This window comes from Stenotrophomonas sp. 115C5 (assembly GCF_056861055.1).
In genome coordinates this window covers 1-54,157 of the sequence record NZ_JBSPUQ010000014.1, presented here as the reverse complement: position 1 = coordinate 54,157, position 54,157 = coordinate 1, and the positions used below count along the sequence as shown (strand labels likewise).

The 54,157-nt window shown below is 67.3% G+C and carries 56 protein-coding genes and 1 pseudogene (1 of these 57 cut by a window edge); 22 read left to right on the top strand and 35 right to left on the bottom strand.

Annotation, left to right across the window (positions count from 1 at the left end; all coding sequences use genetic code 11):
- Positions 1-1,905, top strand: the 3' portion of a protein-coding gene (locus AC13FN_RS15705) for a TonB-dependent receptor (protein WP_482984366.1). 285 nt of this gene lie to the left of the window's left edge; only the last 1,905 of its 2,190 coding nucleotides appear in the window; the start codon falls outside the window, past its left edge; it ends in the stop codon at positions 1,903-1,905.
- Positions 1,906-1,913: 8 nt separating this feature from the next.
- Positions 1,914-2,483, top strand: a complete 570-nt coding sequence (gene pnuC / locus AC13FN_RS15700; RefSeq protein ID WP_217014800.1) for a nicotinamide riboside transporter PnuC — start codon at positions 1,914-1,916, stop codon at positions 2,481-2,483.
- A 106-nt stretch (positions 2,484-2,589) separates the two neighbouring features.
- On the opposite strand, the gene AC13FN_RS15695 is transcribed toward pnuC, so the two are convergent.
- On the bottom strand, positions 2,590-3,006 hold the full coding sequence (locus tag AC13FN_RS15695) for a hypothetical protein (protein ID WP_049480475.1): 417 nt from the start codon (positions 3,004-3,006) through the stop codon (positions 2,590-2,592).
- A gap of 85 nt (positions 3,007-3,091) precedes the next feature.
- Positions 3,092-4,066: a Dyp-type peroxidase gene (locus AC13FN_RS15690; protein ID WP_049435434.1), complete on the bottom strand. Its 975-nt coding sequence runs from the start codon at positions 4,064-4,066 to the stop codon at positions 3,092-3,094.
- 203 nt (positions 4,067-4,269) lie between these two features.
- On the opposite strand from AC13FN_RS15690, the gene AC13FN_RS15685 reads away from it, so the two are divergent.
- Positions 4,270-5,202, top strand: coding sequence for a DUF6624 domain-containing protein (locus tag AC13FN_RS15685; protein WP_482984367.1), 933 nt, complete (start codon positions 4,270-4,272; stop codon positions 5,200-5,202).
- Positions 5,203-5,223: 21 nt separating this feature from the next.
- On the opposite strand, the gene AC13FN_RS15680 is transcribed toward AC13FN_RS15685, so the two are convergent.
- The 4 genes from AC13FN_RS15680 to AC13FN_RS15665 all read right to left on the bottom strand — a co-directional run bounded on the left by AC13FN_RS15680 (position 5,224) and on the right by AC13FN_RS15665 (position 7,515).
- Positions 5,224-5,550 carry a hypothetical protein gene (locus AC13FN_RS15680; protein WP_049435432.1) on the bottom strand — a complete coding sequence of 109 codons (327 nt, stop codon included), beginning with the start codon at positions 5,548-5,550 and terminating at the stop codon, positions 5,224-5,226.
- 59 nt (positions 5,551-5,609) lie between these two features.
- The gene (locus AC13FN_RS15675; protein WP_049435431.1) at positions 5,610-5,978 is read right to left on the bottom strand and encodes a VOC family protein; all 369 of its coding nucleotides are present in this window, start codon (positions 5,976-5,978) and stop codon (positions 5,610-5,612) included.
- A gap of 68 nt (positions 5,979-6,046) precedes the next feature.
- The gene (locus AC13FN_RS15670) at positions 6,047-6,814 is read right to left on the bottom strand and encodes a helix-turn-helix transcriptional regulator (RefSeq protein ID WP_482984368.1); all 768 of its coding nucleotides are present in this window, start codon (positions 6,812-6,814) and stop codon (positions 6,047-6,049) included.
- Between the two features lie 125 nt (positions 6,815-6,939).
- A complete protein-coding gene (locus AC13FN_RS15665) occupies positions 6,940-7,515 on the bottom strand; it encodes an OmpO family porin (RefSeq protein WP_004134798.1) in 576 nt (191 codons plus the stop codon).
- Between the two features lie 200 nt (positions 7,516-7,715).
- On the opposite strand from AC13FN_RS15665, the gene AC13FN_RS15660 reads away from it, so the two are divergent.
- From AC13FN_RS15660 to AC13FN_RS15650, 3 genes are all read left to right on the top strand, one after another.
- Complete coding sequence (locus AC13FN_RS15660) at positions 7,716-8,786, top strand: serine hydrolase domain-containing protein (protein ID WP_230080522.1); 1,071 nt, start codon at positions 7,716-7,718, stop codon at positions 8,784-8,786.
- Between the two features lie 289 nt (positions 8,787-9,075).
- The gene (locus AC13FN_RS15655; protein ID WP_010487149.1) at positions 9,076-9,348 is read left to right on the top strand and encodes a hypothetical protein; all 273 of its coding nucleotides are present in this window, start codon (positions 9,076-9,078) and stop codon (positions 9,346-9,348) included.
- Between the two features lie 157 nt (positions 9,349-9,505).
- Positions 9,506-10,192, top strand: a complete 687-nt coding sequence (locus AC13FN_RS15650; protein ID WP_049435429.1) for a L,D-transpeptidase — start codon at positions 9,506-9,508, stop codon at positions 10,190-10,192.
- 23 nt (positions 10,193-10,215) lie between these two features.
- Here the strand turns inward: AC13FN_RS15650 and arsH are convergent, their stop codons facing one another.
- Positions 10,216-10,944, bottom strand: a complete 729-nt coding sequence (gene arsH / locus AC13FN_RS15645) for an arsenical resistance protein ArsH (protein WP_049435428.1) — start codon at positions 10,942-10,944, stop codon at positions 10,216-10,218.
- Positions 10,945-10,961: 17 nt separating this feature from the next.
- On the opposite strand from arsH, the gene AC13FN_RS15640 reads away from it, so the two are divergent.
- From AC13FN_RS15640 to AC13FN_RS15625, 4 genes are all read left to right on the top strand, one after another.
- On the top strand, positions 10,962-11,291 hold the full coding sequence (locus AC13FN_RS15640) for an ArsR/SmtB family transcription factor (RefSeq protein ID WP_049435427.1): 330 nt from the start codon (positions 10,962-10,964) through the stop codon (positions 11,289-11,291).
- A gap of 37 nt (positions 11,292-11,328) precedes the next feature.
- The gene (locus AC13FN_RS15635) at positions 11,329-11,832 is read left to right on the top strand and encodes an arsenate reductase ArsC (RefSeq protein ID WP_049435425.1); all 504 of its coding nucleotides are present in this window, start codon (positions 11,329-11,331) and stop codon (positions 11,830-11,832) included.
- 13 nt (positions 11,833-11,845) lie between these two features.
- Positions 11,846-12,877: an ACR3 family arsenite efflux transporter gene (gene arsB / locus AC13FN_RS15630; protein WP_049435424.1), complete on the top strand. Its 1,032-nt coding sequence runs from the start codon at positions 11,846-11,848 to the stop codon at positions 12,875-12,877.
- 504 nt (positions 12,878-13,381) lie between these two features.
- Positions 13,382-13,756: a hypothetical protein gene (locus AC13FN_RS15625; RefSeq protein WP_100049975.1), complete on the top strand. Its 375-nt coding sequence runs from the start codon at positions 13,382-13,384 to the stop codon at positions 13,754-13,756.
- Between the two features lie 60 nt (positions 13,757-13,816).
- Here the strand turns inward: AC13FN_RS15625 and AC13FN_RS15620 are convergent, their stop codons facing one another.
- Entirely contained in the window at positions 13,817-14,491 is a 675-nt protein-coding gene (locus tag AC13FN_RS15620) for a hypothetical protein (RefSeq protein WP_197578553.1), read from the bottom strand.
- 135 nt (positions 14,492-14,626) lie between these two features.
- On the opposite strand from AC13FN_RS15620, the gene AC13FN_RS15615 reads away from it, so the two are divergent.
- The gene (locus AC13FN_RS15615; RefSeq protein ID WP_482984426.1) at positions 14,627-15,079 is read left to right on the top strand and encodes a YybH family protein; all 453 of its coding nucleotides are present in this window, start codon (positions 14,627-14,629) and stop codon (positions 15,077-15,079) included.
- A 142-nt stretch (positions 15,080-15,221) separates the two neighbouring features.
- Here the strand turns inward: AC13FN_RS15615 and AC13FN_RS15610 are convergent, their stop codons facing one another.
- From AC13FN_RS15610 to AC13FN_RS15590, 5 genes are all read right to left on the bottom strand, one after another.
- Positions 15,222-16,247: an NAD(P)H-dependent glycerol-3-phosphate dehydrogenase gene (locus AC13FN_RS15610; RefSeq protein WP_010487166.1), complete on the bottom strand. Its 1,026-nt coding sequence runs from the start codon at positions 16,245-16,247 to the stop codon at positions 15,222-15,224.
- A gap of 20 nt (positions 16,248-16,267) precedes the next feature.
- Positions 16,268-16,786, bottom strand: a complete 519-nt coding sequence (gene secB, locus AC13FN_RS15605) for a protein-export chaperone SecB (protein WP_004153553.1) — start codon at positions 16,784-16,786, stop codon at positions 16,268-16,270.
- Positions 16,787-16,885: 99 nt separating this feature from the next.
- On the bottom strand, positions 16,886-17,323 hold the full coding sequence (locus AC13FN_RS15600; RefSeq protein ID WP_004153552.1) for a rhodanese-like domain-containing protein: 438 nt from the start codon (positions 17,321-17,323) through the stop codon (positions 16,886-16,888).
- Positions 17,324-17,380: 57 nt separating this feature from the next.
- A complete protein-coding gene (locus tag AC13FN_RS15595; RefSeq protein WP_159359645.1) occupies positions 17,381-17,806 on the bottom strand; it encodes a hypothetical protein in 426 nt (141 codons plus the stop codon).
- Positions 17,807-17,838: 32 nt separating this feature from the next.
- Entirely contained in the window at positions 17,839-18,306 is a 468-nt protein-coding gene (locus AC13FN_RS15590; protein WP_005407593.1) for a YiiD C-terminal domain-containing protein, read from the bottom strand.
- A gap of 35 nt (positions 18,307-18,341) precedes the next feature.
- On the opposite strand from AC13FN_RS15590, the gene AC13FN_RS15585 reads away from it, so the two are divergent.
- The 3 genes from AC13FN_RS15585 to AC13FN_RS15575 all read left to right on the top strand — a co-directional run bounded on the left by AC13FN_RS15585 (position 18,342) and on the right by AC13FN_RS15575 (position 21,535).
- On the top strand, positions 18,342-19,151 hold the full coding sequence (locus AC13FN_RS15585; protein WP_329764668.1) for a uroporphyrinogen-III synthase: 810 nt from the start codon (positions 18,342-18,344) through the stop codon (positions 19,149-19,151).
- A gap of 104 nt (positions 19,152-19,255) precedes the next feature.
- Positions 19,256-20,233: a uroporphyrinogen-III C-methyltransferase gene (locus tag AC13FN_RS15580; RefSeq protein WP_049435414.1), complete on the top strand. Its 978-nt coding sequence runs from the start codon at positions 19,256-19,258 to the stop codon at positions 20,231-20,233.
- Positions 20,234-20,239: 6 nt separating this feature from the next.
- Positions 20,240-21,535 carry a heme biosynthesis HemY N-terminal domain-containing protein gene (locus AC13FN_RS15575; RefSeq protein WP_401742594.1) on the top strand — a complete coding sequence of 432 codons (1,296 nt, stop codon included), beginning with the start codon at positions 20,240-20,242 and terminating at the stop codon, positions 21,533-21,535.
- Positions 21,536-21,676: 141 nt separating this feature from the next.
- Here the strand turns inward: AC13FN_RS15575 and AC13FN_RS15570 are convergent, their stop codons facing one another.
- Positions 21,677-22,972, bottom strand: a complete 1,296-nt coding sequence (locus AC13FN_RS15570) for an acetyl-CoA C-acetyltransferase (RefSeq protein ID WP_099551602.1) — start codon at positions 22,970-22,972, stop codon at positions 21,677-21,679.
- A gap of 93 nt (positions 22,973-23,065) precedes the next feature.
- On the opposite strand from AC13FN_RS15570, the gene AC13FN_RS15565 reads away from it, so the two are divergent.
- Positions 23,066-23,953 carry a hypothetical protein gene (locus AC13FN_RS15565; RefSeq protein WP_005407588.1) on the top strand — a complete coding sequence of 296 codons (888 nt, stop codon included), beginning with the start codon at positions 23,066-23,068 and terminating at the stop codon, positions 23,951-23,953.
- A 212-nt stretch (positions 23,954-24,165) separates the two neighbouring features.
- Here the strand turns inward: AC13FN_RS15565 and AC13FN_RS15560 are convergent, their stop codons facing one another.
- The 4 genes from AC13FN_RS15560 to AC13FN_RS15545 form a co-directional block, all read right to left on the bottom strand.
- Positions 24,166-24,792: a superoxide dismutase family protein gene (locus AC13FN_RS15560; protein WP_049435408.1), complete on the bottom strand. Its 627-nt coding sequence runs from the start codon at positions 24,790-24,792 to the stop codon at positions 24,166-24,168.
- 31 nt (positions 24,793-24,823) lie between these two features.
- Positions 24,824-25,393: a superoxide dismutase family protein gene (locus AC13FN_RS15555; protein ID WP_010487189.1), complete on the bottom strand. Its 570-nt coding sequence runs from the start codon at positions 25,391-25,393 to the stop codon at positions 24,824-24,826.
- Between the two features lie 93 nt (positions 25,394-25,486).
- Entirely contained in the window at positions 25,487-26,935 is a 1,449-nt protein-coding gene (ntrC, locus tag AC13FN_RS15550; RefSeq protein WP_482984369.1) for a nitrogen regulation protein NR(I), read from the bottom strand.
- The gene (locus AC13FN_RS15545; protein WP_049435405.1) at positions 26,928-27,989 is read right to left on the bottom strand and encodes a two-component system sensor histidine kinase NtrB; all 1,062 of its coding nucleotides are present in this window, start codon (positions 27,987-27,989) and stop codon (positions 26,928-26,930) included. Before AC13FN_RS15545 ends, ntrC begins: the two co-directional genes overlap by 8 nt.
- Positions 27,990-28,128: 139 nt before the next feature.
- Here AC13FN_RS15545 and AC13FN_RS15540 point away from each other — a divergent pair.
- Positions 28,129-28,409: pseudogene (locus tag AC13FN_RS15540) on the top strand (type II toxin-antitoxin system RelE/ParE family toxin).
- Positions 28,410-28,422: 13 nt separating this feature from the next.
- Positions 28,423-28,719, top strand: coding sequence for a HigA family addiction module antitoxin (locus AC13FN_RS15535; RefSeq protein ID WP_049435404.1), 297 nt, complete (start codon positions 28,423-28,425; stop codon positions 28,717-28,719).
- Positions 28,720-28,782: 63 nt separating this feature from the next.
- On the opposite strand, the gene AC13FN_RS15530 is transcribed toward AC13FN_RS15535, so the two are convergent.
- The 6 genes from AC13FN_RS15530 to glnA all read right to left on the bottom strand — a co-directional run bounded on the left by AC13FN_RS15530 (position 28,783) and on the right by glnA (position 34,936).
- On the bottom strand, positions 28,783-29,097 hold the full coding sequence (locus tag AC13FN_RS15530; RefSeq protein WP_049435403.1) for a hypothetical protein: 315 nt from the start codon (positions 29,095-29,097) through the stop codon (positions 28,783-28,785).
- A gap of 84 nt (positions 29,098-29,181) precedes the next feature.
- The gene (gene mltA, locus AC13FN_RS15525; protein ID WP_482984370.1) at positions 29,182-30,357 is read right to left on the bottom strand and encodes a murein transglycosylase A; all 1,176 of its coding nucleotides are present in this window, start codon (positions 30,355-30,357) and stop codon (positions 29,182-29,184) included.
- Between the two features lie 67 nt (positions 30,358-30,424).
- Positions 30,425-31,171 (bottom strand): N-acetylmuramoyl-L-alanine amidase, encoded by a 747-nt coding sequence (locus tag AC13FN_RS15520; protein ID WP_482984371.1) that lies wholly within the window; start codon positions 31,169-31,171, stop codon positions 30,425-30,427.
- Between the two features lie 214 nt (positions 31,172-31,385).
- The gene (locus AC13FN_RS15515; protein WP_312704915.1) at positions 31,386-32,816 is read right to left on the bottom strand and encodes an ammonium transporter; all 1,431 of its coding nucleotides are present in this window, start codon (positions 32,814-32,816) and stop codon (positions 31,386-31,388) included.
- Positions 32,817-32,838: 22 nt separating this feature from the next.
- On the bottom strand, positions 32,839-33,177 hold the full coding sequence (locus tag AC13FN_RS15510) for a P-II family nitrogen regulator (protein ID WP_004134334.1): 339 nt from the start codon (positions 33,175-33,177) through the stop codon (positions 32,839-32,841).
- A 349-nt stretch (positions 33,178-33,526) separates the two neighbouring features.
- Entirely contained in the window at positions 33,527-34,936 is a 1,410-nt protein-coding gene (glnA, locus tag AC13FN_RS15505; protein WP_205406109.1) for a type I glutamate--ammonia ligase, read from the bottom strand.
- A 219-nt stretch (positions 34,937-35,155) separates the two neighbouring features.
- Here glnA and AC13FN_RS15500 point away from each other — a divergent pair, with 219 nt between their 5' ends.
- From AC13FN_RS15500 to AC13FN_RS15490, 3 genes are all read left to right on the top strand, one after another.
- Entirely contained in the window at positions 35,156-35,950 is a 795-nt protein-coding gene (locus AC13FN_RS15500; protein WP_265952877.1) for an undecaprenyl-diphosphate phosphatase, read from the top strand.
- 73 nt (positions 35,951-36,023) lie between these two features.
- Positions 36,024-36,851 carry a DUF4377 domain-containing protein gene (locus tag AC13FN_RS15495; RefSeq protein ID WP_482984372.1) on the top strand — a complete coding sequence of 276 codons (828 nt, stop codon included), beginning with the start codon at positions 36,024-36,026 and terminating at the stop codon, positions 36,849-36,851.
- Positions 36,852-36,980: 129 nt separating this feature from the next.
- On the top strand, positions 36,981-37,430 hold the full coding sequence (locus AC13FN_RS15490; protein WP_054170672.1) for an META domain-containing protein: 450 nt from the start codon (positions 36,981-36,983) through the stop codon (positions 37,428-37,430).
- A gap of 132 nt (positions 37,431-37,562) precedes the next feature.
- Here the strand turns inward: AC13FN_RS15490 and AC13FN_RS15485 are convergent, their stop codons facing one another.
- From AC13FN_RS15485 to AC13FN_RS15445, 9 genes are all read right to left on the bottom strand, one after another.
- Positions 37,563-38,174, bottom strand: coding sequence for a YbhB/YbcL family Raf kinase inhibitor-like protein (locus AC13FN_RS15485; protein ID WP_019337126.1), 612 nt, complete (start codon positions 38,172-38,174; stop codon positions 37,563-37,565).
- Positions 38,175-38,184: 10 nt separating this feature from the next.
- Positions 38,185-40,254 carry a tetratricopeptide repeat protein gene (locus AC13FN_RS15480; protein WP_482984373.1) on the bottom strand — a complete coding sequence of 690 codons (2,070 nt, stop codon included), beginning with the start codon at positions 40,252-40,254 and terminating at the stop codon, positions 38,185-38,187.
- Positions 40,255-40,310: 56 nt separating this feature from the next.
- Complete coding sequence (locus AC13FN_RS15475; protein WP_029380138.1) at positions 40,311-41,300, bottom strand: YheT family hydrolase; 990 nt, start codon at positions 41,298-41,300, stop codon at positions 40,311-40,313.
- 52 nt (positions 41,301-41,352) lie between these two features.
- On the bottom strand, positions 41,353-42,144 hold the full coding sequence (locus AC13FN_RS15470) for a lysophospholipid acyltransferase family protein (protein ID WP_482984374.1): 792 nt from the start codon (positions 42,142-42,144) through the stop codon (positions 41,353-41,355).
- Positions 42,145-42,264: 120 nt separating this feature from the next.
- Entirely contained in the window at positions 42,265-42,699 is a 435-nt protein-coding gene (locus tag AC13FN_RS15465) for a hotdog fold thioesterase (RefSeq protein ID WP_010487227.1), read from the bottom strand.
- 10 nt (positions 42,700-42,709) lie between these two features.
- A complete protein-coding gene (locus tag AC13FN_RS15460) occupies positions 42,710-44,761 on the bottom strand; it encodes a phospholipase D family protein (protein ID WP_482984375.1) in 2,052 nt (683 codons plus the stop codon).
- Positions 44,758-45,375 (bottom strand): YceI family protein, encoded by a 618-nt coding sequence (locus AC13FN_RS15455; RefSeq protein WP_482984376.1) that lies wholly within the window; start codon positions 45,373-45,375, stop codon positions 44,758-44,760. The genes AC13FN_RS15460 and AC13FN_RS15455 overlap by 4 nt, the downstream gene beginning before the upstream one ends.
- Before the next feature lie 4 nt (positions 45,376-45,379).
- Entirely contained in the window at positions 45,380-45,856 is a 477-nt protein-coding gene (locus AC13FN_RS15450; protein WP_049435386.1) for a SixA phosphatase family protein, read from the bottom strand.
- Between the two features lie 49 nt (positions 45,857-45,905).
- Positions 45,906-46,535 carry a ParA family protein gene (locus AC13FN_RS15445; RefSeq protein ID WP_010487235.1) on the bottom strand — a complete coding sequence of 210 codons (630 nt, stop codon included), beginning with the start codon at positions 46,533-46,535 and terminating at the stop codon, positions 45,906-45,908.
- 123 nt (positions 46,536-46,658) lie between these two features.
- On the opposite strand from AC13FN_RS15445, the gene AC13FN_RS15440 reads away from it, so the two are divergent.
- Entirely contained in the window at positions 46,659-48,143 is a 1,485-nt protein-coding gene (locus tag AC13FN_RS15440; protein ID WP_010487236.1) for an AAA family ATPase, read from the top strand.
- A gap of 575 nt (positions 48,144-48,718) precedes the next feature.
- On the opposite strand, the gene AC13FN_RS15435 is transcribed toward AC13FN_RS15440, so the two are convergent.
- On the bottom strand, positions 48,719-49,354 hold the full coding sequence (locus AC13FN_RS15435; protein ID WP_217014775.1) for a tetratricopeptide repeat protein: 636 nt from the start codon (positions 49,352-49,354) through the stop codon (positions 48,719-48,721).
- A gap of 169 nt (positions 49,355-49,523) precedes the next feature.
- Between AC13FN_RS15435 and AC13FN_RS15430 the strand changes: the two genes are divergently transcribed.
- Positions 49,524-53,210 (top strand): indolepyruvate ferredoxin oxidoreductase family protein, encoded by a 3,687-nt coding sequence (locus AC13FN_RS15430; protein ID WP_478410486.1) that lies wholly within the window; start codon positions 49,524-49,526, stop codon positions 53,208-53,210.
- An 84-nt stretch (positions 53,211-53,294) separates the two neighbouring features.
- On the opposite strand, the gene AC13FN_RS15425 is transcribed toward AC13FN_RS15430, so the two are convergent.
- Entirely contained in the window at positions 53,295-53,909 is a 615-nt protein-coding gene (locus AC13FN_RS15425) for a DUF938 domain-containing protein (protein ID WP_478410485.1), read from the bottom strand.
- Between the last annotated feature and the right edge of the window lie 248 nt (positions 53,910-54,157).

Genomic DNA, 54,157 nt, shown 5'->3' with positions numbered 1-54,157 from the left:
AGCAACGATGCCTCGCTGGGTGATGCGTATGCGCCGGTGGGCTACTACCAGAACATCGCCATCCGTGGCTTCGCCCTGGACGCCGCCACCGGCTATCGCTTCAACGGCCTGTCCATCGCCGGCGAACAGCGCCTGGCGCTGGAGAACGTGCAGTCGGTTGAGATCCTCAAGGGTGAAGCCGGTCTGGCCGCAGGCGTGATGGCGCCCGGCGGCATCATCAACTACATCGGCAAGCGCCCGGCCGAAGTGCGCACCGCCACGCTCGGTACCGACTCGGAAGGCTCGCGCTACGTCGCCGTCGATGTCGGCCACTGGATCACCCCGCGTTTCGGCCTGCGCCTGAATGCCGCATGGGATTCCAGCAATTCCTATGTCGAGCACGCCGATGGCCGCCGCAACTTCTACTCGCTGGCCGCCGACTGGCTGATCGGCGAACGCGGCAAGCTGGAAGTGGATGCCAACTACCAGACCAGCTCGCAGCGTTCGGTGTCCGGCTACCAGCTGCTGGGCGCACGCGACCTGCCGCGCGGCGTCGACCGCGAGCATCTGCTCGGCTACCAGCCGTGGCAGCGTCCGGTGGATATCGCCAGCACCAACATCACCGCCCTGCACACCTACGATTTCAACGACGCCTGGCAGTCGCGCGTCTCGGTCGGCCACAGCCGCTCGGTGATCGACGACAACGTCGCCTTCGCCTACGGCTGCTACTACGCCGTGCAATGCGCCGATGGCAGTGTGCCAGGCAACTACTTCGCACCCAACGGCGACTACGACATCTACGACTACCGCAGCCCGGACGACACCCGCCGCAACCAGCAGGCCCGTGCCGAGCTGCGCGGCCGTTTCGAGACCGGCAGCGTCGGCCATGAGCTGACCATCGGTGCCGACTACTTCCGCCGCACCGTGGACAAGCGCCCGAGCGTCAACGAATACGTTGGCACCACCAACATCCACGATGCGCAGGTGCCGGTGTTCGCACCGTCGCCGAAGATGCCGGGCCCGTCCGCACGTCGCCTGGACAGCCGCCAGACCGCGTTCTTCGCGCTGGACCGGATCAGCTTCGGCGATGACTGGCAATGGCTGGCCGGTGGTCGCTTCGTGCGCCTGGACGAGCGTGCCTACGACAAGCGTGGCGTCCCGCAGCGGCACAGCCGCCTGTCGCGCTTCCTGCCGCAGACCGCAGTGGTGTGGAAGGCCACCGACCAGCTCAACGCCTACGCCAGCTACGTGCGCGGCATATCGCTGGGCCAGGAAGCGCCGTTCTGGACCAGCAACGCCGACACCTTCCTGCCGTCGGTGCAGTCGCGGCAGCTGGAAGTGGGCGTGAAGTACGTGCCGGTCGAGGCGCTGACCCTCGGTGCGGCCGTGTTCCGCATTTCGCAGCCGTACCAGTACGCCAAGCCGGACAACAGCGACGTGGGCTACACCTTCGTCGAGGAAGGCACCCAGACCCACACCGGCCTGGAGCTGACCGCCAACGGCCGGCTGACCGATACATTGCAGATCGTGGCCAGTGCCAGCGTGCTGCAGGCGCGCGCGCGCGACACCGGTACCCCGGCCTATGAAGGTCATCAGCTGGTGAACGTGCCGAAGGTACGCGCCAGCGTGCACGTGGCCTACGCGCTGCCGTTCGTGCCGGGCCTGGATGTGACCGGCGGCTGGCGCTATGCCGGTGCCAACGTGGCGCGCGCCGACGGCGGCGTGCGCGCACCGGACTACTCGGTGTTCGACGCCGGCCTGCGCTTCCAGCATCGCCTGCACGAGCGTGCGGTGACCTGGAACTTGTCGGTGGACAACGTGTTCAACCGCTTCTACTGGCGTGATACCGGCAGCAGCGGCGGTGACTACTACCTGTTCCCCGGCGCGCCGCGACAGGCCCGCCTGTCGGTGACGTTCGCGCTGTGAGCGGCGTCATGCTGGAATGGACCGCCGCGCTGTGCAGCATCCTCGGCGTCTGGCTGATGGCCCGGCGCCGGCTGGCGGCGTGGCCGGTGGGCCTGCTGTCGGTGACGCTGTACGGGCTGGTGTTCGCCGAGGCCAAGCTGTACTCGGACACCCTGCTGCAGGTCGCCTTCGGCGGTTTCCTGATCTATGGCTGGCTCAACTGGCGCCAGCACGCCGCCGATGAGGGCAGCATCCGCATCGTGCCGCTGGCGCGCGGCAAGCTGTTGCGCGACCTGGCCATCGGCCTGTGCGGTGGCGTGGCGCTGGGGGCAGCCATGCACACCTTCACCGATGCCGCGTTGCCGTGGCTGGACGCGATGCTGACCGCACTGAGCCTGGTCGGCCAGTGGTGGCAGGCGCGCCGCCACGTGGCCTGCTGGTGGGTGTGGATCGCGGTGGACGTGGTCTATGTGGGCGCGTACCTGTTCAAGTCGCTGCACGTGACCGCCGCGCTGTATGTGTTCTTCCTGGGCCTGGCCGTGTTCGGCCTGCGCGCATGGAGCGCGGCCGCGCGTGAACCGCAGGTGGCAACGCAGTAGAGCCACGCCATGCGTGGCTGGGGGCCACCGGTAGTCGCCAATCTTGGTTGGCGTGCCTGCCGACCAAGGTCGGCATCTACCAGGCATATCCACGCATGGTGTGGATCTACTGGGTAAGCACCAGGCCCAGCCGCAGCGGCTGGCGCATGTCGGCCGGTGGCGCCGCCTGCAACGGCGCTGCCTGCAGGGTCGCGCGCAGGTCTGCGTCAACCTGGGCATCGCCCAGGCTGTCGAATTCCAGCTTCGAGATGCGGCCATCCGCCGCGATCCACACGCTCACCGGTAGCGGCGTCGGTGCATCCGGATGTGCCTGCAGCCATTCCAGCACGCGCTGCGCCTGCGGGTCCTGCTCCTGCTGCAGGCGCTGCTGCAGCTGGCCCCCCACGGCGGCGGCGTAGGCCATCCAGTGCGCAGGAGCTTCCTGCGCGGACACCGCGGCGCTCCCCAGTGCCAGCGCACCGAACAACGCGGCCAGCGGCCGCCACCAGCGGCGTGCGCCGGTTGTGTTCCTTGCCATCGCCATCGCCTGCCTCCTGCACTCGCATCCAACAGCAGATGGTCGGGGCGGTAGATGACAGGCAGATGGCGGTCGCCGCTGCCCGGCGCGATCAATCGCCCAGATCAGCCAGCACTTTGCGCGAGGGCGCGAAGAAGGTCACGCCGGTGGTTGCGGTGGAGAAATCGAGGATGCGGTCGTGCAGCGGCGCGGGATTGCCGATGAACATGCGCTCCAGCATCTTCTCGATCACCCACAGGCGGCGGGTGTAACCAATGAAGTAGGTGCCGTATTCGCCGCGGCCCGGGTTGGCGAACGGCATGTTGTCACGCAGGATCTCGTGCTCGCCGTCGGCGTCTTCGATGGTGCACAGCGTCTTGTGCGACTTCTGCGCATCCGCCGGTGCGTCATCCAGCTCGATGTTGTCGTGCTTGGTGCGGCCGATGATCGCTTCCTGCGCTTCGGTCTTCTGTGCGCGCCAGGCATCAAGATTGTGCAGGTACTTCTGCACCACCACGTAACTGCCACCGGCGTGCTCCGGGTCTTCCTCGCCCACGATGGTGGCTTCCGGCAGCGACAGCCCTTCCGGGTTGGCGGTACCGTCGACGAAATCGAGCAGGTCGCGGCCATCGAAATAGCGGAAGCCGGCCACGTCATCGACCGTCTCCACCGCATCGCCAAAGGCCATCAGCAGGTTGCGCTCGAACGCCACGATCAGATCCATGGTGCGTGCGCGGATGTGATACAGCAGGTCGCCGGGCGTGGATACGGCGGTGTGGGTCGCGCCCTTGATCTCGCGGAACGGCTGCAGCTCACGCGGCGGCGTGGTGCCGACCAGCGGCTGCCACACGCGGTGGCCGATGGCCACGTTGCAGGTAAAGGTTCGCTCGATCTCGCGGATGGCGGTGTTCTTGATCAGGTCATCGGTGCTGGCCAGTACCTCGCGCGCCTTTGCGATCGACGCCTCATCATCCTTCACCTTCAGCACCAGGAATGCCGCCGAATGGGTCAGTGGCGCGGTGATCTGCTGCGGCTCGTTGTCGAGCGTGTGGTTGAGGGCGGTGATCGGTGCGGGCTGGGAGTTCACGGCGGTTCCTGCTGGCTTGAGGCGGGCGCATCGCGTGTGGCGATGTGCGGGCGATCATAGCCGAAGCCCCTGATCGGCGACGGAGCGGTTCTCAGGTCGCGGCGGATGCCGCGTGCGTTTGAGACAGCGCCATGACACTGCTAGCCTGCGCCATGAGGCCGGCAACACGTGGCCATCCCTGCACTTCACGGAGGAAGACGCTGATGTCCCATACATCGATGCAGTGGCTGCGCGCATCCGCCACAACCGTGGCCCTCGCTCTGGCGTTGGGCACACCGCTTGGCGCGCACGCCGCTGCCGAGGATCCCTTCTTCACCGCCCTAGATCGCTACGGCGCCGATGACTTCAGCGGATGCGCGCGACTGCTCGGCGAGCTGTTGCAGCGTGGTGGCCGCTTCGCCGACGGCGGCGAGCTGCTGCTGGTTGAATGCACGGCCGCTGCCGGCGACCGCAGCCAGGCAATGGACTACGTGAACCAACTGCTGCCCCGCGGGCGCCTGTCATTCGATGATCTGCTGCACAAGGATCGGCCGGGGCTGAACGCCCTGCGCGCCGATCCGGCGTGGCCGGACATGCAGCGGCGCGTGGAAGCCGCCGAGCAGCAACGCCTCGCGCAGCTGGACGCACCGTTGCGCAAAGAGCTGCTGGAACGCGCCGGACGTGACCAGGCCGCCCAGCATGTGGCCATCGACGCGGGGGGTGGCGATGCGTTCAAGGGCGTAGCACCGGTGGCCCAGGCCAATGCCGATTGGTTGAAGACCGTGATTGCCGACAAGGGCTGGCCGACCTATTCGCGGGTCGGCCATGACGGAGCCAAGGCGGCTTGGCTGATCGTCCAGCACGCCGATCACGATCCCGCGTTCCAGGCACAGGTACTGCCGCTGATCGAACATGCGGCGAAGGCCGGCGAGGCCGATCTTCCCGATCTGGCGTTGCTGACCGATCGCGTACTGCTCGCGCAGGGCAAGCCGCAGCGTTACGGCAGCCAGCTCACCACCGCCGGCGACGGCACGATGGAGCTGCGGCCCACCGAAGACATGGACGGACTGGAAGCACGGCGCCAGGCCATGGGGCTGCAACCGCTGGCGCAGTACAAGGCCACGCTGTCGGAGGCGTATCGCAAGCCGGTCCGCTAGGGCCGTATCAGCCTGGACGCATCACGGCTCGATGCAGACAGCGTACTGCTGTGGGTCGTTCCAGGCGATGCGCAGATACGGACCTTCGAGCAGACCGCGGTCGCGAAGCCAGGCAAAGACCTCGGCCGGGCTCCATTCGCGACCGGCCAAGAACGCTACGCCCCGGTCACGCAGGGCAGCGAACAAGCGGGCTTTGCCGATGTCGTCGTCCATTTCGGCGCACAATGTCGCCGCCTGCCCCGCCACGCCGAGTGCCTGCAACGCCGCACGCGCGTCTGCGTCCAGCACCACCACCTGCACGGTATTGCCGTCGGCCTGCTGCACATACGCGGAAATGGGGATCAGCATGCGCTGGACTCTGCCTGGCTCGGCCCAGTATGCATGCTCCGCGGCGGGCATCAGCAGGTTCAGGTCGCATCACTCCAGACCGCCAGCTCATAGCCGTCCAGATCGCGGAAGTGGAAGCGGCGACCACCGGGGAACGCGAACACCGCCTGCACCACCTCGCCACCGGCGGCAACTACGCGTTGCTGCGTCTCGGCCAGGTCCGCGCAGTACAGGATCACCAGCGGCCCCCCGTGTGCACGCACCGGTGCGTCAGACACGAAGCCGCCTTTCAGACGGCCGTCGTAGAACTCGGTGTAGGCCGGCCCGTAGTCGGTGAAGTGCCAACCGAACACCTCGCCGTAGAAGCGTTTGCTGCGGGCAATGTCGGCGACGTTGAATTCGATGTTGTCGATGCGGCATTCGGCATCGTGGGGTGCGACGTGGCTCATGGCGTGGCTCCGTGGTGGGAGCCCCAGCTTCAATCAGCGCGGCATCGAGGTCTTGAACGAAACGGCCATCATTGGCCCCATTCGAGGCGCAGTTCGCGTGCGGTCATGCCACCCAGCTCACGCGCCTCGCGACTGAGATGGGCCTGGTCGGCATAGCCGGCCTCGGCGGCCAGCATTGCCAGCGAGTGCTGCGGCAGCGCGCGGCTGTGGCGCAGGAAACGTTGCAGGCGCAGGATCCGCTCCAGCGTCTTCGCCCCATAGCCGAACTGCGACTGGCTGAAGCGCCGCAGGCTGCGCGGGCTCAGGCTCAAGTGCGCCGCCAGCGTATCCAGCGTGGCGTGACCAGCGGCGAGCGCCTGGAACAGGACATGGGCGCGCCGCGCCGGGGTATCGAGCGCGGCCGCACTCATATGCTGGTGCAGGCAGTGCGCCATTCGCTGCAGGCGCTGTGCAGGCGCGGTGTCACCAATGGAGGCTGCAGCCCTGCTCGCCCACGCGCCCTTCAGATCGGCCAGTGGCACGGCCTGGCCGATGATCTCGGCCAAAGGCAGGGCCAGTGCCGCCAACGCCTGGCCGGGACGGAAGCGTGCCCCCAACACCTGCGCACCGGGTGCCAGCGCCGGGTGCGCGGCCACGCGGTCCGGGCCGACCACGAACAACGCACCGTCGCGCCAGAGGATATCCACGCAGCCATCGGGCAGTACGGTGATGTGCCCATCGGCATCGGCAGGAAGCTGGCTCTGCCACAGCTGGCCAAAGTGGCCGCGCAGCGGCGCAGGCGCCAGATGCTCCTGGTAGGCCGTGCCGGTACCTGCGAGGGAGGAAGGGTCGCCCATGCCGCATTGTGGCGCCACAGGGCCCATAAAAGTGAAGCCCGGCGCGAGGCCGGGCTTCGGTTGGCGTGTGGGAGAGAGAGAGAGAGTCACACGCCAGCACAACACGCACTAACGACAGGCGTTTGTTACCAGGTGAAGCGCGGGCCCACGAACCACTCGCGGTCGCCGGCCTTGGCCAGCTTCACTTCGCCGCTCAGGCCCCAGTTCTGGTTGAACTTGGCGGTGGCGCCCACACGGCCGTAGAACTCGCCGTCCGGGTTGTAACCGTGCTTCTTGCTGAAATCTTCGTAGCCGGCCATCACGTAGCCTTCCACGTACGGGTTGAACGCGGTGCGCACGCCCACTTCGGTGGAATAGCCGTTGAAGTCCAGGCCGCGCTTCTCGTCGTACTTCTGGTACGCAACACGGGCCACCAGATCGGTGTTCGGTGCGATGCCGTAGTTGTAGCCGACACCCAGGCGCCACTGGTCGACGTCATTCTTGAACTTGTCGGTTTCCTGGGCGCTGTAGTCGCCAAAGACGTGGAAGTTCGGGTGCACCGCCACGGAACCCTTCACCTTCCAGCCATCGGCGTCGCCGCCCTTGGCATCGGTGTTCACGTAGCCGCCTTCAACGTAGTTGTACGACAGGCCATCGGTCGCCGATGCAGCGAACGGCAGAGCAGCCAGAAGACCCAGGGCGAGCAGCGAATTCTTGTTCATCGGGACACACCTTTAATTATTTTGGTTTCGTCGACCGCCTCCCGGGAGGGGGAGAGAGAGGAGGCGGTCGACAGGTGTGAATTATCCGTTAGGGGGTCTAATCGACCCTGAATATTGAACTGACTGGTGTATAAATAAGGCTCCCGTTCAGGGAACTCCAACTGCGCTGCGTACGCATCAATCCAACCCAGGGTCGCGAGATGAAGAGACTGGCTTGCCTGCTTCTGCTGCTCACGATGCCGATGCTTGCGCACGGTGCGCATGCAGCCGCCTCTGCGGCGGGGGTCAATGCGGGCACGCTGGATGACTTCCTCGATCAGGTCGAGAAAAGCAACGCAGGCGTCGGCAGCGTGTCCATCTTCAGGAATGGCCACGAGGTCTACAACAGAAGCTTCGGGCAGAACAGCCTGCCGCCCGTCGCGCACGACGACAGCACCCGCTACCAGATCGCCTCGGTGACCAAGATGGTCACCGCCATCCTGGCGTTCAAGCTGATCGAAGAAGGCCGGTTGAGCCTGGACGATCACCTGTCGGACTTCTTCCCCGACATGCCGTCGGCGCAGCAGATCACCGTTGGCCATCTGCTGGCGCATTCCAGTGGCCTGGGCAACTTCGCGATAAAGGACGGCGCGGTCTGGGTGGTGGACGAGGTTAGCCAGGCACGGATCCTCGACGAGATACGAAGGCAGGGCACTGCGTTCGAGCCGGGGACGCGCGTGGCCTACTCCAACTCTGCCTACCTGCTGCTGCGGATGATCCTGGAACAGCGCTACGGCACCGACTACCAGCACATCGTCGAACAGCAGATTGCAGAACCGCTGGCGTTGCAGCACTTCGCTGCAGCACCGTCGCACACCGCCAACACCTTCAAGTCCTATGCATACGCAGGGCAGTGGAACGAGATCAAGGACATCGCGTACACCAACGTCATCGGCGTGGGCGACATCGCCGGCACCACGCGCGAACTGAACGTGCTGATCAACGCGCTGTTCCACAACCGGTTGCTGCGCAGGGAAAGCCTCGACCGGATGACGCCGGTTGCCGGCGCGGGCTGGGGAAAAGGACTGGCCGAGTTCCCGTTCGGTGAGCAGCGCTTCCTGGGCCACGCTGGCGATGTACTGGGCTCTCATTCGCGCGTCATCTACAACCCTGCCGATGATGTGTCGATCGCGTACTCCACCAATGGCGAGCGCATTCCAACCTCTGACTTCCTGCAGACCCTCGTTGGCATTGTCTACGGCAGTGGCTTCACGCTGCCGGCCTTGAAGTAGCCATACGCGCCGATCTACCGGGCAACGGGCAATCCGCGTTTGCAGCCTGTATGAACACGCGAAAGCCTCACAGGGTGATATCGGCTTCATACAGATGAATTGGCTGTTCTGAACAGGCACAAGGCGATCGGCCGGCGTACATCAGCTCGCCTGATCCCGCTTGTTAATGCTGGGTCAGAAGCGGACTTCACAACCCATCCACGTATTCAAATTTCAGCTGAAAGCGCTTGTCAGCAGCGGGAACAAACGCCGCTATATTCCAGCTTCCCCAGACGAAGGAGGGAGTGCAATGAACCTGAACCCGCAACACATGAAGACGGCCCGCGCACTTGCTGTAGCGCTCATCGCCACCGTCAGCCTTGGCGCCTGCGCCTCTTACAAGAACGAGTTTGCAACCATCAACTCGCGTCTCGACCAGCTCGACGTCAAGGTGCAGGGTGCTGCGCAGAGCGCGGAGTCCGCCAACCAGTCCGCGCAGCAGGCCAACCAGCGTCTGGACCAGATCGAAGGTCGCGTGCAGCAGCTTGAAAGGGCACCGGCCGGCCGCAAGCCGCGCGGGTAATCGCTCCCTCACTGCTTGAATTGATCCATCTCTGTATCGGGAACCAGTGGCCTTCGCCGGCCACTGGCGTCCTTCCACCCAAGACTGCATTGCAAGGAGCCGTCCCATTCGTACCTACTCCTCCCCTGCACGCCGCGCCCTCCATGCCGCACTGGCCATGGCACTGGTCGTTGCGTGCAGCGGCGTAGCCAACGCCAGGGACAAGGACGCACCTGCACCATCGGTAGCCGCCATTGATGAACTTCCGGCTGACCAGAGCGTGTCCGAAACGGTGATCGAGCTGGCCGGCTGGGTCGTCGCCAGCAAGGACAACCAGGGCTATCCGTTTGCGGTCATGGACAAGGCGGCGGCGCAGGTCCTGGTGTTCGGCGGTGACGGCAAGTTGCGCGGCGCGGCCCCGGCGCTGTTCGGTTCGGCCATCGGTGATCACTCCGCACCCGGCGTGGCCAAGCTCGCACTGAGCGCGATTCCCGGCCACGACCGCACCACGCCTGCCGGCCGCTTCATCGGCGGCTACGGCCCCTCTGATGATGCCGGGCGCGTGTTGTGGGTGGACTACGATTCGGCGGTCTCGCTGCATCCACTGCCACCCGGCACACCGAAAGAGAAGCGCGCCGAACGGCTGGCATCGCCCTCGCCCGACGACAACCGCGTCACCCACGGCTGCATCAATGTTTCCGCCGCGTTCTACGAACAGATCGTGGCGTCCACGTTCCAGAAGGGCGGCGTCTTCTACATCCTGCCGGACAAGGATTCGATCGCGAAGACGTTCCCGGAATTCGCGCAGAGCCGCGGGGATGCGAAGGACGAAGACGAGAAGGGCGCGCGGCGCGCAAGCAAGTAACACGCTCGTCGGCAGATTGGAATTCAGGAAGCCGCAGCCCCTGCGGCCCGCGCCAATGCCGCGGCGTGCGCGTCGCCCTTCCGCTCGCTGTAGCGGTCCACCAGGTAATCCGACCGCCCTCGCGTCAGCAGCGTGAACTTCACCAGCTCTTCCATCACATCCACCACCCGGTCGTAGTACGGCGAGGGCCTCATGCGCCCCTCTTCATCGAATTCCTGCCAGGCCTTGGCCACCGACGACTGGTTGGGGATGGTCAGCATGCGCATCCAACGTCCAAGCACGCGCAGCGTGTTGACCGTGTTGAACGACTGCGAGCCGCCGCTCACCTGCATCACCGCCAGCGTCCTGCCTTGCGTGGGCCGCACGCTGCCATCCTCCAATGGCAGCCAGTCGATCTGGTTCTTGAACACGCCGGTGACCGTGCCGTGCCGCTCGGGGCTGACCCAGACCTGGCCTTCCGACCACTGCGACCACGCGCGCAGCCGCTGCACTTCGGGATGACTCGTGTCCACGCTGTCCAGCATCGGCAGCGCATGCGGGTCGAACACGCGGGTCTCGCACCCCAGGTGACGCAGCAGCCGTTCGGCTTCCAGCGCCAGCTTGCGACTGAACGACTGCGGCCGCAGCGAGCCGTAGAGCAGGAGGATGCGTGGCGGCCCCAGATCTGCCGCGGCGAGCTGGTGATGATCGGGCTGAGGCAATGACGATTCCACCAGGTTGGGCAGGTGGGTACTTGTGATCGGCTTATTCATTCGACTATTCTAGAAATATGGAAACGTTGAATGCAATCGCCGCCCTCACCGCCCTCGGCCATGCCACCCGCCTGGCTGCCTTCCGCCTGCTGGTGGAGGCTGGCCCGGCAGGGCGCATGGCGGGCGACATCGCCACGGCCCTGCAGGTGCCCCCAGCCACGCTCAGCTTCCACCTGAAGGAGCTGGTGCAGGCCGGGCTGGTGGAGAGCGAAAGCCAGGGCCGCCATGTCTGCTATCGGGCCAACTTCGGCGCCATGAACGGCTTGATCGAGTACCTGACGCACAACTGCTGCGCGGGCTCGCCGGACGCTGAGTGCGCACCCGCAGCACCTGCGTGCAAGTGCTGACACCGCATACGACCTTCCCCATCGAAGCGATTGCCCCATGACCCGTTCTGTCCTGTTCCTCTGTACCGGCAACAGTGCCCGCAGCGTGCTTGCCGAAGCCACCCTGCGCGCCTGGGACGGCGATCGCTTCACCGCCTTCAGTGCCGGCAGCCAGCCCACCGGCCAGGTCAATCCGTTCGCACTGGCGCAGCTGCAGGCCGAAGGGATGCCCATTGAAGGGCTGCGCAGCAAGTCGTGGGATGAGTTCGTGGATGCAGCCCCGATGGACCTGGTCATCACCGTATGCGACTCAGCCGCAGCGGAGGCCTGCCCGGTGGTGTTCGGTGATTTCATCCGCGGCCACTGGGGCCTGCCCGATCCGGCGGCCGTAGCGGGTAGCGATGCCGACAAGGCCGCAGCATTCGCGCAGGCCCATGCCATCGTGAAGCTGCGACTGCGTGCATTGCTCGCGCTGCCCGAATCGGTGTGGTCCGACCGCTCGGCGCTGCAGCAGGCGCTGGACCGGATCGGCCGGCTGCTGCCGACCGACGGCGCGCAGTGACGGTGCCACTGCCATGAGCCTGTTCGAGCGACACCTGACCCTGTGGGTTGTGCTGTGCATTGCGGCTGGCACCCTGCTGGGCCACGTCCTGCCCGGCGCTTTTGCCGCGCTGGCATCCGCAGAGATCGCCAAGGTCAACCTGCCGGTTGCGGTACTGATCTGGCTGATGATCATCCCGATGCTGCTGAAGGTCGACTTCACTGCGATGCGCCAGTTGCAGCAGCACTGGAAGGGCATCGGCGTAACGCTGTTCATCAACTGGGCGGTCAAGCCATTCTCGATGGCACTGCTGGGCTGGCTGTTCCTGCGCCATGCCTTCGCCGACTGGTTGCCCGCAGCACAGATCGACAGCTACATCGCCGGGCTGATCCTGCTGGCGGCCGCGCCCTGCACCGCCATGGTGTTCGTGTGGAGCAACCTGTGCCGTGGCGATGCCAACTTCACCCTGAGCCAGGTGGCGTTGAACGACGCGATCATGGTGGTTGCCTACGCGCCGGTGGTTGCACTGCTGCTGGGCCTGTCGGCGATCACCGTGCCGTGGGATACGCTGCTGCTGTCGGTGGGCCTCTACATCGTGGCGCCGGTGCTGGTGGCTGCGTTGCTGCGGCGCTGGATCCTGATGCGTCGTGGCGAGGCAGCGTTGCAGCGGGTGCTTCGCAAGCTTGGGCCCGTCTCGCTGTGTGCGCTGCTGCTCACACTGGTCCTGCTGTTCGGCTTCCAGGGCCAGCAGATCGTGAAGCAGCCGCTGGTGATCGCACTGATTGCGGTGCCGATCCTGATCCAGGTCTATTTCACCTCGGGCCTGGCCTATCTGCTCAACCGTCGCCTGGGCGTGGCACATTGCGTGGCCGGCCCTTCAGCACTGATTGGCGCCAGCAATTTCTTCGAACTGGCGGTGGCGACAGCGGTGGGGCTATTCGGCGTGCAGTCGGGGGCTGCGCTGGCCACAGTCGTCGGCGTGCTGATCGAAGTGCCAGTGATGCTGTCTGTGGTGCGGATCGTGAATCGTACCCAGGGCTGGTATGAGAGGCGCGGGGAGCGCTGACAGACCAGGCGCGCGGCCAGCGTGGTCCTGCGGTGTCGATGTCCGATCCGACGTGCCGCTGTCGTTATTGCCTTGGTGATGCAGCCCCACGCCACACCCTCAACTTCGATCCGTGTCGCATATTGCCAAAGCCGCTGCGGCCATTGCGGCGCCTCGATCTGCGGCTACTTAACAACATGCAAGAATGCTGAAAGCGTCTTCGATCGAACGCTGTTTGCAACTTGTCTGATTGGCGTTGCGCAGCGACGGCGGTACAGATGACGTGCCACCGGAAAAGGGTGGCCGGGACTCGAAAACCCGTCAGATCACGAACGTTGTTTTGCGCTTGCCGGCCGGCGTCACCTTGTGTGGCGCCGGTCGGTAATCCGTCTGCCGGCCATGGCGGGCGGAGCGTGGAGGCCTTGCGCCTGCCGGTCTTGTTCGTGATCTCCCGGTTTTCGAGCCACGTCTCCGCCCGCCACCTTTGCGTGGCGGCTGCCGTCTGTCCTGCACGGAGCCCTTGCCATGAGCACACCCGAATCCTCCCGCCTGCGCGCGCAGTACGTGCCCGCCAACGCGGACGCGCCCTCGGAAACACCGCACCCGCACGATCCGCACGGTTTCATCGCCACGCTCGACCGCATCGGCAAGGGCGCGGCCGCCGACGGCCAGCCCTGGCCCGAACGTCATCAGATGCCAGGGCGCCGCATGGCGCTGGCCGACGCGGACTGTGCGTTGGCCGGGCTGCGCGTGGCGCTGGAAATGCTGCTGGCTGCCGAGCGCGTGCGCCAGAACGGACCCGACGAGGAGTACGTGGGCGACCGCGTGATGGAGGGCCTGATGATGGCCAGCCTGTCGCTGGCCGCACAGGTCAGCGCGCGCATGCGGCCGGAAGGGTAATACGGGGAACAACGCACACTGCAGCGCCGTGCGCGGCCCGGCGCTGCGGAGCGCGCCACATCACTCGCAGAGCGCGCTGTCTTCCTTCAACGCGGCATCCTGCAGTGGTTGGCGCTGTTCGATCTGCGCACGCTGTTCCGCCGTCGGCTCGCCCAGCCACCACACACGGCAGCGCGCGGTAAGACGGCCGACCAGCTTCGACTGATTGGGCGAGTACAACATCGCCAACGCGGTGCCGGGGCAATCGTGGGCCTGGCAGGCGGTGTAGAACCACCACGGCTCGCCCTGCAGCACCAGCAGCTCGCCAGGGCCGCTGGGTCCGCTCAACAGGCGCTTGCGCAGCGACGGAATGTCCTTGTCGGTGGATTCGGCGTCCTGCGTGCCCTTCATCAGCGCATCGAACGCGGCCAGCACCTTCGGGTCCTTGCGGCCGCAGTCGTCCACGGTGTTGCCGCCGACCAGGGTGAAGAAATGGGTCGCCAGCGGGTTGTCCTTGCAGGTGAGTTCGCCGCCGGCACTCGGGTCTTCCGGTTCGCCTTCGTTGTCCCACACAGCGGGATCCACGCCTTCTTCGATGGACGGTTCCTTCTCGACCACGGTGGCCGTGGCGGCCGGTGCTTCGGTGGTCGGCGCTGTCGCCGCAGCAGGTGCAGTCTCGCCAGTCTTCTCCGGTGCCTGTCCGCAGGCTGCCAGCAGCGCGGCCATCATCGCCATCCCGGTGATTCGCATCTTCATCGCGTGTCCTTGTCTGATCTGCGCTGCATCCGCCGAATTGGCGGCCGCGTGATTCTAACCAGCACCGCGCTAGGATGCGTTCGTAGCTTCCCGTCATCGCCTGGAGCCGGACGCATGCGCCGTACACCACTCGCCATGATCTTCTGCAGTGCCCTGCTGCTGGCAACGCCCGCAATGGCGTTCGGAGCTGAAGGCTCGACGCCTGCGCGCCTGCTCGATACCCCCCTGCCCGCACCGCTGGATCGCGTACTGCGCGACTACGAGCAGGCGTGGCGCACCGGTGATGCCAAGGCACTGGCTGCGCTGTTCGCCGAAGATGGCTTTGTGCTGCAGAGCAACCAGCCGCCGGTGCGCGGCCGCAGCGCGATCGAGGCCGCGTATGCCGGCCAGGGCAGCAGTCCGTTGCGGTTGCGTGCGCTGGCGTATGCGGTGGAGGGGAATACGGGCTACATCATCGGTGCGTACAGCTACGGCAACAACGTGGGCGATACCGGCAAGTTCACGCTCACGCTGAAGCGTGAGGGGGATGGGCCGTGGGTGATCTTCTCGGACATGGACAACAGCAACGCGCGGCCGCGCGCGCGGTGATGAATGCCGCCGGGCATGGCCCGGCGCTACCGGGCGCCAACCAAGGTTGGCAGCTACCAGAAGCGGGTTCCGTCCTAGATCCACGCTATGCGTGGATGGGGCGCGCACAAAAAACCCCGGCGCGTGGCCGGGGTTTTTCGATTCACTTGAACAGCGTGTCCGGGTACTCCGGTTTCTGTTCCCGCGCCAGCAGCGCGCGCAGTCCTTCTTCCGGTGTCTGCTCGCCGTGCAGCACGGCACGCACGCGGTCGGAGATCGGCAGGTCGATGCCATGGCGGCGTGCCTGTCGCATCACTTCGTCGGCGGTCTGCACCGACTCGACCACCTGGCCGATTTCGCGCACGGCATCCTGCAGCGTCTGGCCACGGCCCAGGGCCAGGCCCAGGCGGCGGTTGCGCGACAGGTCGCCGGTGCAGGTCAGCACCAGGTCGCCCAGGCCCGCCAGGCCCATCAGCGTTTCCGGCTTGGCACCGATGGCAGCGGCCAGGCGCAGCATCTCGTTGAGGCCACGGGTGATCAGGCCGGCACGGGCGTTCAGGCCCAACTGCATGCCATCGGCCACGCCGGTGGCCACGGCCAGCACGTTCTTCATCGCACCGCCCAGCTCGGCACCGACCATGTCGTCGCCGGTGTAGGCGCGGAACGCTGGGCCATGCATCGCTTCGGCCACCGTCTGCGCGAACTCGGGCACGTCGCCGTGCACGGTGATCGCGGTCGGCAGGCCCTGGGTCACTTCCTTGGCGAACGACGGTCCGGTGACGACGGCCAGCGGCACGTCCTCGCCCAGCACTTCGCGCGCCACTTCATGCAGGAAGCGCCCCGAACCGGGTTCGAAGCCCTTGGTGGCCCAGGCCACGCCGGCACCGGCCGGACGCAGCGGCGCCAGCGCACGCACGGTTTCACCGAAGGCGTGCGACGGGGTCACCACCAGGATCCAGGCCGCGCCCTCCACCGCCGACGCCAGGTCGGTGGTGGCACGCAGGCTGTCCGGCAGCGGGATGCCCGGCAGGTAACGCGGGTTCTCGTGGCGCTGGTCGATGGCTTCGACCACGGCAGCGTCGCGCCCCCACAGCACGGTCGGGTGACCGTGCCGTGCGAGCAGGCTGGCCAGCGCGGTTCCCCAGGAACCGGCGCCAAGCACGGCGATCTTGTCAGCGGGAGTGCTCATCCGTGACGTCGCGGCAGGAATCAGGCGTTGCCAGCCGGCTCGGAGTCAGCCAGCGACGGTGCGTCGCCCTGCTCCTGGCGCTGGCGCAGGGTTTCTGCGTACAGACCTTCGAAGTTGATCGGCTGCAGGAAGAACGGCGGGAAGCCGCCGGCCTGGATCAGGTCGCTGACCAGCTGGCGCACGTACGGGAACAGGATGTTCGGGCACTGGGTGCCGAGCAGCACGTCGATCGACTGCGGGTCCAGGCCGACCAGGCCGAACACGCCGGCCTGCTTCACTTCGGCCACGTAGGCGGTGCGCTCACCGGCCTGGCAGGTCAGGGTCACGGCCAGCACGACTTCGAAGGCGTTCTCACCCAGGCGCTGCACCTGCTGGTTCAGGTTCAGCTGCAGCTCCGGCTGCACCTGGTCATTGAAGATGGTCGGAGCGTTCGGCGACTCGAAGGAGACGTCCTTGACGTAGATCTTCTCGACGGTGAAAGCGGGGCCGGTGGCGGCATCGACCGGCGCAGCGGCGCCGTTGGTGATCTCTTCGGACATTTCCAGTAACTCCAATGAATGCAATGAAAACGATGGTCGAACTACTGCGATGGGGGCGGGATCAGGCCCAAACAAGGCCGGATCCGCCACCTGCGGCAATCAGTTGCGGCCCTTGACCAGCGGCAGCTCGGCCTGCTGCCAGGCGGGAATGCCGCCGTCGAGCACGTAGACCTTCTCGAAACCGGCCTTCTTCAGCGCCTTCGCGGCGGTTTCCGAAGCGTTGCCGCTGCGGCACACCAGCACCACCGGCGACTGCTTGGCGTTGGCCACCAGCTTGTTGTCCGGGCCGAAGGCACTGGCCTGGGCGTTGCGGCTGCCGGCAATGTGGCCCTTCTCGAAGTCACCGCTGGCCGACAGGTCGACCACCACCGTGCCGCCCGCGTTCATCAGCTGGGTCAGTTCGGCGGGCTTGATGCCCTTGAAGCCCCGGAACAGGCGGCGGATCTCGGTGACGATGATGGCCACGGTCAGGCCGACCAGGGCCGCGGACAGCATCGGGTTTCGGCCTGCAAAGGCCAGCAACTCTTCGTAATTCACTCAGGTCACGGGTCGATTAAGCGGGCGCCGATTGTCGCACAAGCCGGACGCGGCCCGTCACTGCCCCTTCCACAGGTCCGGCAGGCCAGCGGTCTGCCACCAGCGCTTGGCCTCGGCATCCCAGCGCCAGCGCTCGACCACCACCACGGTGCGTTCGGCCTGGGTGTTCTGGTTGATCACCCCGATTTCGACCCGGCGCTCGACCAGGCCCCCGTCCAGCGAGGCGCTGCTGCGCTCGCGGTAGGACGACACGCGCAGCTGCGCGTAGCGGTTGAGCTCGAACTCGGTGGGCGGCTTTTCCTTGCGCAGCGTGGGGTCCAGATAGCCGATCGCATCGTCCATGCTGCCCCAGCGGATGGTGGCGCCGTAGGCGATCTGGGTCTCTTCCAGCAGCTTGCGCTGCTTGCGGCTGAGGTCGTCGGCCGAAGCCACGGCGCTGACCAGCAGCAGGGAACACATCAGGAACTGGATGAGGCGGCGCATCGGTGGTTTCCCCAGAACGTCAGCCTGCCATCCTACCCTTTGGCGAAGGCAACGAAGCGACCGCTGAACTCGGCGGCGGGCTTGCCATCGGCACCGGGCTGGGTGGCGATGATGCTGATGCGGGCTTTGCGGCGCTGCCGGAAGGTGTTCAGGAAAGCGTCCCAGCCGGTGGCTTCGGCCGCTTCGGCGTGGGCGTGCAGGTCTTCGTAGACCGGCGCCAGGTAGCGCAGGTTGCTGTCGGCCACGTAGACCTCGGCATCGTGGCCGGCCAGGCGCAGGCGCAGGCTGACCAGTGCCCAGCCCGACAGGGTCAGCACCGAGGCCAGGCTGCCACCGAAGGCGTTGCCCTTGTCGTTGACGTTGGCGGCCAGCGGCGCGGTGATGCGCAGCACGCCATCGGCATAGCCGTCGAGCTGGATCTGCATGGCGCGTACCGCCGGCATGCAGTCCAGCACGTCCTGCAGGGCGGCCAGCGAGGAAGTCAGAGCATCAACGGACATCGGAGCAGAGACCACGACAACGAAGGGCCCGCATAATGCAGGCAATGGCCGACCATACGATACCCACTGGCGCCGCCGGTTCCGAGCCGGGCTGGACCTTCATTTCGCTGCGACCGCAGGGCCAGAATTCCGCGCTGCGCCGCGCCGTTGCTGGGCTGGGCGGGCATGTGGTGGCCCTGCCGCCCTGGCGCCTGCAGCGCCTGAACGGCACGCCAGTGGTGCGTCAGCTGCAACGCGCGCTGAACTGCGATCGGGTGGTGTTCACCAGCCCGGCCGCCGTTACCGCGGCCGCCACCCTGCTGCCACTGGCCGAGGCGCAACGCAGCCCGTGGCTTACCGTGGGCGAAGGCACCGCGCGCGCGCTGCGGGCGCAGGGCGTCGCCGAGGTGCATGCACCGCAGCGGATGGACAGCGAGGGCCTGCTGGCGCTGCCGGTGCTGGCCGAGGTGCAGGGCCTGCGCATCGGACTGGTCACCGCCCCCGGCGGGCGCGGCCTGATTGCTGCACACCTGCAGGCCGCCGGCGCCACGATCGAACGTGCCGATGTCTATCAGCGCTACCTGCTGCGCCTCTCGCCCCGCACGCTGGCTCGATTGGCGCATTCAGCGCAGCCGTGGGTGCTGGCGGTCAGCAGTGGTGAGGCGTTGCTGCATTTCTGGCAGCAGCTTCCGCCGGCATTGCAGCAACGCTTTCAGGCACACGCCACCGTGGTCGTGGCCAGCGAACGGCTCGGCGAACAGGCGCACGCATTGGGGCTGCAACGCGTGGTGCGCGCGGCCGGGCCCACCACGGCACAACTGGTGGCCGCTGCACACGCCACGCTCACCGTCCCGGCAGCGACCTGAACAGGGACGTGAGTCACGCTTGCCGCTGTGGTCGGCAACAGTGATGCTGTGCACAACGCGGCCTGCCGGAACCTGACCGGCGACGTTGCCGACAAGGAAGCCCCATGAACGAGACTCCGCCCGTTTCCCCGCCCCGTCGACCCGTGCGCTGGCTGTTGCCGCTGGCCGGGGTGGTCGTGCTTGGCGTGGGCGGCTATGCCGGCTGGTACGTCTGGCAACAGCAACAGCACGAACAGGAAGCGCAGGCACAGACCACGGCCGTGCAGCTGCAGGGCCTGCAGGCGACGCTGGATGCATTGCGCCGCGACCAGCGCGCGACCAGCCAGCGCCTGCAGGATGCGGCGACCACCAACCGCGTGCTGCGCGACGAGATGCTGGGCCTTTCGCAGCGCAGTGCATTGCTGGAAGAGAACCTGGCCAAGCTGGCCGACAGCGCCAACCAGGGCCGCCAGGCGGTACAGCGCGATGAGGCCGAGCTGCTGTTGACCCAGGCGGCACAGCGACTGAACTACGCCGACGACGTGGAAGGCGCACGCCGCCTGTATGCACAGGCCGCTACCGCGTTGGCCGATCTGCCCGACAGTGACGGACTGAATCTGCGCCAGGCCCTGGTGCAGGAGCGCGATGCACTGGATTCCCTTGGTGCCGGCCCGCGCGCGCAATCGCTGCAGCGCCTGGATGGCCTGGCCAAAGCCCTGCAGGGCCTGCCCTCGCAGGTAGCAGGCGGCAGCGCGCCCGGCGCCGGCAAGCCCTGGTGGCAGGCCACGCTGGCCCCGTTCGTGGACATCAGCCCCAGCCGCCAGAACGGTCCGCTGACGGCCGCCGAGCGCCGCAATGCAGACGATGCACTGCAACTGGAACTGACCCTGGCGCGCGCCGCGATCGAACGTGGCGACCGCACCGGCCGCGATACTGCGCTGGCACGCGTGGAGCATTGGGCGCAACGGCGCTGGCCGGATTCACCGGCCCTGCGCGCGCAACGTGCTGAACTGAAAGCCTTGCGCGAACTTCCGCTGCAGGCCAGCAACGCCGTTCTTGGCAGCACCCTGCAGCAACTGCGCACCCAGACCGACCGGAGGTAACCCCGCATGAAACCCCTGCAATCCCTGGTCGTGCTGTTGCTGGCCGTGGCCATCGGCGTGGTTGCCGCGCAATGGCTCGGCGCCGATGACCTCAACCGCTTCGGCGAAGTGACCCTGCGCTACGGCGGCTACGACTACCACAGCAACCTGCCCAAGGTGGCGCTGCTGTCGGTGATTGCGGTGCTGGTGCTGTGGCTGCTGTGGAGCCTGATCGCTGCACCGTTCCGCGCCTGGGGCCGCTACCGCCGCAAGCAGGGCCGGGTGCGCCTGATCGATGGCCTGCAGGCCTATGAGCACGGCCAGTGGCAGCGTGCCGAGAAGCTGCTGGACGGCGCCGCCAAGGATCCGGAAGTGAGCGCGGTGGCGCTGGCCAACGCCGTGCGCAGTGCGCAGGCGCGTGCCGACGGCCCCGCCGGTGAAGCGCTGCTGCAGCGCCTGGGCGAAAGCGATGCCACCCTGCAGGCGCTGCTGCGCGCCGAACAGCTGCTGGCGCGCGATCTGCCGGTGGATGCGATCAACGCATTGGACGTAGCGGCGATCCAGCCGCTGCCGCCGCGCGGCCTGTGGCTGCGCACCGAAGCACTGGCACAGGCCGGCCGCGCCCACGAGGCGTACGGCCAGCTGGGTGCACTGCGCCAGAGCAAGGTGCTGCCGGCTGACGCCAACAGCGAACTGGAAGCACGCCTGGCCGCACAGGCGCTGCTGGAAGCGGCCGACGTCAATGCGCTGGCCGCGCAGTGGGAAGCCACGCCGAAGGCGCTGCGCCCCACTCCGGACGTGGTCGGCGCCTATGCCAGCCGCGCGGTGGCCCTGAACTGGGACGAGCCGGCGCTGCTGGCGCTGGAACAGGCCCTGGACCATCGCTGGGACGACGAACTGGTGGCGCTGTATGGCCGCCTGCCGGCCGAGCGCCTGGCCACCCGCCAGAGCAACCTGGCGCGCTGGCGCAACGTGCATGACGAGTCGGCCGCGCTGCGCCTGGCACAGGGCCGCGTGGCCCTGGCCCAGCAGCAGTGGGATGCCGCCGATGCGTTCCTGCATGAGGCCATCGCCGCCGGCGCCGGTGCCCCGGCGTGGGAGGCATTGGGTGAACTGTTCGCGCAGCGTGGCGAGCACGCGCTGGCCGCGCAGTGCCTGGCCAATGCGCTGCGACTGCAGCGCGGCGAGGACAGCGTGGAGCTGGTGCGCGGCATTGAGGCACCTGCACGTGCCACGGTGGAGGAGCAGCCGATCGCAGTGCAGCCGCCGGTGTATGACGCCAACGAAGAGCGCGACGAATTCGGTAATCCGCGGTTGCCGTAAGCATGGCTGAGGTGTGCCGACCAACGGTCGGCACCCACCGGAGCAACCAACGAAAACGCCGCCCATCGGGCGGCGTTTTCAGTTCCAGGAGTGTCGGCCGGATCGTGCCGACCAACGGTCGGCACCCACCGATGGATGCGATCAGCGTTCGACGATCGCCACTACGCCCATGCCGCCAGCGGTGCAGATCGACACCAGCGCGCGGCCACCGCCACGTTCGGCCAGCTGCTTGGCCGCGGTGGCGATCACGCGTGCGCCGGTGGCGGCGAACGGATGGCCGGTAGCCAGCGACGAACCCAGCAGGTTGATCTTGTCCGGGTCGATCCGGCCCAGCGGTGCGTCCAGGCCCAGGCGGTTGCGGCAGTAATCCTCGCTCTCCCACGCACGCAGGGTGCACAGCACCTGCGCGGCGAAGGCTTCGTGGATCTCGTAGATGTCGAAGTCCTGCAGGGTCAGGCCATTGCGCTTGAGCATCTCCGGTACAGCCACGGTCGGTGCCATCAGCAGGCCCTCGCCATGCACGAAGTCCACCGCAGAGACATGCGCATCGCGCAGATAGGCCTGCGGCTCATGGCCGTGCGCACGTGCCCACTCTTCGCTGGCCAGCAGCACGGCGGCGGCGCCGTCGGTCAGCGGGGTGGAGTTGGCGGCGGTGAGCGTGCCGCGGCCGGAGACCTTGTCGAAGGCCGGCTTCAGCGTGGCCAGCTTTTCCAGCGAGGTATCCGGGCGCAGGATGTTGTCGCGCTCGACGCCGCGGAACGGTGCGATCAGGTCGTTGAAGAAGCCACGCTCATAAGCGGCAGCCAGCTTCTTGTGCGACGACACCGCCCACTCGTCCTGCGAGTCGCGCGAGATGTTCCACTCCTTGGCCATGTCCTCGCAATGGTCACCCATGCTCTTGCCGGTGCGCGGCTCGGCCACGCCCGGGAACTCGGGCTTCAGTTCGGAGAACTTGAAGCCGGCGGTCAACGCGCGGATCTTGTCGCCGGTGCTCTTGGCACGGTTGGCGGCCAGCAGGCGCGCGCGCAGCTTCTTGCCGTAGACGATCGGCACGTCGGAGGTGGTGTCCGAACCACCGCCGATGCCGGATTCGATCTGGCCCAGCGCGATCTTGTTGGCGACGGTGATGATGCTGTCCAGCGAAGTACCGCAGGCGCGCTGCAGGGTGATGCCCGGGGTCAGCGGCGACAGGCCGGAGGACAGCGTGGCTTCGCGGCCCAGGTTCCAGTCGCTGGAGTGCTTGATCACCGCACCCATCGCCACTTCACCCAGCTGCTGGCCGTGCAGGCCGAAACGTTCGACCAGCGCGCCCAGCGTACGGACCGACATGCCGAGGTTGCCGACATCCGAATACGCGGTGTTCTGGCGGCAGAACGGAATGCGGACGCCACCGAGGATGGCGACGGGACGAGCGTTGGGCATGGAGATACCTGGCATGGATGAGGGTGTCTGCAACATGGCCTGCACGACGGAGCAGGCATAATGGAGCCAAGTGTAGCTGCCGCCCTGTGATGGGCCAACCGTGGAACCATGAGCAAACCCGACCCCGCGATGAATGCCCTTGGCGTGCTGGCCCTGGAACTGGCCGGCGGCGAAATCCCCCGCCAGGCGGTACTCAGCGCCGAACAGGCCGGTGAACTGGCCGATCGCGTCGGCCGCGACCTGTCCAAGCTGGTGCCGCAGGTGGCCGAGCTGGACCTGGTGTTCGCCGCCGCCCATTTCGACCCGGCCGAAGTGCTGCGCCCGGGCTGGCCGATCCATCGCCGGCTGGAAGAACTGCAGATGCGTGCGCCGGGCCGCAACCAAGGGCCGCGCCTGCTGGCGTTCGGTACTGACGCCCAGGGTGACGTGCCACTGCCGTTCCAGGCCGATGCCAGCCTGGTGGGCGGCGGCCTGCGTGTGGTGCCGTTCCTGCTGACCGGCAGTGACGTGGCCACCACCAATGCGGTGGCCGAGGCGCTGGAAGATACGCTGCTGGCCAACGGCATGGCGCATGCCGACACCGCGTTGATGGCGCAGAACACCTTCGGTGCGCGCATCGAGCACGCGCGCTATTTCACCGTGAACGACCTGGCCGCGATGATGTCGATGCAGTACGACAACCAAGGCCTGGCCGCGCTGTGGCCGCTGATCGAGACGGCGATCATGGCGCCGGGCGAGGACGAGTGGCTCAATGCCGCGCCCGAGCCGCTGCTGCGCTATACCCATGGCGAAGCACGCATGGCGCTGTTCGACCCGGCCGGCTGGTGCGCGCACTACGATCATGGCAAGAACGACTGCGACCGCCTGAAGGGCATCTACGAGCAGTTCCTGATGCGCCAGCGGCAGATGGCCGCCGTGCTGGAAGCACATGGCGTGCCGGTGTTGTTCGTGCACTGCGAGGCCGGGCAGGACGCGCGCGAGCTGCTGGCGCGCTGATCTGCGGATGCGCGCCGCCGGGCATGGCCCGGCGCTACCGTGCAATTGCGTTTCGCCGGGGCGCGACCGCCGTGCGTATTGCTGTAGAGCCGAGCCCATGCTCGGCTCAGGCCGCCGGAAGCACAGCCGAGCATGGGCTCGGCTCTACAGAAAGCGATGCAAATAAAAACGCCGGCTTGCGCCGGCGTTTTCCGTTTCCAGCAAAAGCGCCCTTACGGGGCCTTCTGGATCACCGCACATGCCAGGCGCGCGCCGGCGTTGCCGGTCGGCTGGGTCGTGTAGTCGTCCGCGTCGGCGTGGACGATCAGGCCGCGGCCGATGATGTCGAAGTCATCACCCTTGCCGATGTTGACGTTGCTCGACACCGGGCCGTCGATGGTGGCCACGCCCTTGTCGTCGGCCTTGATGTTGGGCATGTCGCCACCGTGGTGCGGATCAGCGGACACGCTGCCGTGATCCTGCTTGCCCGGGTTGAAGTGGCCACCGGCGCTCATGCCGTCCGGGGCGCTGCAGTCGCCCTTCTCGTGGATGTGGAAGCCGTGCTCGCTGCCCGGCTTCAGGCCGCTGATCTGGCCGGTCACGTGGACCTTGCCGTCAACCACCTTGAAGGTGACGCTGCCCTTGGTCTCGTTGCCCTGGGTCGGTGCCAGTTCGGCGGTGGCGGTGGCATCGGTGGCCGCTGCAGCGGCCGGCGCCGGCGTTGCGGCCGGTTCGGTGGTGGCGCCGTCGGCCGGTGCGGCCGGCGGGGTTTCAGCCTGCGGCGCGGCCGGCTGCTGGTTGCAGGCCGCCAGGCCCAGTGCAGCAATGGCTGCGAACAGCGACGTGTGGATCAAACGCATGGAATCTCTCCCTGGATGATGCCTGCAGTGATCAGCGGACAACCCGGATCACGCCACAGGCGATGCGGACGCCGGCATTGCCGGCGGGCTGGCTGCGATAGTCGTCGGCGTTGGCATGCACGACCAGTGCACGTCCGGCGATATCGGTGGCGGCGCCTCCGCCAAGGGTAACGCCCTTGAGGTGGATATCGACGTTGGCGCGGCCCTGGGCGTCGGCGCGCAGATTGTCCATGTCGCCCAGGTGGTGCTTGCCGGTGCCGGCGCGGCCATGCGCAGCGCCACCGGGATTGAAGTGATTGCCGGCACTGCTGGCGTCCACCGCGCTGCAGTCGCCACGCTCATGGATGTGGAAGCCGGCCTGCTGCATCGGCTGCAGGCCACCGATCAGGCCGGTGATGTGGAGACCACCGGGCTCCACCATCAGCGCGATGCGGCCACTGACGATACTGGCCGAGGCCGGCGAGAGATTGGCCTCGGCCTGTTTCGCGGCGCTGACCACGGTCGGCGGCGGCGGGGTGGGCTCGGCCTTCTTCGGCGCACTGCCACAGGCAGACAGCAGCACGGCGGCGGACAACGGCAGGATGGCGAAGGACAGACGCATCGAAGACTCCTTGCAGGTGACACTACGGACGGCATCGTCCATGAACGATCAACGGTTCGGCAAGCGGGCGCGAGGATCGCGTGCAGGGACCGTTCAATGGCCCCCGCGGCGGCGGCCAGCGCCCAGCTTGCGGGTAAGGGTATTGCGGCCCAGGCCCAGGCGGGCAGCGGCTTCGGCACGACGGCCATGGGTGATCTGCAGCGCGGCCTCCAGCAGGGCATGGTCGACCCGCTCGCGCACCTGCGCGTGCAGCCCATCCACGCCTTCGGCCAGCTGACGGCGTGCCCATTCGGCCAGCAGCGCTTCCCACTGGCCTGGATCGGCACCGCTGGTGCTGCTGCGACGACCGCGCGTGCGGTTGAGCGCGGTATCGACGTCGGCCACGCCGATGGTGTCGGCGGCGGCCAACGCCGCCATCCGCCAGCACACGTTTTCCAGTTCGCGCACGTTGCCCGGCCAGTCGTGTTCGCGCAGCGCCTGCAGTGCGGCAGCGGTCAGGCGCTTCGGCGGCGTATCCAGCTTGCGCGCGGCGGCCGCCAGGAACGTGCTGGCCAGTTGCGCGATGTCCTCGCGGCGCTCGCGCAGCGGCGGCAGCTGCAGGCGCACCACATCCAGGCGGTGCAGCAGGTCGGCACGGAACTTCCCCTGTGCAACCAGCCCTTCCAGATCCTGATGGGTGGCGGCAACCACGCGCACGTCGACGCGGATCAGTTCACGGCCACCCACGCGGAAGAACTCGCCCTGCGCCAGCACGCGCAGCAGGCGCGTCTGCAACGGCAACGGCATGTCGCCGATTTCATCAAGGAACAGGGTGCCGCCGTTGGCCTGCTCGAAGCGGCCGATATGGCGGCGCTGCGCGCCGGTGAAGGCACCAGCCTCGTGGCCGAACAACTCGCTTTCCAGCAGCTCTGACGGGATTGCAGCGGTATTGAGCGCGACGAACGGCCCCTGCGCGCGCGGCGATTCGCGATGCAGCGCATTGGCCACCAGCTCCTTGCCGGTGCCGGTCTCGCCGGTGATCAGCACCGCCAGCGGCGCCTGCGCCAGGCGGCCGATGGCCCGGAACAGCGCGCGCATCGGCGGGGTATCGCCCACCAGTTGCGGCGGTTGGTCGCTGTGCGTTTCGGCGGCAGGCGTGGGCGCGGCCAGTGCCGGTGCCACAGCCGGCAGCACGCGCTGTGCCAGCGCCACCGCATCGTCCAGATCAAACGGCTTGGACAGGAACTCATGCGCGCCACCGCGGAATGCCCCCGCCGTGCTGGCCACATCGGTGTAGGCGGACATCACCACCACCGGCAGCTGCGGCAGCGCGGCCTTGAGCTTGTCCAGCAGCACCAGGCCGTCGTCGCCGGGCATGCGCACGTCGGTGAACAGCAACGCTGGCGGCGGGCCTTCGTTCAATGCCTGCAACGCGGGCGCAGCGCTGTCGAAATCGACGACCTGGTAGCCCGCCTCGCGCAGCGCGGTGCACAGCACGAAGCGCACGGCACGATCGTCATCGACCACCCAGATGCGCTGCGGGGACGAAGAAGACTCAGACATCGCGCGGGGCCTCCTCGGCCGGGGCGGCGCCACTGACGATCGGCAGCAGCAGGGTGAACACGGTATGGCCCGGGCGCGAGCGGTAGGTCAGCGTGCCGCGATGCTCGCGCGCGACCTGCTGGGCCAGCGCCAGGCCCAGCCCGGTGCCTTCGGCGCGGCCACTCACCAAAGGCAGGAACAGGTGTTCGGCCAGTTCCTCGGGCACCCCACGGCCGTCGTCGGCGATCTCCAGGCGCAGCGCCAGCGTATGCAGCTGCTCGGCGATGCGCACGCCATGCTCCACGCGGGTGCGCAGGGTGATGCTGCCGGCACCGGCCTGGATCGCGTTGCGCACCAGGTTCCACACCGCCTGGGTGAGGCGGTCGGCGTCGCCATGGAATTCGGGAATGCTGGGGTCGTAGTCGCGCTGCAGGCGTACCGCCCAGCCGGCCTCGTTCTCGGCCAGGCGCAGCACGCGCTCCAGCGCGGCATGGATGTTCAGTTCGGCGTGCGGCGCCGCCGGGGCCGGCGACAGCAGCTGGTCGAGCAGGCCATTGAGGCGTTCGATCTCCGAGCCGATCAGTTCGATCAGCTCGCGTTCGCTGGCGTCGCGCTGGGCCGCGCGGCGGGCCAGCAGCTGGGCCGCGCCCTTCAGCCCGGCCAGCGGGTTGCGCAGCTCGTGGGCCAGCCCCTTCAGCGCTGCACTGAGCGCGCTGGGCAGGGCCTGGGTCGGGTCCAGCCCGGGGAATTCATCGACCGGATGCGCCTCCAGCAGCCAGCCGCCATCGTCGCGGCGGCTCATCCAGCCCTCGGCAAAGCGCGGGGCCTCGCCGGGCACCGCCAGCGCCAGCCGGTTCAGGCGCAGGCTATCGCGCTCATCGCGGGCCAGGAAATGGGCCAGTGCCTCGCCCTGCACTTCCAGTGCGGCCAGCGGCCGGCCCAGCAGTCGCCGGACACTGACACCCAGCCAGCGGGCAAAGGCCGGATTGCAGCCGGCAATGCAGCCATCGGCCCCGGCCCAGGCCAGCGGCGTGCCGAGGGCATCGAGGGACGGCGGGGGTGCGGGGTCGGACATTGCACCAATGTAGTGCAAAACGCGGGTCCAGCATCAGATCGCATCGAATGCGTCGCCAGTCGTCGCGCCCGGGAATTACGCGCCACGCTTGCCGAGGGAATACTAACGCCTTACGATACTATCGCCACACGTTATCAATATGCCGATCCAATCATTTGCCTGCAAACGTACGCAGGCACTGTTTGAAGGCATCGCGTGCAGAGATGGCACCACATTGAAGCTGCCGCGCTGCGAAAGCTGGCCATGCTCAATGTGGCAGCTGATCTGCGGGATCTGCGTTTGCCGCCAGCGAACAGACTGGAATCGCTGCATGGGGACCGGCGCGGCCAGTACAGCATCCACATCAATGACCAGTTCCGGCTGTGCTTTGTCTGGTCTCGGGAAGGTCCTGCCGAGGTCGAAATTGTCGATTACCACTGAAGGAGTCGCGCGAGTGCGAACCGCCCCCTATCCCGCTCCCGGCGAGATCCTGTTGCATGAATTCCTGGAACCTCTGGGCATCACCCAGTACCGGCTGGCCAAGGCAATTGGCGTCTCACAACGCCGTATCGGCGAGATCGTCTCCGGCGATCGCGCAGTCACTGCGGACACCGGGCTGCGCCTGTCCCGCTACTTCGGCGTTTCCGACAAGTTCTGGATCGGCCTGCAGGCCGACTTCGATGCCGCGATGACCAAGGAAAAGCTGGCCGACGTGCTTGCCCGGATTGAACCCTACAACACGGCTGCCTGAGCCTTGGCCCCGGGGTCAGAGCCCTTTCCCTGCGGAAAGGGATCCGAGCCCGGGCAGCCGGCGTTACACCGGGTAGCCGGTGGCTTCCCTGGCCTTCTTCCAGGCGCTTTCGAATTCGCGCGCGGAGATTTCGTCGTCCTCGTCGAAATCCAGGAACGACACCGGCTGGTCGGCCAGCAGGAAGCGGTCATCGCTGTGGGCATGCTCGTCGGCCCAGACCATCTTGGTGCCGTAGATTTCCACCTGGCGCACGATCTTCTCGCCACGCGCTTCCATCAGCACGTTGCCCTTGCCCAGGCCCGATTCGGCCCAGTGCTTGTAGTACTTCTTTGCGGCGGATTTCGCGCCGGATTTTGCGTTGTGCTTTGCGTAGGTCATTGCAGAGGTCCTGGCCGCAGACGCGGCCGGAAAGTTCGGAATGGCGCCATTATCGCCCGACCTCGCAGCGCGCAGGTGAGCGCTTCATTGGGCCGGCACCGGCAACGCCACGCCCTTCGGCCACAACATCCAGATGTTGCCCTTCTGCTTCATGTCGCCGGCCAGCTTGCCGGCGGCATCGCCGCTGCCCCAGTACAGGTCGGCGCGCACTTCACCGGCGATGGCACCGCCGGTGTCCTGCGCGGCCACCGGGCGCACCACCGGGCTGCCGTCCGGGCGCGTGGTGGACAGCCACAGCAGGCTGCCCAGCGGCACCACGCTGCGATCCACCGCCACGCTGTAGCCGGCGGTGAGCGGCACATTCAGTGAACCGCGTGGACCTTCCGGGCTGTCCGGGTTGCGCACGAAAAACACGTAGCTGGGATTGCTGCGCAGCAGTTCCGGCACGCGTGCGGGATTGGCCCGAGCCCAAGCGCGGATGGCGTCCATGGTGACGTCTTCCTTCTTCAGCTGGCCCTGGTCCACCAGCCAGCGACCGATGGCGCGGTACGGGTGGCCATTCTGTTCTGCATAGGCCAGCCGCACCTGCTTACCATCGCCCAGGCGCACCCGGCCGGATCCCTGGATCTGCAGCAGCTGCAGGTCCATCGGGTCGGTCAGCCAGGCCAGCACCGGGGCCTTGGCGCCCTTTGCCGCGATGGTGCCGGCGTCGTCATAGGGCTTGAGCACCTTGCCCTCGACGCGCCCGCGCAGGCGCTTGCCCTTCAGTTCCGGGTAGAGGCTCTCCAGCTGCACCACCACCAGATCATCCGGCGTGCCGTACACCGGCACCGTGGCAGTGGCCGTGCGGGTGAGGCTGCCGGGATAGATCGGTTCGTAGTAGCCGGTAATGAGCCCGTCGGCCTGGTGGCCGCCGGCACGCAGTGCATAGACATCCAAATCGCGCTGCAGGAACTGGCGGATCGCGGCCGGGTCCCTGTCCGCCACCGTCGCGGCGGTGGCGCAGGGTCTGGCCCAGACCGCATCGTTCTTCAGGCGGGTGCAGCTGCTGCGCCAGGCAACGAAGCCGGCCTGCAGATCGCTGTCGGAGACCGGCGGCAGTGCGCTCCATGCGACCTTGGTGTAGGTGGCCGTAGGCGGTGTGACTGCCGTCGGCACTTCGGATCCGGTACGGGGAGCGGTGGTGGAGCAGCCGGCGAGCACGGCCGCTGTCAGCAGGGCCCAGTGCTTGCGCTTGAAGAAGGAGGCGGAATCGATCATGCCGCCATGGTGGCGGGCCCGCCGCTGGGCAGCAACCCAGCGCCTGTTCTAGCATTCATGCGCCGCGTTACGGCGTCTGCAGCAGCAGCGAGTGCAGGATGCGCGCGTCTTCGGCATCCAGCGTCTTCGGCAGGTCGTCGCGGCCACGGAAACGGCGATGGAAGGCGGCGACGGTGGCCTCGCGGTTGTCCAGCGGATAGCCGAAGCGGGCCAGCGCATTCCACGCGTCGAAGCCCTCCGGCGCAGCACCATCCGCAGCGCGCGGCCAGACCCCGAACCCGGCCTCGGCCAGCTGCTGCCAGGGGAAGAAGCGGCTCGGATCCTGCTTGCGCGTTGGCGCCAGGTCAGCATGGCCGATCACCTGGCGCGGCGGAATGTTCAGGCGCGTAGTGAGATCGCGCAGCAGCACGATCAGTGATTCGATCTGCGCCGCACTGAACGGGCTGCGGCCATCGTTGTCGAGTTCGATGCCGATCGAGGCCGAATTGAGATCGGTGATGGTGCCCCAGCGTCCGGCCCCCGCATGCCAGGCGCGGCGCACATCGGCCACCAGCTGGTAGCGATGGCCATCGGCGCCGATCAGGTAGTGCGCGCTGACCGGTCCACCACTGTTGGCCGTGCGCAGCGTGTGCAGGCTCTGCTGCACCGATTTCTGCTCGGTGTGGTGGATGACGATGATGACCGGCGTGCGCGCGTTCTGGTTGGGTGATGGCACCCAGGTCGCGAGCGGATTGTGCATTTCCTGCGGCGCGGAGGCACAGGCGGCCAGCAGCAGGCAGGCCGAGAGCATCAGGGACGTGCGGATCGGGTGCATGGCCCGATTGTGCGCGATCACGCGCGATGATGCATGCCGCCGTGCCGAGCAAGCTTGGCACCCACCAGAGAGGATGCGGTAGATCCACGCCATGCGTGGATGGGCTACCAGCTGTGCCGACCAACGGTCGGCACCCACCAGAGCAGGAGCAGTGCCAGGCTTGCCTGGCAGCCACCAAACGCAAAGGCGGCCCCGCAGGGCCGCCCGTCATGCATCAGGCCTCGTAGGCCGATTCGCCGTGCGAGGTCACATCCAGGCCGGTACGCTCGGCCTCCTCGGTCACGCGCAGGCCGACGACCACCTTGACCAGCAGCAGGATGGCCGCGGTCACCACGGCCGACCAGACCACGGTGAGGCCGACGCTGACCACCTGCACCCACACCTGGTGGCCGATATCCAGATCGGCCTTGGTGCCGCCCAGCGACTGCGCGCTGAACACACCGGTGAGGATCGCGCCGACGATGCCGCCCACGCCATGCACACCGAACACGTCGGCGGTGTCGTCCACCTTCAGCAGACGCTTGAGGCCGGTCACGCCCCACACGCAGACCACGCCGGCCACCAGGCCGATGACGATCGCGCCGAGCGGGCCGACGGTACCGCACGCCGGGGTGATGCCGACCAGGCCGGCCACCGCACCCGAGGCCGCGCCCAGTGCCGACGGCTTGCCCTTGCTGATCGCTTCAACCAGCGTCCAGCCCAGCACCGCTGCAGCGGTGGCCAGCACAGTGTTGAGGAACGCCAGCGAGGCGACGGTGTCGGCGGCGGCGGCGGAACCGGCATTGAAGCCGAACCAGCCGACCCACAGCAGCATCGCGCCGATATAGGTGAACGGGACGTTGTGCGGCTTCAGTGCGGTCTGCCCGTAACCCAGGCGCTTGCCGACGAACCATGCAGCCACCAGACCGGCTACGCCGGCGTTGATGTGCACCACGGTGCCACCAGCGAAATCGATCGCGCCCATTTCACCCAGGTAACCACCACCCCAGACGATGTGCGCCATCGGGATGTAGCTGAGGGTGAACCACAGCGCCGAGAACAGCAGCACCGCGCGGAACTTGATGCGCTCGGCGAAGGCACCGACGATCAGCGCGGTGGTGATGCCGGCAAAGGTCGACTGGAAGGCGACAAACAGGTAATCCGGCAGGCCCTTGATCGGCGTGTTGCCCACCGACTCCGGGGTGAAACCCTTGAGGAAGGCGAATTCGGTGAACGAGCCGAAGAACGGATTGCCGGCGCTGAACACTGCGCTGTAGCCATAGGCCACCCACAACAGCAGCACCAGCGAGAACACCACCAGGATCTGGCTGAGCACCGAAAGCACGTTCTTCGAGCGCACCAGGCCGCCGTAGAACAGGGCCAGGCCCGGCACCACCATCAGCAGCACCAGCAGGGTGGAGGTGAGCATCCAGGCGACGTCGCCATGGTCATAGGCGGGCGCAGCCACCGCTTCGGCAGCAGCCGGCGCAGCGGCAGTCGGGTCCTGCAGGGGCTCGACGGCCACGGCCTCGCTCTGCAGCGGCGTGACCTGGGCCTGGGCATGTGCATTGCCTGGCCAGATACCGGCGGCCAGCGCGCTGAGCAGCATCAGCAGGCACACCAGATGGAACCGGGCTTGCCACCCGGTGAGAAGGCGCATCTTCATGGGGGAGTCTCCGGAAGGGGGTTTACAGCGCGTCGGCGCCGATTTCGCCGGTGCGGATGCGGATGACCTGCTCGACAGCGGTCACGAAGATCTTGCCGTCGCCGATCTTGCCGGTGCCGGCAGACGACTGGATCGCTTCGATCACGGCGTCGGCACGCTCGTCGGTGACGACGGTTTCGATCTTGATCTTGGGCAGGAAGTCGACAACGTACTCGGCACCGCGATACAGCTCGGTGTGGCCCTTCTGGCGGCCGAAGCCTTTCACTTCGGTCACGGTGATGCCCGACACGCCGGCATCGGACAGGGCCTCGCGGACCTCGTCGAGCTTGAACGGTCGGATGATGGCGGAGATCAGTTTCATGCGCATGTCCCGATGGTGGATGGGGCCAGCGCGCCAACGCGCGATGGCATCAGGCAACCACGGGCCATCGTGGTGATGGCCGTGGCTGTTGCACCGGACACGAACCGGGCCGGGACAGCCGTGCCTCTCTCCTTGCACGGCCGACGCGGGAGGGAGGGCGGCCCATGTCGCGTATCCGGTCTCTCTCTTGCCCCTGGATCAGGGGTCCTTGGCGTGGGGTCAGAGCCCTTTCATGCATGAAAGGGATCCGACCCCGTGCAACGACCCCGATCTGACCGCGGCTCCCCAGCCGCGAAGACGGATGCGATGGCGGCGGGTGGGAGGGGGTACCCACCGCCATCGCAACCGGTCAGCTGGCGTAGTACAACTGGTATTCCAGCGGGTGGGTCGCCGCGCGGAACTTGGTCACTTCCTGCATCTTCAGCGCGATGTAGCCGTCGATGAAGTCATCGCTCATCACGCCACCGGCCTTGAGGAACTCGCGGTCCTTGTCCAGCGCTTCCAGGGCCTGGTCCAGCGAAGAGCAGACCTGCGGAATCAGCTTCTCTTCTTCCGGCGGCAGGTCGTACAGATCCTTGTCGCTCGGTGCGCCCGGGTCGATCTGGTTCTTGATGCCGTCCAGGCCGGCCATCATCAGCGCGGTGAAGGTCAGGTAGCCCGACTGGATCGGATCGGGGAAGCGCATTTCAATGCGACGCGCCTTCGGGTTGGACACCCACGGAATGCGGCACGAGGCCGAACGGTTGCGCGCCGAGTAGGCCAGCATCACCGGGGCTTCGAAACCCGGCACCAGGCGCTTGTAGCTGTTGGTACCCGAGTTGGCAAAGGCGTTGATCGCCTTGGCATGCTTGAAGATGCCGCCGATGTACCACAGCGCCATCTGGCTCAGGCCACCGTAGCCGTCACCGGAGAACAGGTTGGTGCCGCCCTTGGACAGCGACTGGTGCACGTGCATGCCGCTGCCGTTGTCGCCGACGATCGGCTTGGGCATGAAGGTGACGGTCTTGCCGTTGCGGTGGGCGACGTTCTTGATGACGTACTTCATCCGCAGCAGTTCGTCGGCCTTCTGCACCAGGGTGCTGAACTTGGTGCCGATCTCGCACTGGCCGGCGGTGGCCACTTCGTGGTGCTGCACTTCCACTTCGATGCCGACCTGTTCCAGGGTCTTGCACATCTCCGCACGCAGGTCGTGCAGGGTGTCGGTCGGCGGAACGGGGAAATAACCGCCCTTCACGCCCGGACGGTAGCCGCTGTTGGCGCCGTCGTACTTGGCGCCGCTGTTCCACGCCGCTTCTTCCGAGTCGACCTTGAAGAAGGTGTTGCCCATTTCATTGGCGAAACGCACCGAGTCGAAGATGAAGAACTCCGGCTCCGGGCCGAAGAACGCGGTTTCGGCGATGCCCGAGGACTTCAGGTAGGACTCGGCGCGCTTGGCGATGCCGCGCGGGCAACGGCCATACGGCTGCATGGTGGCCGGGTCGAGGATGTCGCAGCTGATCACGATGGTCGGATCGGCGTAGAACGGGTCGACGTAGGCGCTGGCGGTGTCCGGCAGCAGCACCATGTCCGACTCGTTGATGCCCTTCCAGCCGGCGATCGAGCTGCCATCGAACATCTTGCCTTCTTCAAACAGCGACGGCTCGACGATGCTGACCGGGAAGGTCACATGCTGTTCGACACCACGCATGTCGACGAAGCGCAGATCGACGAACTCGATCTGGTTGTCCTTGATCAGCTTCTCTACGGTTTCCACGGACATCGGTACGACCTCGGATGGGAATGAATGCCTGCTGAGGTACAGCAATGACCGTGCCAACTTTTTGGCCTTCACAAGTCGTTGATTTCAAAGCGACCGCCCCAGCGAGGTGCAGAACCATGCGCACCAAACGGGTGCACCGATGACCAGACGCACCCGTTTGGTGCAGCATGGATCGTCTATTCTTTCGAGCTTCTTCCGCAGCCCGCGCCCGCACCGTCCATGTCTGATCTGCTCTCCGCCCTGCTGCTGGGCATCCTCGAAGGCTTGACCGAATTCCTGCCGATCTCCAGCACCGGCCACCTGCTGATCGCCCAGCACTGGTTGGGCGCGCGATCGGACTTCTTCAACATCATCATCCAGGCCGGTGCGATCCTGGCCGTGGTGCTGGTGTTCCGCCAGCGCCTGCTGCAGCTGGCCACCGGCTTCGGCCAGCGCGAGAACCGCGAGTACGTGTTCAAGCTCGGCGCGGCCTTCCTGGTAACCGCCGTGGTCGGCCTGGTGGTGCGCAAGGCTGGCTGGTCGCTGCCGGAAACCGTCAGCCCGGTGGCCTGGGCGCTGATCATCGGCGGCATCTGGATGCTGCTGGTTGAGGCCTATACCGCGCGCCTGCCCAACCGCGACCAGGTGACCTGGACGGTGGCCATCGGCGTCGGCCTGGCGCAGGTGGTGGCCGGTGTGTTCCCCGGCACCTCGCGCTCGGCCTCGGCGATCTTCCTGGCCATGCTGCTGGGCCTGAGCCGCCGCGCGGCCGCCGCCGAGTTCGTGTTCCTGGTCGGCATCCCCACCATGTTCGCCGCCAGCGCCTACACCTTCCTGGAACTGGCCAAGGAAGGAAACCTGGCCAGCGAGAACTGGACCGACGTCGGCGTCGCCTTCGTTGCCGCTGCCATCACCGGCTTCGTCGTAGTGAAGTGGCTGATGGGCTACATCAAGTCGCACCGTTTCACGGCCTTCGCCATTTACCGCATCGCGCTGGGCGCGGCACTGCTGCTGTGGTTGCCGTCCGGCAGCTGAACAGCGCCGGGGCACGGTAACCCCGATACCGGCCCCACCCCGTTTCCCCCACGGTTCCCCAAGGAGAATCACCATGAACCGCAAGCTCACCCTGCTCCTCCCGCTGGCCCTGATGGCCGCCTGCAGCCAGACTCCGGCCCCGGCCGGCACTGGCGGCGACGACGTGGCCCCGGCCGCGGCCAAGGCAGCGGACCAGCAGACGCTGGCGCACCTGGACGCGCAGCGCCTGCAGAGCCAGCACTGGCTGCTGCAGCAGGCCACCGCCGCCGACGGCAAGCGCATCGACGCGCTGTTCGCCCGCGAAGACAAGCCGGTCACCCTGGACTTCGCTGATGGCCGCCTGTCGGTCAGCAACACCTGCAACCGCATGGGCGGCGGCTACACCCTGGCCGACGGCAAGCTGACGGTCAGCGCGATGGCCTCAACCATGATGGCCTGCACCGATAAGGCGCTGATGGCGCTGGACGAGGCCGTATCGAGCCGCCTGCAGGGCGAGCTGAAGGCCGAGCAGGATGCCGATGGCAAGCTGACCCTGACCACCGCCAAGGGCGACGTGCTGGTGTTCAACCCGGAACCGACCGCTGAAACCCGCTACGGCGGCGCTGGCGAAACCGTGTTCCTGGAAGTGGCCGCCAAGACCGAGAAGTGCTCGCACCCGCTGATCCCGGACTACCAGTGCCTGCAGGTGCGCGAAGTGAAGTTCGACGACAAGGGCCTGAAGCAGGGTGAGCCGGGCAAGTTCGAGAACTTCTACGGCAACATCGAGGGCTACACCCACGAAGACGGCGTGCGCAACGTGGTGCGCGTGAAGCGCTACGAAGTGAAGAACCCGCCGGCTGATGCGCCGTCGCAGGCGTACGTGCTGGACATGGTGGTCGAGTCGGCCATCGAGAAGAAGTAAGAAAACAGAAGGGCGGCCGCGAGGTCGCCCTTCTTCCATGGGACACCTTGAAGTCGAGCCATGCTCGGCTGGGCAGAAGGCAGTCCAGCATGGCTCGACTCTACATACCCAACCGCCAAGGAGACAGGCATGATTCTTTCCCGCATTTTCGCGCTCCTGCTGGCCACAACGCCTGCCGGCCTCGCGGCAGCCAGTGATGCCAGCGATCTGCAACGCCTACAGGCATACGAGTGGCATCTCACCCACGCAGTCGACAGCAACGGCAAGCGCCTGGATGCACTGTTCATCGCCAGTGATCCGCCCGTCGGTCTGTTGTTCCGCGGCACCAGTGCCAACGTGCTGAACCTGTGCAACGGCATGGGCGGCCCATACACGTTGAAAGACAGCCAGCTCACGTTGGGCAGCATGGAACAGAACCTGAAGGGATGCTTCGGTGCCAAAGGCGAACAGGAAACCGAAGCCAAGCGCAGGATTCTGGGGACCTCCACACTGATCATGGGTCGCGCGGGGCCGTTGACCCTGCATACCGCACGTGGCGACACGCTGGTGTTCGCGCCGGTACCACTGAAAAACAGATGAGAAGTGCAGCCGGCAAGGTCGAGCCGGCTCGATCGGGGCTTTATAGAGGCCAGCCATGCTCGACTGGGCGAAAAGCAGGCGAGCATGGCTACAGAAAGCAAAGTCGGGTTTGGCCCGGCCCTGCAGACGCGCTCAACCCAGCGCAGGATTCAATGTGTAGGTGCCGTGCAACGCCGCTTCGGCCAGCACGTGGCCGTGCATGGCGCGATACGCGTCTGCGGCGGTGAAGCGTGCCGGAAGCTCCAACGAGGCCACGTCCAGCGCAAACACGCGGAAGAAGTAGCGGTGCACGCGTTCGTCGTTGAACGGCGGATACGGGCCGTCGTAGCCCAGATAGTCACCGGCCATGTCCGGATTGCCGGCAAACCAGCCGGTGAAGTCGTTCAGGCCCTGGCGGCTGCCGGCCGGGCCCGCCGGTGCGGTCTTGCCCTTCACCACGAAGCCATCGCTGCAGCTGCCGGCGGCGATCTCCTGCACCGAGGCCGGGATATCGGCCATCACCCAGTGCACGAAGTCGCAGCGCGGCTGGTCGCGCGGCACGGTCATGTCGCTGCGGCCGACCGTTTCCGCAACGGTCGGCACATCCGGGTCCACGCACACCAGCAGGAACGAACGCGTGCCTTCCGGCGCGCCGTTCCAGGCCAGGTGAGGGTTGCGGTCCGGCGCGAAGCCGGCGGCATCGCCGGCGGCGAACTCGCGGTCGATCGGCGCGCCGTTGGTCAGGCTGTGGCTGCTCAGTTGCATCGGCTTCTCCTTACTCTTCCGGGTAACCCAGGCGCACCGCAATCGGGGTGAGCTTGGCAAAGGCGGCGCTCATCACGTCGCGATAGTTGCGCCAGTGGCCCGGCGGGAAGCGCGGTGCGCCGAGCTGTGCGGCCGGCGGCATCTGCCGCTCGAACAGGCGTCCCAGCAGCTCGGCCATCGCATGCGGATCGTTGCCGATCTGGTCGATGCGCAGCAGCACGTGCGGGTACAGATCTTCCTCGTGCAGGGTGGCAACCTGCGCCAGCGCGCGCGCCAGCCATTCGCTGGCTTCAGCCAGCGAGGTCATCGCCAGCGGTGCGGCGGCGCCGTAGGCCACCCAGTCCAGCAGCATGTCGCGCGGATCACGCAGCACCAGCACCAGGCGCCCCTGCGGCAGCTGCGGGCGCAGCGCCCACAGCAGTGCGTTGTCCCACCACAGCAGCCAGTCGATGACGGCATCGCCCTGCACGCCGCGCGCGGGCAGCTGCTCGCGCCAGCGCTGCACCAGACGCTCCGGGGTCAGCACGCCGGAGGCGAGGTCCTGCAACGTGTGGTAGTTCTGGAAGGCATCATCCGGCGGATTGCTGGTGTAGCGGTCGCTGCGCAGCACCGGGCTGGCGGCGGCCAGGCCGGTCGCAACCCGCTCCACGCCCGAACCCGGCGCGCCCCACAGGAAGATCGGCGCGGAGTTGGCGTCAGCGTCGATCTCGCCCTTGTCCGGCCAGCTCGGCGGTGCCTTGGCCTGCGGCGGCAGCGGCAGGCGCTGCGGCGCCTGGTCGGCCTGCAGCGCCATCCACGTCTGCAGCGCCTGTTCCGGCTGGCCAGCGCGATCCTGGATTTCACCCAGCCAGGTACGCAGGTCGGCGCGATGACCGTCCGGCGCCCTGTCGATCAGCGCCTGCACGCGGGCGATCGCGGCGACCGGATCACGCTGCAACAGGCCTTCGACCAGGCGGGTTTCGCCGCTGACGCGGCCCGGTTCGAGGCTGACGATACGCTCGGCGATGGCTTCAGCCTGTTCGTGTTCGCCCACCATGTCATGCAGGCGCAGGCGCGCTTCCAGGGCCGGCAGATGACCTGGCATCGCATCCATCCAGCGTTCCACGGTCGCGGCGGCGGTCGGGCTGCCCACTTCTTCCACGGCCAGGCGCGCCAGCCACAGGTCGTGCAGCTGCGGGTGCTGCTCCAGGGCGGCGTCCAGGCGCGCGCGCGCCTCGTCTTCGCGGCCCAGGCGCTGCCAGGACATCAGCAGCAGCTGCAGCACCTGGCGGTCGTCGGGGATCGATTCCAGCAACGGCAGCAGGTGGTCCAGCGCCTGCAGCGGCTGGCCACCACGCAGCGACAGTTCACCGGCCAGGCGGCGCATCGACGGCGTATCCATGCCTTCCTGCTGCAGGGCGATCTGCATCGCTTCGGCAGCCGCCTCCAGGTTGCCCTGGCGCAGCGCCAGCTGCACCACCAGGCCATGCAGCGAGCTGATGGCCGGGTTCAGTTCCAGCACGCGGCGGAACGCCTGCTCGGCGAAGGCCAGCATGTCCTTGCCCAGGTAGGCGAAGCCCAGCGCGTACAGCACTCGGGTGTCGTTGGGCTGCGCCTGGTTGGCCGCCGACAGCAGCGTCAGCGCACGATCCGGATCGTCACGGCGCAGCGCGATCATGCCGTCGATGGTCAGCAGTTCCGGGTGATCCGGCTCAACGCGCGAGGCCAGCGTGGACAGGCGCTGGGCTTCATCGAAGTCGTTGCGGCCGATCGCCAGGTGCGCCTGCATCAGGTAGGCGGAGAAGGAGTTCGGGTCGAGCCCGGTGGTGCGCGCCAGCGCTTCGTCGGCGCCTTCGTACTGGCGCAGGGCCAGCAGCAGGCCAGCATGCTGCAGGTGCAGCTGGGCGTCGTCCGGTGCCAGCTGCAACGCCTGCTGCAGGACTTCCATGGCATCTTCGGCCTTGCCCTGCTGCTGCAGCGCAAGCGCCAGCCAGCGGTGGGCGCCGGCCTGGCCGGGTTCATCACGGGTCCATGCCTGGGCCAGCTGCACGGCCTGGTCAGCCTGGTTCTGGCGCAACGCTTGGATGATCTGGTCTTGCATGGCGGTCCGGTTCAAGTGCAAACCCGCATTGTAGCGGTCCACGCACCGGTGCCGGTTCAGCCCGCCAGCACCCGCTGCAGGCGCTGCGCCACCCAGCGCTCGGAGAAGCCGTCACCCCGCCAGTTTTCCAGGAAGCCGCAGTGGCCTCCCCAGCAGGCGGTTTCCAGGTGCGCCTGGCGCGGCAGCTGCCAATCACTGAAGGTCGCGTACGGGATCACCGGGTCGTCCTGCGCCATCAGGATGTCGGCCGGCACCTGCAGGGTGGACAGGCGGTCACCGGCAATCGAATAGCCATCGAAGTAGGCCTGCAGCGAGCCGAAGGTGGTGTGCCGTTCGACCAGCCAGGCGGTCAGTGCACGGATGTCCAGCTTCAGCACGCGGTCGTCGCAGTCGCTCAACTCCGGGAACAGATCGCGCTTGCGGCGCAGCGAACCGGCCCACTTGCGGCGGAAGTACCAGTCGTACATCGCCGGGCCGTTCTCGATGTTCTCCATGGTCAGCGCCGGATCCAGCACCGGGCACACCGAGGCCACGCGCAGCAGCGGCACGCCGGCGGCCGGTGCACGCAGGGCCAGGCGCAGCACGAAGTTGCCACCCAGCGAATAGCCGGCGGCCACCAGCGGCAGCTGCGGCCAGCGCTGGGCGATGTCGCCTGCGGCGTGCACCACTTCATCGATGAGATTGGAGTGGAAGATGCCGGGATTGAGATGATGGGTGTTGCCGTGGTCGCGGAAGTTCAGCCGCACCACGTCGAAACCCTGCTCGATCATGCGCGCGGCGGCCATGCGCATGTAACTGGATTCGGCACTGCCTTCCCAGCCATGCAGCAGCAGCGCGACACCCTTCGGCTCGCGGCCTTCGACATGACTGTGCCAGCCCTGCAGGCGCACGCCATCACCGCCATCGAGGATCAGCTCTTCGCTGACTGCACCGGTGGCCGCCAGCAGCAGCAGGCCGCGCTGCAGGCGCATGCGGCTGGAACTGAGCATCGACTGCAGGTGCGGATTGCGCAGCCAACGCGGCGGCTGATAGTCAGCCGCATGCAGCGTCGGCGTACCGGCGTCCAGGACAGGTGGCGGTATCAGGGCCACCGCACCCTCACTGCGTGCTCATGGCCGCCACGATGCGCGCGCGCGAGGTTTCCGCGATGCGTCGACGGCCTTCCAGGTCCTGGGTACCGATCGGCTCCAGGAAATGCACTTCGGTATGCCGCGCCGGCTCACCCAGCAGGCGCAGGAAATTGGCGGCGAAACTCTCGCCCGGGCCGAACGCGACGATGGTCTGTGCGTCGCCCTTCATCCCGTACACCAGCGCCACCGGCTGCACCGGCACGCCGGTTTCAACCGCGGCCTGGAAGATGCGGGCATGGAACGGCCCCACTTCGTGGCCACCGCGGGTGCGCCCTTCCGGGAACACGCCGACCGCCTTGCCGGCACGCAGGCGATCAGCCATCACCTGCATCACCCCACCGAGCGATTCGGTGTTGCCACGCTGATGGAAAATGGTCTGGCCACGCGCGGCCAGCCACCCGACCAGCGGCCAGCTGGCGATCTCGCGCTTGGCAACGAAGCCCATCATGCGCTGGCTGTGCAGGATGGAGATGTCGACCCAGCTGACGTGGTTGGCGACGAACAGAACGGCACCGGGCAAGGGCTGGCCCACCCGTGACAGGCGGAAGCCGAAGATCCACATCAGCCCGCCCTGCCACCAGTTCACCACCCTCGCGCCGAAGGTATCCTCGCCCACGCGCAGCTCGCCCCACGGCGGAAGCATGCCGATCAGGATCAGCGGCAGGAACACGGTGATGTGGACCAACAGCAGCGGTACGCGGTACAGGTAACGGCACACACGCGCCACGCCGCCACGGGGGGCCGGAGTGGGGGAAGTCATCCGCGCACGATACCGGAGCGCCGCGGCAGCTGCCAGCCGATTTAGGCCATAACCGCCATTGACCGGGGCAATCGGCGGGGAACGCTGGGTTCTGCCGCCGTCAACACGCCCGACGGGGGCTCAACCGTGGCCGGCAGCCACCACCGCCAGGGTCAGCCGTGAGATGCACACCAGCCGGCCCTGCTCGTCCTCGATGCGGATTTCCCACAGCTGGGTGCTGCGGCCCACGTGCAGCGCGCGCGCGGTGCCGGTGACAGTCCCCGAGCGCACCGCACGCACATGGTTGGCGTTGATTTCCAGGCCCACGCAGATCTGCTTTGCGGTATCCACGCACAGGTTGCCGGCGCTGCTGCCGAGGGTCTCGGCCAGCACCACCGACGCACCGCCGTGCAGGATGCCGTAGGGCTGCCGGGTGCGCTCGTCCACCGGCATCGTGGCCTGCAGCCAGTCTTCGCCCGCGGCGCTGAAGACGATGCCCAGCGACTCGATCGCCGTGTTGCGGCTGAGCGCATTGAGCTGCTCGATGGAAACAGCTTCGCGGAACACCTGGGTCATGCGGGCACCTTCAGAGAATGGGAACGAGGCCGGCACCGAATGCGGTCAGCATGCGCACCAGCAGCCACTTCGGGCCGACGTTGACTTCGGGGAAGTCGCCGACGGCCACGTAGCAGCGATGGAAATCCGGGTCCTGCCGTGGCAGCGGCTGCGGGCAGTCCGGGCCGGGCTTGAACTCGTAGTCGGTGGCGTAACGCCACGGCCAGAAGTCGAGAATCGGCAGCGCTTCGGAGGCCTTGCCGACGCTGTAGTTCAGGCCCGACAGCACCGGCGGCTTGGCCCGCGGCGCCACCGTCCACGAGTTCTGCGGATGGGTATCGCGCAGGATGCTCTCGGCCAGCTGCTCGGCGAAGACCGGATCGTCGATGATCACCGCGCCTTCGGTGTTGTAGTTCTCGCTGCGCGGATCGAAGTTGTGGGTGCCGACCACGCCGATGCGGCGGTCGACCACCAGCGACTTGGCGTGCAGGCCCATGCGCGCACCCTTGCGGGTGACCGGCAGCGGCTTGTTGACCGCCTTGCTGCCCAGGAACGACGGCCGCGTCTCGGTACGCAGCAGGCGCGTTTCCACTTCGCTGCCGGCGGCACGGCGACGTTCGCGCGCGTTCTGGTAGGCGCTGCCGGTACGCGGATGGTTCACCGGCACCTGCCTGCGGGTCGCGGCCAGATCCCCATCGCTGCCACCGCCGGCATTGCTGCCAGCGGCGCTGCCGCCGATCAGCGGATTACGTCCGCCGTCGTCGTCGCCTGCGGGCGCGGCGATCGGATCAGGCAGCAGGTTGCGGTAGTCGACCGGTGCATCCAGCGGGAACGGCTTGTATTCGAAGATGTTGAAGCCCAGTTCGCGCATGTTGCGTCGCTTGTACTTGTACGACAGCGCATACACGATCGGGTTGTCGGTGGCCGCCAGGCTGTTGCTGGACACCACCACGCGCGGCGGCTGCGGGCGCTTGCGCAGCTCGCGGAACAGCTTCTGCGCCGGCTTGGACAGCACCAGGTACGGCGTCTGCAGGATCACTTCCTTCTGCGCACCGGCAATGAGTGCATCCAGCTGTGGCTCGGTCACATGCTGGCCGGCCAGCGGGGCATCGGCTTTCTCGCGGCGGTGCTTGCGCGGCAGGTCGGCGACGTAGCGCACCGAGGCCACCGGCAGCGCGGTATCCACGAAGGAACGGGTGACGAAGTCCATGTCATTGGCTTCGGCGCTGACCCGCTGCACCCGCTCGGGGCGGCGGAAGGTGGCCGGTGGCAGCACCGGCACGCCCTCGCGCAGCAGGGTGCGGCCCACGTCATTCAGGCGCTCGGCCGGCACGCTGCGGTGGGCGCGCCAGAAGGCATCGAAGTTGGCCGCCATCGCGCGCGCTTCCGGACCGGCGATCATGACGTCGCGGTCGCGGAAGTTGTACTCGCGGTCCCAGTCGTAATAGTCGTTCTGGTAGTTGCGGCCGCCGACCACGCCGATCGCATCGTCGATCACCAGCAGCTTGTTGTGCATGCGCTGGTTGAAGCGACGGAAGCAGCACAGCACGCTGCCGGCGTAGTCGAAGTAGTTCAGCCGGGCCTTGCCGAAGGTCGGGTTGTAGACCCGCAGCTGGAAGTTCTGGTGGGCACCGGACAACGCGCCGAGGATCTGCAGGTCGGAAATCGCCGAGAGCTGGTCGATCAGCACCCGCACCTTCACCCCGCGCCGCGACGCGGCCAGCAGTTCGTCGATGACCAACCGCGCGCTGTCGTCCTTGTCGAAGATGTAGGTCTGCAGGTCGATGCTGCGGGTGGCACTGCGCAGCAGGTTCAGGCGTGCCACCAGGGCGCCCTCCCCCTCGTCCAGCAGGGTGGCGTAGTGGCGCGGCTGCTCCGGGGTGGATTCGGTGAACGCCCGGCCGGCCAGCGCCCGCAGCGGCGAGTCCTGCGCGCAACGGTCGGCGCGCTGGCAATCGACCTGGGTCGAGCGCGCCTGCACGGCGATCGCTTCGGCGCGGTCGCGCTCGGCAGTGGACAGCGATGCACAACCGCTGCCCAGCAACACGCTTGCCAGCGCCAGTACACGCAGCAGGAGGTTCACGGTTTCGGCGCCTCGCTCAGGCGCGCTCGCAATACGAAGGTCACTCGGTCACTCAAGGCAAGCTGCCAGCTGTTCATTCCATACCGGCCTCGCTGCACGGTACCGCGGCTGACGACGTCGCAATCATAGCCGGGTCGGGCGCACTCCGCCTTCTCGACCTTCAGTGTCTCGGGATGGCTGATCCCGCGCAGGGTCAGCCGCCCGTTGATGTCGCCCCCGTCTTCCACGGTCTCCGGCCAGTACGGCAGCGAGTCGAACTCGACCACCGGGTGGCGGCCCGCGTCGAAGAACTCCTCGCCGCGCATCCAGCCGGTGTAGCGCGCCTTGCCGGGGATCTCGACCGAGCGCGTGAACATCTTCAGGTGCACCTGGTGGCGGCCATCGGAGAGGACCTCGATTCGACCTTCGAAGTGCGGGAACAGGCCTTCGATGCGCTGCCCGAAGCGGGTGCGCACCTCGAAACCGATCTGCGAGCGTTGGGTATCCAGGCGCAGGACCCGGTGCGCCTCGGCGACCACCGGCGGCAGGGGCGTTGGCGGTGGCGCGGCAGCCCAGGCCGCGCCGGAAACCAGCAGCACGGGCAGCAGAAAGCGGCTGCGCCGCGCCAGGCTCATTGGATCACGGCCACCAGAACGCGTTCAGGCTGGCCACGCCCGGCTCGATCGAGGCCTCGCGCGGGAACCCGAGCACGGCAATGCCAGCCGGCGGCATGCCGCGGTAGTCGCTGCTGGTGCCGTCGGTCATCAGCGCCACCAGCTGCTCCAGGCCCGGGTTGTGGCCGACGATCAACACCCGGTCCAGGTCACGACGCTCGTCCACCAGCGCCGCCAGGGTGCCCGGGGTGGCTTCGTAGATCCGGTCTTCCAGGCGCTTTTCGACATAGCCGATGGCCGTCATCACCGCTTCCAGGGTCTCGCGGGTACGTCGCGACGGCGAGCACAGCACGCAGTCCGGCAGCAGGTTGTTCTCCTTCAGCCACTTGCCGGCGGCTTCGGCTTCGGCGAGCCCCACCGGCGACAACGGCCGGTCGAGGTCGGCCTGGCCGGGGGTCGCCGGTTCGGCATGGGCATGGCGCAGCAGGATCAATTCACGCATCGCGGGTTTCCATGAAGAAGAGGATGCAGCAGAAAGAGTGACGCAGGCATCAAAGCTTGAGCCAGGACAGCAGCGGCTCCCAGTCGGCCTGGTGCTCGCGGACCTGGGCCGAGCGGTAGTCGAACAGGCTGCGGCCAAGGCCGGTCATGACCACGTAGCTCTGGCTGTCGCGCAGCTGCGCGACCACCGGGTACGGCCATTCACCCAGCATCTGCAGCGCCTGCTGCGAGGTCTGGGTCCATGGCTTGGTACGGTTGAGCACCAGCCCCACCGGCAGCTTGCGGCTGTGCACGCGCGGGTTCTGGGCCAGGCTGTTGAGGAAGCCGACGATCGCTTCGATGTCCAGCGCCGAGGGCAGCACCGGTACCACCACCGCGTCGGCAGCGTCGAGGAAATGGGGAATATCGTCAGCCAGGGCACCGGCCGGCGCGTCGATGATGACGGTGTCGGTGCCATCGGGCAGCTTCTGCGCCCACTGCTTCTTCCGATACACGTCGATGGGGAGCACCGCGCTTTCCAGCCCGGCACGGCGTTGTGCCCAGCGGGTGCTGGAGCCCTGCGGGTCGGCATCGGCAATCACCGTGGCCTTGCCCTGCAATGCCGCGTACGCGGCCAGGTGGGTGGCGACGGTGGTCTTGCCCACCCCGCCCTTGGAACCGGCCACCAGGATCGTCTTCATGCCAGCCTCGCTTCCGGGTACGTGCCCCGAGCGTACACCGGCGATGGTGACGGGAGGTAGCGTCGTGCTGAACCAGCGGCCATCGCCTTTGCTATCGTGGCGCCCCCGAAGGATCGAACCGGCATGAGCGAACTGCAGGATCTGAGCGCGTTGATCCGCGCCAACACCCCACTGATCGTCATCGAGACCCAGGACGAGGGTCGCATCGTCGAGCTGTTCCGGCAGACGCTGATGCACGTATGGCGGGCGCTGCACCGCTGGTCGATCACCGAGGGCCTGCGCCGGATCGACCTCGACAGCGAAGACCCGCCGGTCGGGCCGCCCGACGCCAGCGCGGCCCTGCAGATGATCCGCCAGGCGGAGCAGCGCGGGGTCTACCTGCTGCTCGATTTCCACCCCTACCTGGGCTATGCCAGTCACCAGCGTGCCCTGCGCGACCTGATCCAGCGCCGCCACAGCGAGCCGCATGTGCTGGTGCTGATTGGTGCCAAGGTGGAGCTGCCGGCCGAGCTGGAAGCACTGGCGGTGCGCTTCAACCCGCGCCTGCCCGATGCCAACGCGCTGTTGAAGATGCTGCGCGAAGAGGCCGACGCCTATGCGCGCGAGCATGGCGGCCGCCGGGTTGAAGTCGACAGCGAGGCGGTGAAGAAGATCCTGAAGAATCTGCAGGGCCTGAGCCTGGTCGATGCCCGGCGCATCGCCCGCCAGCTGATCTACGCCGATGGCGCACTTCGCGACGACGACCTGCCACAGCTGGCACGGCTGAAGTTCGAGCTGCTCAACCGCAGCGGCCACCTGTTCTTCGAACATGACAGCGCGCGCTTTGGCGATGTGGCCGGCGCCAACCGGCTCAAGCGCTGGATCAACCAACGCCGCGTGGCCTTCATTGCCGGTTCGGCCCCGGCCGGGTTGGACCCGCCGCGCGGCATGCTGCTGCTGGGCGTACAGGGCTGCGGCAAGTCGATGCTGGCCAAGGCCACCGCCGCCGGCTTCGGTGTACCACTGCTGCGCCTGGACGTGGGCGCGCTGTACAACAAGTACCACGGCGAAACCGAGGCGAACCTGCGCCAGGCGCTGGCCTCGGCCGAGCAGCTGGCGCCCTGCGTGCTGTGGATGGACGAGATCGAGAAGGGCCTGGCCAGCGGTGGCGAGGACGGCGGCGTGTCACGCCGCGTGCTCGGTTACCTGCTGACCTGGATGGCCGAGCGCAAAGCGCCGGTGTTCATCGTCGCCACCGCCAACCAGGTGCACGAACTACCCGCCGAGCTGCTGCGCAAGGGCCGCTTCGACGAGATCTTCTTCGTCGACCTGCCCTCGCCTGACGTGCGCGTGGAACTGCTGCGGCTGCACCTGGGCCGGCGCCAGCTCAACGCCGACGACTTCGCACTGCCCGCGCTGGCGGCGGCCGCCAATGGGTTCTCCGGCGCCGAGATCGAGCAGGCAATCGTCGCCGGGCTGTACGCGGCGCATGCCGAGGGCCGGCCGCTGGATACCGAGCTGCTGATGAACGAAATCCGCGCCACGCGGCCGCTTTCGGTGCTGATGGCCGAGCAGGTGGAGGCACTGCGGGCGTGGGCGTCGGGGCGCACGGTTTCCGCGGACGATTGAGGTTTCCCGCGAACGGCGCAGCCCCTCGTGGCGGCGGGTTGGCTGTGAACATCAAAAGCCGCGCTTGGCCGGGCGGGGTGGATTCGCGGGGGACGCCGTGAACCCGTCCATGGGGGCTTGGCCGCGGCATCCATGCCGCGGACACCCCCGCGAACCCACCCCGCCCGTCCTCTGACAATTTCCGGGTGCGTCCGCCACGGAAGAGAAAAAAGAAAAGCAGAAGCAAAGGCAAAAGCGGTTGGCTGGCCGCCTTTTGTAGAGCCGAGCCCACGCTCGGCTGCATTTCGATCAGATATCGAATAATCGATTCCGATGCACATTCATCCACGCATGGCGTGGATACCGTGTCGACCAAGGTCAACACCTACCCACAGCTGCGAGAATCTGTCGAAGGCGGGGCACTGTGGGTTTGCGGGGTGTGAGCCGCATGGATGCGGCGACCAAGCCCCCATGGATGGGTTTACGGCGTCCCCGCAAACCCACAGTGCCCCGCCATCCCGCAGGAAGCCCGCTGTTGCTTCGGCTCTGGCCGTTGCCTCTGCGGGTGCCGGGTGCAACCCGGCCGAACCCCTCCCTCAGGGCCAGGCAGGCGGCGCGGCAACCCACGCCTGCTGCACCTCGGCCAGCGACGCACGCTCGTCCTCCCGCCACTGCGGCAGCAGCTGCCCATAGTTGGCCGTGGTATTCCACTGCGTCGGCTCGGTGCGTACCGCGGCCGCATACCACTGCACCGCCTCCTGCTTCTGCCCCATGCGCCACAGCGCCAGCGCGTAGGTCGGTGGCACCCAGGTGGGCTTCGTACGGGCGTTGCTGGCCGATACCAGCCACTGTTCCAGCGCCGCCTCTGCCTTGCCCTGCCGGAGCAGGTCCCAGCCGTAGTTCCAGCGCACGCTGCGGCCACTGCTGCTTTGCGCCGGGGCCTCTTTCAGGGCTTCGCCGTACAGCTGCTCGGCCAGTTCACCGCGACCCTGCGCCCCGGCCACCGATGCCAGCTGTACCGTCGCCTCGACCGCGCGGCGGCCGCGTTCACGCAGCTTGACCAGCTGGGCCACCAGGTCATCGCCCTCGCCCTGCACCGCCACCATCGGCGTGGCCGCCGGGTCGTTGTCGAAGTAGAACTCCTGTGGTGCAGGCACGGCCGGCGCGGCCCACGCAGTGACCACTCCCGAGGCCAGCAGCATGCTGGCCAGGATCTTTCCTGGAACTGACATCCCTTCTCCCCAGGCCGCAACTGCAGCCTCCCTCTCTCTTCCCGATCCTAACCCCAGCACCGCCACGGACGCGAGTGCCGGGGCCTGCGCGGCCCCGCTGCTACAATTCGCGCCTTTCCCGCCGCGTGCCTGCACGCGGCCGGTGCCAGCCGATCCTACCGGGCCAGCCATGACCAGTACCGCGCAACTCACTTCGCCCTCTTCCGCCGACCTGCTCGACCGTGATTACACGCTCGACCACAAGTACACCCGCAATGAGGGGCGGATCTATCTGAGTGGCGTGCAGGCGCTGGTGCGGCTGCCGCTGATGCAACGCCTGCGCGATGCCGCCGAAGGCATCGACAGCGCCGGCTTCGTCAGCGGCTATCGTGGCAGCCCGCTGGGTGGCTTCGACCTGGAACTGTGGCGCGCGCGCAAGCATCTTGAAGCGGCGAAGGTGAAGTTCACCCCGGGCCTGAACGAGGACCTGGGCGCCACCATGGTGTGGGGCACGCAGCAGACCAACCTGTTCCCCGGCGCCAACGTGCAGGGCGTGTTCGGCATGTGGTACGGCAAGGGCCCGGGCGTGGACCGCTGCGGCGACGTGTTCAAGCATGCCAATGCTGCGGGCACCTCGCGCTACGGCGGCGTGCTGGCGCTGGCCGCCGATGACCATGCCTGCCGCAGTTCGACCCTGCCGCACGGCAGCGAAGACGAATTCGTCAGCGCGATGATGCCGGTGCTGAACCCGGCCGGCGTGCAGGACATCCTCGACATGGGCCTGCTGGGCTGGGCGATGAGCCGCTACACCGGGCGCTGGGTCGGCTTCAAGACCATCGCCGAGACGGTGGAATCCTCGGCCTCGGTCGAGGTCGACCCGCTGGCCCGGCGTATCGTGCTGCCGGAAGATTTCGACATGCCCAGCGGCGGCCTCAACATCCGCTGGCCGGACCCGCCGCTGGACCAGGAAATGCGGCTGCACCGCTATGCGGTGAAGGCCGCACAGGCGTTCGCCCGCGCCAACGGCATCGACAAAGTGGTGATGGACGCGCCGCGCGCGCGGCTGGGCATCGTCACCACCGGCAAGAGCTACCTGGACGTGCTGCAGGCGCTGGAATACCTGGGCCTGGATGAAGCCGCATGCGCTGACATCGGCATCCGCGTGTACAAGGTCGGCATGACCTGGCCGCTGGAACCGCAGGGCATCGCGCGCTTCGCGCAGGGCCTGGAAGACATCATCGTGGTGGAGGAGAAGCGTGCCTTCATCGAGCGCCAGATGAAGGAACAGTTCTTCAACTGGCCGGCCAGCTGGGGCCAGCGCCCGTCCATCGTTGGCAAGTACGACGAGAGCGGCGAATGGATCCTGCCGTCCACCGGTGAACTGACGCCGGCCACCATCGCCGGCGTGATCGGCCGCCGCATCCAGAAGTTCTTCAACAACGAGTCGATCGAGCAGCGCCTGCAGTGGATGCAGGAAAAAGAAGCCGAGCTTGCGCTGCCGCGCGCCAGCTTCCCGCGCGTACCGCATTACTGCTCGGGCTGCCCGCACAACACCTCCACCCAGGTGCCGGATGGCTCGCGGGCGCTGGCCGGCATCGGTTGCCATTACATGGTGACCTGGATGGACCGCAGCACCGATACCTTCACCCACATGGGTGGCGAAGGCGTGACCTGGGCCGGGCAGGCGCCGTTCACCGACACCCCGCACGTGTTCCAGAACCTGGGCGACGGTACCTACTTCCACAGCGGTTCGCTGGCGATCCGCCAGGCGGTCGCGGCCGGCGTCAACATCACCTACAAGATCCTCTACAACGACGCGGTGGCGATGACCGGCGGCCAGCCGGTGGACGGCCCGCTGAGCGTGCCCGACATCGCCAAGCAAATGCGTGCCGAAGGCATCCACACCATCGTGGTGCTGTCGGACAACATCGGCAAGTGGACCGGCCAGCGCGAGCACTTCCCCAGCGATGTCGAGTTCCACGACCGCAGCGAACTGGACGAAGTGCAGAAGCGCCTGCGCGAAGTGAAGGGTGTTTCGATCCTGATCTACGAACAGACCTGCGCCACCGAGAAGCGCCGCCGCCGCAAGCGCGGCAAGCTGGAAGACCCACAGAAGCGGGTGATGATCAATTCGCTGGTCTGCGAAGGCTGCGGCGACTGCGGCAAGAAGAGCTTCTGCGTGTCGGTGCTGCCGAAGGAAACCGAGTTCGGCCGCAAGCGCGAGATCGACCAGTCCAACTGCAACAAGGACTATTCCTGCGTGAATGGTTTCTGCCCGAGCTTCGTCACCGTGCACGGTGGCCAGCCGCGCAAGGGCAGCAAGCGTGATGCCTCCACGCTGCTGGACAACCTGCCTGCACCGACCATCCGCGGCACGCTCGAACAGCCCTGGAACATCCTGATCACCGGCGTGGGCGGTACCGGCGTGGTGACCATCGGCGCACTGCTGGGCATGGCCGGCCACCTGGAAGGCAAGGGCGCGACCGTGCTCGACCAGACCGGCCTGGCGCAGAAGGGTGGCGCGGTGACCACGCACATCCGCATCGCCCGCCGCCCGGACGACATCCACGCCGTGCGCATCGCCGCCGGTGAGGCCGATCTGGTGCTGGGCTGCGACATGGTGGTGGTCAACGACTACTGGGCCCTGTCGAAGGTGCGTGCCGGCCGTTCGCAGGTGGTGCTGAACACCTACGAGGCGATGCCCGGCACCTTCACCACCCGCCCGGACATGCAGTTCCCCGCCGCCGACATCGTGGCCGGTGTGCGCGTGGCGCTGGGTGGCGAGGAACCGCTGCTGCTCGATGCCACCCAGCTGGCCACCGCGCTGCTCGGCGATGCCATCGCCGCCAACCTGTTCATCCTCGGCTACGCATGGCAGCAGGGCCTGGTGCCGCTGTCGTTCGCATCGCTGATGCGCGCCATCGAACTCAATGGCGCCGCCGTGGCGATGAACCAGCAGGCGTTTGCCTGGGGCCGCCTGGCGGCGGTCGATCCGCAGGCCGTGCAGCAGGCTGCCGGCCTGGTGCGCAACCGCCACACCGATACCGAATCCACCCCGGGCCCGCTGCACCCGCTGCCGCCGGGCGAGTGGGAAGGCAACGAGTGGGGCGCCACCGCGGCACCGCGCAACACCGGCGACGAACGCGAACTGCGCGGCCTGCCCTCGCATGGTGGCGACGTGGCGTTCCTGCCGCTGGACGACGCGCGCCTGTCGCGCTCGCTGGATGAAATGATCGAGCGCCGTGCCGCCTTCCTTGTCGAGTACCAGGATGCCGCCTACGCCAACCGCTACCGTGATCTGGTGGCGCGCGTGCGCGCCACCGAGGCCGACCGCATCGGCGGTTCCACCGCGCTGACCGAGACCGTGGCCCGCTACCTGTTCAAGCTGATGGCCTACAAGGACGAGTACGAAGTGGCCCGCCTGTACACCAGCGGCGACTTCCAGCGCCGCCTGCAGCAGCAGTTCGAGGGCGACTACCAGCTGCGCTTCCATCTGGCGCCGCCGCTGTTCGCCAAGAAGGACGAGCAGGGCCGGTTGCTGAAGAAGGAATACGGCCCGTGGATGTTCAAGGCCTTCGGCCTGCTGGCCAAGCTGAAGTTCCTGCGCGGCGGCCGACTCGATGTGTTCGGCCGCACCGAGGAACGCCGCATGGAGCGCAAGCTGATCGGCGATTACGAGGCCACCGTGCAGGTGCTGCTGGATGGACTGGATGACGACCGCTTGGCGCTGGCGGTGGAGATCGCCAGCGTGCCCGAGCACATCCGCGGCTTCGGCCACGTCAAGGAAGCGCATTTCGAGCAGGCCAAGGCACGCGAAGCCGCCCTGCTGGCGCAGTGGCGCAATCCGAAGGCACTGCACATCGTGCAGGTAGCGTAACGCCGCGAAACAGGTAGTGCCGGCCGCTGGCCGGCATCCATCCTGGCAATCGGTTGTCGGCCAACAGCCGGCACTACTGGTGGTTTACCCCAACCGCCACAGCAGCAGGCGGTTGTTGGCCGGCATCGCCACGTCGCGCAGGCGGGTGAAGCCGTTGTCCTCGGCCAGCGCCTGCACGGCTTCCACATCGCGGATACCGCTGCGCGGATCACGCGCCTTCAGCCAGGCATCGAACTGCGCATTGCTGTCACTGGTGTAGCGGCCACCGTAGTTGAACGGCCCGTAGACCGCCAACAGCGCACCGTGACGCAACAGTGGCGGCAGCGCGCCGAACAGCGCCTGCACGTACTCCCAGCCCATGATGTGCAACGTGTTGGCGCTGAATGCGGCATCGAACGCGCTGCCCTCGGGCAACGTCAGGCCCGGCGCAGGCGGCAGTTCCACCTGCAATGCCACCGGCGGCAGCAGGTTCAGCAGCGCGGCCTCCGCACGCCAGGCCTCGATACCGGGCAGATGGTCCGGATGATCGCTGGGCTGCCAGCGCAGCCACGGCCAGCGCTCGGCAAAGAAGGCCGCGTGCTGTCCCGTACCGCTGCCGATTTCCAGCACCCGATGGCGGTCGCCCATCCACGGGTCGAGTGCCGTGGCGATCGGTTCGCGGTTGCGCTCGCAGGCTTCTGAATACGGCTTGCTCGACATCAGGGACGGTGTCCAGGCGGGGTCGGCCCCATTGTGCACGAGGGGGTGTTGCTCGGCAGGGCTTGCAGCCCTGCACCCGCAGGAGCCGGAGCCAGAGCAACGTCAAAAGCTGGCATTCCGTGGGTTGGCGGGGTGGGTCCGGTTGAGGGGGACGCTGCAAGTACGTCCATGTAAGCTCGGTCGCCGCATCCATGCGGCTCACGCCCCCTCAACCGGACCCACCCCGCCTTCGACAGACTTCCGCCATC

What these genes read in the sequence shown, in the direction of transcription:
- AC13FN_RS15490 (WP_054170672.1), top strand. Translation starts at nt 36,981, where the DNA reads ATGATTCTTTCCCGCATTTTCGCGCTCCTGCTGGCCACAACGCCTGCC.
- AC13FN_RS15610 (WP_010487166.1), bottom strand. Translation starts at nt 16,247, where the DNA reads ATGAGCACTCCCGCTGACAAGATCGCCGTGCTTGGCGCCGGTTCCTGG.
- AC13FN_RS15455 (WP_482984376.1), bottom strand. Translation starts at nt 45,375, where the DNA reads ATGAGCCTGGCGCGGCGCAGCCGCTTTCTGCTGCCCGTGCTGCTGGTT.
- ntrC (WP_482984369.1), bottom strand. Translation starts at nt 26,935, where the DNA reads ATGTCTGAGTCTTCTTCGTCCCCGCAGCGCATCTGGGTGGTCGATGAC.
- AC13FN_RS15655 (WP_010487149.1), top strand. Translation starts at nt 9,076, where the DNA reads ATGAACCTGAACCCGCAACACATGAAGACGGCCCGCGCACTTGCTGTA.
- AC13FN_RS15435 (WP_217014775.1), bottom strand. Translation starts at nt 49,354, where the DNA reads ATGTCAGTTCCAGGAAAGATCCTGGCCAGCATGCTGCTGGCCTCGGGA.
- AC13FN_RS15665 (WP_004134798.1), bottom strand. Translation starts at nt 7,515, where the DNA reads ATGAACAAGAATTCGCTGCTCGCCCTGGGTCTTCTGGCTGCTCTGCCG.
- AC13FN_RS15615 (WP_482984426.1), top strand. Translation starts at nt 14,627, where the DNA reads ATGATCTTCTGCAGTGCCCTGCTGCTGGCAACGCCCGCAATGGCGTTC.
- AC13FN_RS15585 (WP_329764668.1), top strand. Translation starts at nt 18,342, where the DNA reads ATGCAGGCAATGGCCGACCATACGATACCCACTGGCGCCGCCGGTTCC.
- AC13FN_RS15685 (WP_482984367.1), top strand. Translation starts at nt 4,270, where the DNA reads ATGTCCCATACATCGATGCAGTGGCTGCGCGCATCCGCCACAACCGTG.
- AC13FN_RS15555 (WP_010487189.1), bottom strand. Translation starts at nt 25,393, where the DNA reads ATGCGTCTGTCCTTCGCCATCCTGCCGTTGTCCGCCGCCGTGCTGCTG.
- pnuC (WP_217014800.1), top strand. Translation starts at nt 1,914, where the DNA reads ATGCTGGAATGGACCGCCGCGCTGTGCAGCATCCTCGGCGTCTGGCTG.
- AC13FN_RS15625 (WP_100049975.1), top strand. Translation starts at nt 13,382, where the DNA reads ATGAGCACACCCGAATCCTCCCGCCTGCGCGCGCAGTACGTGCCCGCC.
- AC13FN_RS15580 (WP_049435414.1), top strand. Translation starts at nt 19,256, where the DNA reads ATGAACGAGACTCCGCCCGTTTCCCCGCCCCGTCGACCCGTGCGCTGG.
- AC13FN_RS15545 (WP_049435405.1), bottom strand. Translation starts at nt 27,989, where the DNA reads ATGTCCGACCCCGCACCCCCGCCGTCCCTCGATGCCCTCGGCACGCCG.
- AC13FN_RS15650 (WP_049435429.1), top strand. Translation starts at nt 9,506, where the DNA reads ATGGCACTGGTCGTTGCGTGCAGCGGCGTAGCCAACGCCAGGGACAAG.
- AC13FN_RS15520 (WP_482984371.1), bottom strand. Translation starts at nt 31,171, where the DNA reads ATGCACCCGATCCGCACGTCCCTGATGCTCTCGGCCTGCCTGCTGCTG.
- mltA (WP_482984370.1), bottom strand. Translation starts at nt 30,357, where the DNA reads ATGATCGATTCCGCCTCCTTCTTCAAGCGCAAGCACTGGGCCCTGCTG.
- AC13FN_RS15510 (WP_004134334.1), bottom strand. Translation starts at nt 33,177, where the DNA reads ATGAAACTGATCTCCGCCATCATCCGACCGTTCAAGCTCGACGAGGTC.
- AC13FN_RS15430 (WP_478410486.1), top strand. Translation starts at nt 49,524, where the DNA reads ATGACCAGTACCGCGCAACTCACTTCGCCCTCTTCCGCCGACCTGCTC.
- AC13FN_RS15425 (WP_478410485.1), bottom strand. Translation starts at nt 53,909, where the DNA reads ATGTCGAGCAAGCCGTATTCAGAAGCCTGCGAGCGCAACCGCGAACCG.
- AC13FN_RS15570 (WP_099551602.1), bottom strand. Translation starts at nt 22,972, where the DNA reads ATGCCAGGTATCTCCATGCCCAACGCTCGTCCCGTCGCCATCCTCGGT.
- AC13FN_RS15640 (WP_049435427.1), top strand. Translation starts at nt 10,962, where the DNA reads ATGGAAACGTTGAATGCAATCGCCGCCCTCACCGCCCTCGGCCATGCC.
- AC13FN_RS15515 (WP_312704915.1), bottom strand. Translation starts at nt 32,816, where the DNA reads ATGAAGATGCGCCTTCTCACCGGGTGGCAAGCCCGGTTCCATCTGGTG.
- AC13FN_RS15480 (WP_482984373.1), bottom strand. Translation starts at nt 40,254, where the DNA reads ATGCAAGACCAGATCATCCAAGCGTTGCGCCAGAACCAGGCTGACCAG.
- AC13FN_RS15465 (WP_010487227.1), bottom strand. Translation starts at nt 42,699, where the DNA reads ATGACCCAGGTGTTCCGCGAAGCTGTTTCCATCGAGCAGCTCAATGCG.
- AC13FN_RS15440 (WP_010487236.1), top strand. Translation starts at nt 46,659, where the DNA reads ATGAGCGAACTGCAGGATCTGAGCGCGTTGATCCGCGCCAACACCCCA.
- AC13FN_RS15575 (WP_401742594.1), top strand. Translation starts at nt 20,240, where the DNA reads ATGAAACCCCTGCAATCCCTGGTCGTGCTGTTGCTGGCCGTGGCCATC.
- secB (WP_004153553.1), bottom strand. Translation starts at nt 16,786, where the DNA reads ATGTCCGAAGAGATCACCAACGGCGCCGCTGCGCCGGTCGATGCCGCC.
- AC13FN_RS15675 (WP_049435431.1), bottom strand. Translation starts at nt 5,978, where the DNA reads ATGAGCCACGTCGCACCCCACGATGCCGAATGCCGCATCGACAACATC.
- AC13FN_RS15680 (WP_049435432.1), bottom strand. Translation starts at nt 5,550, where the DNA reads ATGCTGATCCCCATTTCCGCGTATGTGCAGCAGGCCGACGGCAATACC.
- AC13FN_RS15590 (WP_005407593.1), bottom strand. Translation starts at nt 18,306, where the DNA reads ATGTCCGTTGATGCTCTGACTTCCTCGCTGGCCGCCCTGCAGGACGTG.
- AC13FN_RS15500 (WP_265952877.1), top strand. Translation starts at nt 35,156, where the DNA reads ATGTCTGATCTGCTCTCCGCCCTGCTGCTGGGCATCCTCGAAGGCTTG.
- AC13FN_RS15670 (WP_482984368.1), bottom strand. Translation starts at nt 6,814, where the DNA reads ATGGGCGACCCTTCCTCCCTCGCAGGTACCGGCACGGCCTACCAGGAG.
- AC13FN_RS15695 (WP_049480475.1), bottom strand. Translation starts at nt 3,006, where the DNA reads ATGGCGATGGCAAGGAACACAACCGGCGCACGCCGCTGGTGGCGGCCG.
- AC13FN_RS15660 (WP_230080522.1), top strand. Translation starts at nt 7,716, where the DNA reads ATGAAGAGACTGGCTTGCCTGCTTCTGCTGCTCACGATGCCGATGCTT.
- AC13FN_RS15595 (WP_159359645.1), bottom strand. Translation starts at nt 17,806, where the DNA reads ATGCGCCGCCTCATCCAGTTCCTGATGTGTTCCCTGCTGCTGGTCAGC.
- arsH (WP_049435428.1), bottom strand. Translation starts at nt 10,944, where the DNA reads ATGAATAAGCCGATCACAAGTACCCACCTGCCCAACCTGGTGGAATCG.
- AC13FN_RS15485 (WP_019337126.1), bottom strand. Translation starts at nt 38,174, where the DNA reads ATGCAACTGAGCAGCCACAGCCTGACCAACGGCGCGCCGATCGACCGC.
- arsB (WP_049435424.1), top strand. Translation starts at nt 11,846, where the DNA reads ATGAGCCTGTTCGAGCGACACCTGACCCTGTGGGTTGTGCTGTGCATT.
- AC13FN_RS15620 (WP_197578553.1), bottom strand. Translation starts at nt 14,491, where the DNA reads ATGAAGATGCGAATCACCGGGATGGCGATGATGGCCGCGCTGCTGGCA.
- AC13FN_RS15565 (WP_005407588.1), top strand. Translation starts at nt 23,066, where the DNA reads ATGAGCAAACCCGACCCCGCGATGAATGCCCTTGGCGTGCTGGCCCTG.
- AC13FN_RS15445 (WP_010487235.1), bottom strand. Translation starts at nt 46,535, where the DNA reads ATGAAGACGATCCTGGTGGCCGGTTCCAAGGGCGGGGTGGGCAAGACC.
- glnA (WP_205406109.1), bottom strand. Translation starts at nt 34,936, where the DNA reads ATGTCCGTGGAAACCGTAGAGAAGCTGATCAAGGACAACCAGATCGAG.
- AC13FN_RS15560 (WP_049435408.1), bottom strand. Translation starts at nt 24,792, where the DNA reads ATGCGTTTGATCCACACGTCGCTGTTCGCAGCCATTGCTGCACTGGGC.
- AC13FN_RS15495 (WP_482984372.1), top strand. Translation starts at nt 36,024, where the DNA reads ATGAACCGCAAGCTCACCCTGCTCCTCCCGCTGGCCCTGATGGCCGCC.
- AC13FN_RS15450 (WP_049435386.1), bottom strand. Translation starts at nt 45,856, where the DNA reads ATGCGTGAATTGATCCTGCTGCGCCATGCCCATGCCGAACCGGCGACC.
- AC13FN_RS15635 (WP_049435425.1), top strand. Translation starts at nt 11,329, where the DNA reads ATGACCCGTTCTGTCCTGTTCCTCTGTACCGGCAACAGTGCCCGCAGC.
- AC13FN_RS15470 (WP_482984374.1), bottom strand. Translation starts at nt 42,144, where the DNA reads ATGACTTCCCCCACTCCGGCCCCCCGTGGCGGCGTGGCGCGTGTGTGC.
- AC13FN_RS15530 (WP_049435403.1), bottom strand. Translation starts at nt 29,097, where the DNA reads ATGACCTACGCAAAGCACAACGCAAAATCCGGCGCGAAATCCGCCGCA.